The sequence below is a fragment of the Facklamia sp. P13069 genome (assembly GCF_050409405.1).
In the GTDB taxonomy this organism is placed as follows: domain Bacteria; phylum Bacillota; class Bacilli; order Lactobacillales; family Aerococcaceae; genus Facklamia.
This window is the reverse complement of sequence record NZ_JBNUPN010000012.1, coordinates 1-57671: the sequence shown is the minus strand read 5'-3', so window position 1 is coordinate 57671 and position 57671 is coordinate 1. Positions and strand designations below refer to the sequence as shown.

Below are 57671 nucleotides of genomic sequence, written 5' to 3'. Positions count from 1 at the left end.
TATTACAAGTACGGGAATGATTAAAAACCCAGTTTGAATACCAAAAAAATCTAAAATATAAATAATTATTAAAAAGCTACCTACGAGTAAAGTAATAGACGAAGCTCCTACTGCACCTTTTTTTGAATTTCAATCGGTTTGTCTTTAAAATTATTCCCAGCAACTATTCCGTACCATTTTCCTCTTCTAAGTTGAATACCAATGATTATTAATAAAAGACCAATAATAATTAACAAGAACACCACTAGCACTTCCTTTTATCTTTAAAGTAGCAATGTGTAAAATTTTTAAAATTCAATGTTCATAAACTTTCAAGTATATGAATAGAAGTTTTGTCACTCTGAATATACAAATAATTAACTCAAGATGGCAAAATAATTTTGTCAAGTAATATATAAAGCTGATTAGTGTTTATCATCAAGAAATTTTAGAAGATATAACTCTTATTTTAAGAGAGAAATATTTGTTTTAATCGCGAAGAAGATGATACAGGAAACTTTGGACGAATTTTTGCTTACGATGATAAAGATGAACGAGAAGATATTCTTCATCATTTAGGATTAGAAATCACTAATGAGAATATTGAGTGGTTAAAAAATCTACCAAAATATCATTGCCTTTATTTAGATTTACGAGGACGTGTTGGTAAAATGCTTGTCTACTGTCCTTATGAAGAAATCCATCAAATGCTGCAAACGGTCAAAAAAAATACAAGTGCAGATGTGGAAACAACCTTTAGCGCTTAGAAAGGAGCTGCTATGTTACTAAAAGATTTATTTGATATTGACAGTTTCCAATCTTTTTTTGAAAAAGGCGGCTGGTTTAGCATCAATGAAAATTTAAAAAGTGTGCTAAATGCGTTGCTCAATATTGCCTTTGGCTTAATCAAATACCTTGTTCTGGCATTAGATTATGTGATAGACAAACTCTTTAGTTTAAATTTATTAGAAGGAGTATTACCAGATTTATTCTCTACTACCGGTGCTATTTACAACAAATTATTCAGTGTTGTAGGGATTCTCCTTTTTACATTTGTGATTGTCATTTCAGTGAAGGATTTTTTTGAAAAAGGAATCAGCAAGGCATTAATCCGTTTTGGTATTTTCACCTTAATCTACGTTGGCAGTATGACCTTCTTTGCCGATGGTGCCAACAAAGTTCAAGAAGTGAATACCCTTTCTCAAAATGTGCAAGGACAGTTAGTTGATTTAACAAGTGGTAGTCTAACAAAAAACACTGGCAATATCTCAGAAAAGTTACTTGGATCAAATCAACAACTAGACGGAACAAGTAATATCCGAAATCTCATTTTTGATGAATTTGTTATTAAACCGTATGCTTTACTCAACTTTGGAAAAACAGACGTATCAAAAGAGCAATTTGAATCCTATCTCGTTAAAAGTGGCGAAACATTTGATCAAAAAAAAGACAGACGAAATTGCAGATAAAATAAAAAAAGACTCCGAAAAAAGTTCTTATCTCACCTCAGATCGTATGACCGAAAAAGTTGCTGTTTTATTAAATACATTTATTATGCTAATCGTGATTGGAACGGCTGTACTAATTATCGGAGTTGCAAACATTTTAATCCAGCTATTAATTTACGGCATCCTCTTTCTCTTTCCTTCAATACTATTTTTAGCTTTGATTCCAAATATGCACCAGCTGTTAAAAAATGGCTTCATGTTATTAGGAACACTGTTTGCTTCAAAGATAGGGATTGGATTCGGTTTTGGTCTCTTGTTCTCTATTTTAAATTTGTTAGATACTTTTTTTGTTGTCACAAACATTGTCACTATGATTGTGGGACTGTTTGTCAAAGTTTTGTTGGGGCTATTTATCTGGAAGAATAAAGGACAGATTGTTCGTTCATTGACGAAAGGTAAAGCAGAGTTAAAAGACTTTTCTTTCAACCCAAAACAAGCTATTCAAGAAAGGCAACAACAACGAGCACAAAAAGAAGATCAGCAAAATCGCTATGCTGAACAAGACTATAAAACACAAACCGCAGAAAATGATTATCTTCGATCAGGTATAGAGCTAGATCACGCTTATCGTCAAAATGAACTACAGGATAATTTATTAGTGCAAGCTGGGGAGGAAGAAACTTCTCTTTATCAAGCGACAATGCCTTTTGATAAACAACCAATGGAGTCCAAAGAAGAACCACTTCCTACCGATACTTTTGATGCAAACGACTCAGAAGAATCATTTAACTATCCTGTTGAGAAAACTCCTGGTTCTGTTTCAAATACAGAGCCATTACTCGCTGAAACCGCATTACCTACAGAAGAGGTTGATGATCATTTGCTTAGCCCAGATGCTTTAACAGATGAAACAGAAATACCTGTTGAATCAGTCATTGAAACAAGCAATGTAAAGGACGACTCATCAGAAACAGAGCCACACCTCCCTTCTCCAGATTCAGAACAAGAAGCTCAGCAACTAGAAAAAGAAATCAGTCATCTAAGGAAAGAAACCTATACTACGCCAGAATTTAGTGAGGAACAAGCCTATGAAAATGCGTAAGTTATTTCCCTTGCTTTTTTTGGGCTTCTTTTTCGTTTTTTTATGCTCATCGCTGGCAGTAGTTCTTCTACTACACACACAGCCTCCGAAGAAGGACAAAACCTGCCAGAAGTAGTGCTTCGTTAGAAAGATAAAGTCACAAAAGAAGTTACTAAAAATGAAATTCCAGAAGCGGTTCCTTACTTATTAGGAATCATTATGGCAGAATCAGGTGGAAATTCAGAAAAATATCCCGATATAATGCAATGTTCCGAAAGCCAAGGAAAACAACCAAATTCAATTCAAGATCCAAACGAATCTATTGAGGTTGGCGTAAAATATTTTGCAGATATGTGGAAAGGACATCGTGATTACGATGTTTTAAATATTGTACAAGCCTATAATTTTGGCGGTGGCTTTCTAAGTCATTCAGGTAAGAGCTACTCTCTGGATAATGCAATTCAATTCTCAAAAACTCAAGCAGGTGGAAAAACAATCACTTACACTAATCCTATAGCTGTCAGCTTAGGCTATGATTATCGTTATGCGTACGGCAATATGTTTTATGCTCAAATTGTTAAGCAATACATCACGTCTACTTCCAACAACAATAGTCAAGGGAATGCAGCAATTGTAAAGGCAGCACTTAAAGAATTGGATGAAGGAACACATGAGGGTGGAACGAAATATTGGCAATGGTATGGCTTTGATGGACGTGTAGAATGGTGCGCTATTTTTGTTTCTTATAATGCGGAAAAAGTTGGGGTTAAAATGGAACGTTTCGCCTATTGCCCAACAGGTATTGAAAACTTTAAAGCTAAAAATCAATGGCTAGAAGGAGGGAATCTTCCTAAAAGTGGTAATATCATCTTTTTTGATTGGGATGGTGATTCTATCAGTGACCATGTTGGGATTGTTGAGAAAGTAGAAAATGAAGTTGTTTACACACTTGAAGGAAATTCTGGTGATATGATTGCAAAACAAAATTATAAAAAAAAACAGCCCTTATATTATGGGGTATGGGACACCTTGACTTTATTCACATAGTTTTTCAAAAGTTTTCAATTTAACATAAATTATTCATGTTCAATAAAAATAGCGCAAAATCATATAAAACCCAAATACCTCATGAGAAAATTTGGGTTTTACTTTTTATTCATTTTAGAATTTATGCATCTATCTATGATTTTCAGCCTTCGAAAACTTCTAATAAAATTGGATCTACATCATTATTTTGAATATCAGTTACAACTTTCAACATAATATCTTTATCTAATTTGCAAGACACAGTCATTCTGTTTTGATTATAGATACCATCTACAATTTCTTGATTTGTTTTTACTTCATCATTTCTTGCTTCTGAAGTAATTTGATTATAATCACCTAATACAAATGCGATTGAATCCCACACCCAGCGATCCCGATCTATCGATTTTTCACCAGAATCAATGACAGAAGTATGATTTTGTATAATTAATGCTAACCATCCGGGAAGATAATTAGCAACAGTGTTAGGAAATACATGTCCGATTATTTCTACACTCATTGATTTATCTGAAATAGAAATATTAGAATCATAGTTTAATGTGTATCGATCTTTTGAAGCGCATACCATTTGTCTCGTATTGTTATTGTAGTCTAAAGCCAGATATGATTTTAATAAATCATCGTTTTTAATGTGAACTACCTTTGGTGTTACCCAATAATCTATTGTTTCAGGAATTGATGATGCCGAAACCTCAGAAAATGGCATTAAAAGGAGTAATACTATCACAAACGCTAACAATGTGCTAATTAATTTTTTCACTATTTATTCACCTTCCTTCATTTTTTAGTGTGATAATCACGGTTGCTTGTTGATTTTCATTTTTTATGGAGATTAAACCATTCATTTTTTTTATCATCAAATCTGACATATATAAACCTAGCCCAAAATGCTCTTTTTCCCTTTGACATTTATCGGAATAAAATGGAATGAACTCCCCCTTTAAATACTCATCTGAAAATAGAGAATCTGTATTACTAATAGAAATTGTAGTTTCTGAAAGAGTTTGGATAACCGAACATTCAATTTCTCCACCTATGTCTACATGTTCAACTGCATTTGATAAAACATTTTGAATAATCCTTGTAATCATTAGTTGATCACAATATATGGTTATCAAATTGTCTTTGTAATTTTCTCGGATTTTAATTTCATTCATTTTACATAACGAAGAGAACTCTAATATAGTCGAATGTAAAATATCAATTATGTTAAGTTCTTCATATTTCAAAGTATAGCTATCAGTGTTTAAACGAGTTATTTTGAGCAACTCAGTTAATAATTTATCGATTCTAGAAACTTCAGAAGCAATCACAGAACATCTTTCCTGCACAGCGGAATCTTCTGATAACATCTCTAATAATTCAGTTTCAGCATTGATTATAGTTAATGGTGTTCTTACATCATGTGCAATAGAAGAAAATAATTGTTTCTGTACAATTGATTTTTTTCGAGATTCATCTAATAAATTGTTTAATTCAATCCTCATTTTATTGACCTGTCTAGATAATTCACCAAATTCTTTGTCATTAAAATCGGGTAGTGGCGTTGATAAATCCCCCTCTTCAATCTCTTTTAAATGAGTTTCTACTATTTTAAATTTTGACCGAATCGCTCGATATAGTTTAGTAGTAAAAATGCTAAGAAAAATAATAAATAGCATAAATGGACTAGCTACTATAAAATATTGAAATACAACATTTATATAATCTACTACCTGATTGCCTGTTGAAAAGGCAGGATAAATCATTAATATTTTGACAGTAGGATAATGATCAAATACTTTAAAAGAATACATTTCATTATTTTCCACAAATGAGTGAGTACCATTAGACGTTTCGTTCAACTTAATACCATTATTTGGAAAATCATCACTTTTGATTTGTTTCTTCCCATCAATAGTTATCAAATATTGAAATTTAGAATCTTTATTGGGAATATCCCTGTTTTCGCCTAATAAAAGATTGGGGATTTCTTTCTCTACAGATTTTAAAAAAGACTCCGAATAAACTTTTTCATAATAATTTCTAGGGAATACAGATAACCAAATTAACCAAAATATAAGTATTACAAAAAACAAAGCAACTGTAGATGTAACTACTTTTATGACCAATAAGTTGAATGAACGCTTAAGTGAATAGTTATTTTTCATATTTAGGCTCCCAAATATAACCCAATCCATATTTGGTCTGTATGTATGAAAAATTAGAATCATGTTCAGCTAATTTAGATCTAATTTTTTTGATGTGTTCAGTAACTGTACTTAAACTACTTTCGCTATCATATCCCCAAATTGTTTCGAAAATTTGATCTTTACTTATAACACTTCCGATATTACTAATTAATTTCTCTATAACTAAATATTCTTTCTTAGGGAATACAACAATAGTATCATTTACAACAATCTGCTTTTTTTCTTTATTCAAAACTACGTTTTGAGTACGGATCATTTTTCGGGGAAGATTGTTTCTGTTTTCTCTTCTTAGATGGCTATCTATCTTTACTTTTAACTGCTTTAAGCTAAATGGTTTAGTAATGTAATCATCTCCACCACTTTCTAAACCGCTAATAATATCTTCTTCTAATCCTAAAGCGCTAATAAAAATAATTGGGTATGAAATAGTATCCCGGATACGTTTACAGATATTAATACCATTAATATTGGGCAGCATAACATCCAATAGCATTAAATCAAAATATGAAATATCTATCTCATCTAATTCCTGAAATGAATGAACAACAGTCACTTTATAGTTATTCATTTCTAAATATTGTTTTACCAAATCTGTGATTTGAATATCATCATCAACATAAATAATCTCAATCATAAAAATCTCCACCATTGTTTGTCTAATCAAGTAAAAATACTGCATCCCAATTGGTCTCTTTATTCCCTATCATAGACAAAATAGGAAGCAATACACCAGTTACACCATCAAGTATACCAATAGTATTAATCATTTTCATCTCTTGTTGATTTTGATCGTTTGTATTGTGCTCCCAATTAGGAAATCCAAATGGAAGTTTTTCATCGTAAAAAGATATAGTTTCATTCATCAATCGCTTAGACTCAAGATTGAACACCTCAATTTTGGTATTTTCATAAAATTTCTTATAAATATATGAGACACCAATATAACCATGGCAAAACGTTGGTGATATAAGCCCAATTTCAGAATCAATAGCTGCTTCCATAGTTTCACAAGCTATATTCAAAAGTTTCTTATTTTTTAAAGCTTGTGAAGCTTTCAATATACTTAGGCACTTTGATCACTCATTAACATTTTTTTATATCAGTAACCGATTACAATTTGAAGTATAAACATAGAATGTAAAGTTTTTATAAACTATCTCTTTTTTTATTTGTTTATAAAAAAGTTATTATTTGTTGTTAAACTAAAATCACTCAATTAGGAGAGGAGCATGGAACATATGGGTTTACTATTAAAAACAGAGAGTTTAACAAAAGAATTTAGCAGACAAGTCGTTGTTAATTCACTCTCTATAAGTGTAAAAAAAAATTCGATTTATGGTTTAGTTGGGCCAAATGGAGCTGGAAAATCAACAACTTTAAAAATGCTAACAGGTAGTTTAAAACCTACAAGTGGGGAAATAATAATTACTGAAGAAGCAAATAATATTCCTACAATTGGATCATTGATTGAAGATCCTGCATTGTATAAGAACCTAACAGCTGAAGAAAATCTTTTAGTTTTAGTAAAACTTTTTGGGTTGAAAAAAGAGCGAATTAAAGAAGTTTTACATCTTGTTGATTTAGAAAATACTGGGAAAAAAATCGTTGCTAAATTTTCTCTAGGAATGAAGCAACGACTAGGCATTGCAGCCGCATTAATAAGACAACCTGAATTACTCATTTTGGATGAACCCACGAACGGTTTAGATCCCATTGGCATTAAGCAACTTCGAGATTTAATTAAGTCCTTTCCTAAGCTTGGAATTACAGTTATAGTGTCCAGTCATAATCTAAATGAAATTCAGCATATGACTAACTACGTTGGAATTATGAATGCTGGTAGTTTGAAATATGAAGGGACGATACCTGACAATACTAATTTAGAAGATTTCTTTCTGGACAGAATAGACTCTGAAGGAGATGTGGTGAAAACAAAATGAAAAACTATATAGCCGCTGAATATATCAAGGGAAAACGTTCTTTCAGTCATTTTTTCTTTATGTGGTTCCCACTGATGGTTGTACTAATCTGTATTCCATTTTCTCAATTTATGTATTTCGATATAAATTTTTTTGTACCCCTCATTTATAACTGGTGGCCAACACTTTTTTTACCCATAGGATTGGCAGTTTTGGGTTATCAATCAATACAAAGAGAAAAGGAAACTCACACTCAGAATTATTATTATTTGTTAAACCAAAATATGTTCTGGAAAACAAAATTAATTACCTTAGCAACTTACTCATTGACAGCTAACATTTTGATAGCTCTTTTGACCATAATTTTAGAGTTCATCATGTATGATTCATCAAATATTATCATTACGAATGTATTATTAGCATCACTAGTTCTCTGGATCACTACATTATTTATTATTCCACTCTCAATTTTATTGGCACAACTAACAACACCAATTTTATCAATTATTGTAAATCTTTTTGGTATTGTAACAGGCATTTTCACCGCGGTAGGAAACCATTGGTATATAAGTCCTTGGGGATGGTCACTACGTTTGATCACTCCAATAATTAAAACAAATCCAAATGGCACGTTACTACAAGAAAATGATCCGTTAAACTCTACTTCAATAGTCTACCCTGGGCTTGGACTTGCTCTTTTGATTTTCATTATTCTTTATATAAGTGTTCCACTAATCTTATCTCGAACTAGGGAGAGTGAATAATAATGACTTTTTCTTTTAGTGCCGAATGGCTTAAAACAAAAAATTCACCTTTTAGAACAACTTTGTATAGCTTTCCAATCTTGTTTAATCTATTAATTTTTGGATACATCTTTTTTACACACCAAAGAGTATCCGAAAGTAGCTTTTATTCTAATTACTTTTCTATTCTCAATTTCTTATTACCTTTTACTGTAAGTTTCATAGTAGCATTGATGAATAACTGTGAGCGAGAAGCTGGAAACTTCAAAAACATCTTTGGATTAAATCATCACTATTACTTTTTATTATCTCAAAAGTTTATCTTTTCGTATTTAGTGATTAGTTTTGTATTTCTATTTAATTCGTTCCTCACAATTATGTTACTTAAGTTTACATTCAATGTATCTTCTATTGTTTTCTACTCTCATTTTTTTTACGGTTTTGCCTTAACATGGATATCTTTTATAACTTCATATATAATATACTTTTTCCTTAGCATCATTTGTAGTCTTATTACGACTCTTTTTATAGGATTGATCTCCTCGTTATTAACAGCTATAGTAGGTCTAACAGCCTTAGGCAATGGAATTTGGATACTCTTTCCTTTTACATGGGGAATCCGCTTTATTACAATAAGCATTAACAATAAATCCCTAGTTGATTTTTTTTATGAACACACTAATTTCAGCTATGTTCTTTTGGTCTCCCCAATAATTTGCTTTCTTGTATTCATAATTATTTGTGTATCTTTATTCAGAAAATAGTCTGTTGATATAAATAACTATCGTCATCTAATTTTAATTTAATGAAACAGCCAAAAGACTATCAAAATATAATTGATAGTTTTTTTGTTGTTATTAGATAGCTTTAAAACCTTTTATTAATAAAGAGGTGATTATTTTGAATTTATTAGAAGAAAAAAGAGCGTTGATGAAGCTTATAGTTGAACTGATCCATGAAAGAAAAGCAATTACCAGTCTTTATGGGGCAATCGAAAAACGATTAAACCAAATAGAAGAAATTGAAAATACTATTTCTGAAGGACCACCGTACACTAAGACGACTATTATTCCAAAGAAAGAAATTGATTACGCAAAATTTAATGATCAAAAAATAAAGCCTTCTTCTATCCCCTATGACATTATTTCTAAGGATATTTGCGATGTCCTGAAAACTTCTGGTATACCAATGAATGCCTCACAAATTTATTCTGTAGTCACTAAAAATCTACATTTCAATTTAGGTTATAAAAACCTAGTAAATAACATTTTACCAAAAATGGTAGACGATAATAACTTGCCTGTTGAAAAAGTTCATAGAGGTTTTTGGCAGTATAGACATACGGAAAAATCACATAGATAAAGGAGGTAGTTTACATGGCCAGTACTCCAAGCGATAACAAACTAAAAAAATACATTCATATAGGTATACACTATCATGCAAACAACTATTATAGAAAAAAGAGGAACTACTCCACTCGACTACTCCTTACCGATTTTCAAGATATCATGCTCGATTCTTCTTACACAGATAACTATTTTATTATTACCAATATGCCATTACTTGACTTGAAAAACCTTGAAACGTATTTTGAAAATGAAATGCTTATGAAAGCAATCAAACAACTTAATATTAAAGAAAAGAGATTTCTGCTAGAAAAATATGTTATAAAAAAAAGTGATACTGAACTTGCACAAGAAAAGGAAATATCACAGCAGGCAATTTCTATTTACAAGAAAAGGTTATTAGAAAAGTTAAAGGGGTTAATGAAAAGATAATCTCCGATTCGTTCATATACGAGCTCCTCCCTCCCATAGAAAATTAATAAATTACCTATGGGAGGAATAGAATATGGAAACTCTTACTTCTTTAGCAATTAAAGCTCAAAAAGGTGATCGTGAAGCAATGGTGCATTTATACCAACAGTTTCAACCACTTGATTTTGATAAAAATACGCTCAAAATGAATGGTAACATTACTTTTAAAGAGCTTTACGAAGAATTTATTGAACAATACCGCTTGAAAGTGAAACCTTCTACTATCATGATAACAAGAAGAGTGATTGAAGATCATGCATTGGAATATTTTGGTGATAAAGTGCTGAAAGATATTTCCGTACGATTTTGTACTCAAGTCAATCGGCGTTGGATTAGAGATGGATATAAACAAGCCTATTATTTTCGGCGAGCTGTTGCTCAGATTTTGCAATATGACGTACAGCAGGAACTTATCCATGAAAACCCAATGCGAAAAACCGAACCAATCAAACGTCAAGAAATTGATGAAAATTCAGTGGCTACAGAAACAATGACTGTTTATACACCAAAAGAATTAGCTATTTTCCTAGAATCCTGTAAAAAACATGGCAACATGAAAATAGAGACTTACTTTCGTGTTCTATCTTATACAGGCGCCAGAAAGTTAGAAATACTTGCATTGGAATGGAATGACATTAATTTTGATAGTAAAAAATTGACGATCAGTAAAACCTTAGCTGAGGTTGAAAGCAGTCCTAATACTAAAGTGACTAAAGTAGCTAGCCAAAGTGCTAAAACAACTGCTGGAAAAAGAACAATCTCGATTGATACAGAGACAATGACAATGTTGAAGAAATGGCAAATCAGACAAAAATTCGAGTTTAATATTTTAGGCTTCAAAACAACCGATAAACATCAACTTGTCTTCGCAAACAGAGAAAATAAATTTTGTCGTCCTGGTCAAGCCAATGATTGGTACGATGTAATTGCAACTAAATACAATTTAAAACGAATTACTCTTCATGAATTTAGAAAGACACATGTCTCTCTTTGCGCAATGGCCGATATGAGCTTAGAGGATATTATGTATCGTGTCGGTCATAAAGATTCTAAAATGACTCGTCAGGTCTATAACTACTTCTATCCTGAACGTGAAGAACGAAGTGCAGATCGATTCGCACAATTCATTGAAAAAGAGAAATATTTGTTTTAAACGCCGTTGTAGTTAGTTTTGTAGTTAGTTTGCTTTTTCTAAAAAAAGAAACGTTAGAAACATTGATAAATCAACATTTCTAACGTTAAAATTGAGATTACCCAACACTGCCTTCCATTTCGTAAGCGATCAAGCGGTTCAACTCGACGGCGTATTCCAATGGCAATTCCTTGGCAAAAGGTTCGACAAAGCCCATGATGATCATTTCAGTCGCTTTTTCTTCGCTAATGCCACGACTCATTAAGTAAAAGAGCTGTTCTTCAGAAATACGTGATACCTTGGCTTCGTGCTCAAGTGAAACATTCGAGTTATGTACTTCATTGAAAGGGATGGTATCTGATTTTGATTTTTCATCCATGATAATGGTGTCACACTCTACGTGGGATTTAGCCCCATCTGCTTCAGGGCCAAAGTACAACTGCCCCATATAATCGACATTTCCCCCATCTTTAGCAATCGATTTGGAAACAATGGTTGAGGAAGTGTTTGGAGCATTGTGATAGATTTTAGCTCCAGAATGTTGATGTTGTCCCTCGCCGGCAAAGGCAATGGATAAGACAGTTCCTCTAGCTCCCTCGCCATTTAAGCGACAGGAAGGGTACTTCATCGTTTTATAAGAGCCTAAGTTACCATCTACCCATTCCAAGGTACCACCTTCAGCAACTGTTCCACGCTGTGTTACTAGGTTGTAGACATTATTGGACCAGTTTTGAATGGTTGTGTAGCGACATGTTGCATTTTTCTTAACAACGATTTCCACCACCCCAGTATGCATGGAAGTGGCGGAATAAGTTGGAGCAGTACAGCCTTCCACATAATGCACGCTCGCCCCTTCATCCACAATAATTAAGGTGCGTTCAAATTGTGCCACACTCGAATTGTTTAAACGGAAATAGGCTTGAAGTGGCATATCAACTTTAACCCCTTTAGGAATATAGATAAAAGATCCACCACTCCAACAAGCTGAGTTTAAGGCTGTTTGAAAGTTTTCATTGGGATGAATGACTGAGGCAAAATGTTCTCTAAAAAGTTCGGGATGGTCTTTTAAAGCAGAGTCGGTATCGGTAAAGATTATGCCTAATTTATCCACTTCGTCTTTCATTCGCGAATATACGGTTTCTGATTCATACTGAACACTGGTTCCAGCTAAGAAAGCCCGTTCGGCTTCTGGCACACCTAGACGTTCAAAAGTTTCTTTAATTTTGTCTGGCACCTCATCCCACGTACGAACAGGTTGGTCGGTTGCTTTTAGATAGTAGATATAATCGTCGAAATTTAAATCAGATAAATCAACGCCCCAGGTAGAGACTTTTTTATTGCGGAAAGTTTCATAAGCTTTTAACCGGAAGTCAAGCATCCACTCGGGTTCATCTTTTTCTTTTGAAATCGTACGGATGACTTGCTCATTAAGTCCTTTTCCAGTCGAAAAGAGGATTTTAGCATCGTCTTTAAAACCGTATTCGTATTCACCTAATACAGGAACTTCTGACATTATTCATCTTCCTTTCTTTCAATGCCATCTTGATGGAGCAATTGTTCATTGCGGTTTTGATCGAGTCCGTACTCGACGGCTCGCCAAGAAAGAATGGCACATTTATAACGGGCTGGAAAATTTTTGACGCCAGCCAAAATAGCTGCATCTTTTAATTGTTTGCGTAATTCAGCTTCATCTTTTTTTTCTTCATCGTTACCGATTGTTCCACCTACTAATTGATTGAAGTCATGCACTAATTGGATGGCTTCATCAACCGTTTTACCAATCATTAAATCCGTCATCATACTGGCTGAGGAAATAGAAATGGTGCAACCTTCACCATTAAAAGCAATTTGTTCAATCTGATTATCTTTAACAATCATATCCACAGTAATGGCATCACCACAAGTTGGGTTGAGTAATTGCATTTGATGGGTAGGTTTTTCTAAATGCCCTCGATGATGAGGGTTTGAAGAATGGTCAAGTACAATCGTACGATAGAGTTGGTCTAATCGACTAAGTGCCATAAGTGAAAAACTCCTTTATTTCTTTGGTAGCTTCTATAAAACGGTCGACTTCTTCAAGAGTATTATAAACCATCAGGCTGGCTCTTAAAGTGGCTGGAGTTTCAAGCAGACGCATCAAGGGTTGAGCACAGTGGTGTCCTGCTCGGACTGCGATCCCTAATTGATCATAACCTGTTGCAGCATCATGCGGATGGACTCCCTGAATATTAAAAGAAAGAATACCATGACTTTTAGCCGATTCAGGAGTATAAAGAACGACGTCCTCTAACTCTTTCATTCCTTGATACAGTCTATCGCCTAATAATTTCTCTTGGGCTTGAATTTGATCAAAGCCAATAGCTTCAATCCACTGAATTGCTTGAGTCAACCCAACCACTTGAGCGATTGCCTGGGTGCCGGCTTCAAACTTCCATGGAGCTTGTTTGTAGTTGGATTGAGTATCTTCTACTAGGTGAATCATCTCACCACCGAAGCTAACCGGTAAGCAGCTTTCATGATGTTCTTTAGCTAAATAGGTGATCCCCAATCCCATCGGACCATACATTTTATGGCTTGAGAATGCATAGGCATCAACTTCCCATTCCTTCAAATGTAAACGAATATGTGGACTGGCTTGAGCGCCATCAACAATCAAAAGGGCACCTTGTTGGTGGGCCCATTGACTGAGAGCTTGAATGGGTTGCTGTACACCTAACACATTTGAAAAGTGTTGAATAACAATTGCTTTGACTGGCTGATCTTTATACTTACGTGATAAAGCTTCTACATCCACTTGATAATCAGCAGTTAGGTCCATAAATTTGAGCTTAGCTTCGGTGCGTTTACATACCTCTTGCCAAGGCACTAGGTTGGAATGGTGCTCTAAGCGCGTTGTGAGTATGATATCTCTATCTTGAAGGCGTGGTTCGATGAGTCCACGAGCAATTTTGTTGATGCTATCGGTTGTCCCTGAGCTAAATGAGATGCAGGCACTGGCTTCTGCCCCGACAAAAGCCGCAATTTTTTCACGACCTTTTTCAAAGGCTTGGGTAGCGCGCTCACTTAGGGTATGTACGCCACGGTGAACATTGGCATTATCCTGTTGATAATAGGCAACAATCGCCTCGACCACTGATTGAGGGGTCTGGGAAGTCGCCGCATTATCAAAGTAAATAAGTGGCTCATCATTAACGATTTGATCGAGTATAGGAAATTCTTGACGAACTTTTAAAAGATTTTGTCTAGTCAAGGCTATCACCTGAATTTATGCTTTCTAATTTTTGGTCTAAAGCATCAATCATCATTTGTCTTCTCTCAGGATCTTTAATTTGATTTAAAGTTTGCATTAAGAAGCCACGGATGACTAGATATTCTGCTTTAGTGCGATTTACTCCACGAGTCATTAAATACCATAATTGACTGTCATCCACCTTGGATACGGAGGCAGCGTGTCCTGCAGTCACTTCAAATTCATCAATTAAAAGAATGGGGTTAGCATCACCACGGGCTTGATCAGAGAGCATGAGTAAACGGTTTTCTTGTTGAGCATCCGCGTTTTTAGCATTTTTGAAAATTTTGCCAATACCATTCATTGTCAGGACTGCTTGGTCTAAGACAACACCTCTTTGGTTAATGTGTCCAATGGAATGGTTGCCATAATTACTGATTTTGGTGTCTAAAATTTGTTTAAAGTTTTGATTAGAAATAGCCACTTCGGATAAATGAGCGTGTGAACCTTTACCTTTTAAAATAGAAGCTAAATCGACAATCGTTGCTCCATCATTAAATGAACCAATTGACCATTGAATATGAGCGTCGTTCTTAGCCAAAGCATGGCGACGAATATAGCTAGCTTGGTCGGTTTTCGTTTGATCAATAGCCATATAATGCAAGTTTGCTCCATCTTCGAGGATGATTTCTACTGTGTAGCTTTGACTATGGTTAGCCACTTGATTTTGTTTTAGTTTTTCAAAAAAAGTAAACTGACTGTTTTTGCCAACGGCAAGTAGTAGATATTGATGGGCTCCATCATCGAAATTTTGTTCCCATTCAAAGGTTTCATTGCCTTGATAGTTATCAGGAACATAAATCAAGGTGCCGTGATTTAAATGAGCTAATTGGAAAGCAGAAACTTTATCTTGATTAGCAGGAACTGCTTGGAATAAATACTTTTTTAAAAGTTCTTCGTGATCAGTTTGAGCGCTTTGCCAATCAGCAATGATAAGGTCCGGATGAGTAGCTAATTTTCTTTCAGCTGCTGAAGGCCTACTTTGAGCTTCGACAAATAAAGGCCAGGTTTCGATCTTTGCTCGTTCGATGGTGGGAAGTCTTGTATTCTCGAATACTTGTTGACTTTGGTCAAAGATATCCTTAAGCCAGTTGACAGTTGGTGCGAATAATTGTTGAGTCATCTTTTCACCTACTCTTCATTTAATTCAATGCCGTTTTCGAGAGCTATCTCTTTATACCCTTTAGCTTCTAATTCTAGGGCTAACTCAGATCCACCTGATTTCACGATGCGTCCATCCATCATAATATGAACAAAATCTGGCTCAACATAGTTCAAAAGGCGTTGATAGTGGGTAATAATTAAAGCGCCAAAATCTTCACCACGTAAAGAGTTGATGCCTTTGGATACAACTTGTAAAGCGTCAATATCTAAGCCAGAATCAATCTCGTCTAAGAGAGCAAAACGAGGTTCGATCATTAACATTTGAAGGATTTCATTGCGTTTTTTTTCGCCCCCTGAGAATCCTTCATTCACATAACGTTCAACCATTTCATCAGACATATCTAAAAGCGCCATTTTTGCATCTAATTTGTCTAAGAATTCAAAAATAGGCATCTGATCATCTTCTTTACGGCGTGAGTTGATGGCTTCACGCATAAGAGTGGCATTAGTAACACCTGAAATCTCACTTGGGTATTGAACGGCCATAAACAGACCGGCTCTAGCACGCTCATCGACTTCCATTTCTAAGAGGTCAACACCATCAAGTAGAACTTGGCCTTGTGTAACTGTATAGTCAGGGTGCCCCATGATAGCTTGTGAAAGAGTAGACTTACCTGTTCCGTTTGGTCCCATAATAGCATGCACTTCATTAGTGTTAATTGTTAAATTAACACCTTTTAATATTTTTTTATCTTCAATTTCTACGTGTAGATTTTTGATTTCTAGTGTGGACATAAACTCGCTCCTTCTAATCATTTTCACAAGCTATATTCTACCATAAATTGTGAAGATTAAAATCTTGAATTTTAGAGTATCTATTTAGGCAGATTTTAAAAGCATTCGCCAATCAGTGACAAATTCGATATAATAAGTTTACTAAATGGAGGAGGCTATAAATAATGAGTTATCAGGCATTATACCGTGTTTGGCGACCGCAATCTTTTGATGAATTAGTCGGGCAAGAAATGATCGCCCAAACTTTGAGGAATGCGATTGCTAAACAACAATTAAGCCACGCCTATCTCTTTTCAGGTCCAAGAGGAACGGGTAAAACTTCTGTTGCTAAGATACTTGCAAAAGCGGTCAATTGTCCTAATTCAACGGATGGAAATCCTTGTAATGAATGTTCTATTTGTCAAGGGATTACTTCAGGAGAGATTAGTGATGTGATTGAGATTGATGCGGCATCGAATAACGGAGTTGATGAAATTCGTGACCTGAGAGACCGTGTTCGCTATGCTCCTACACGTGCCAAGAATAAAGTATATATTATTGATGAGGTTCATATGTTAACAACTGGTGCCTTTAATGCACTCTTAAAAACATTAGAAGAGCCTCCTGCCAATGTAATTTTTATACTTGCGACGACGGAGCCTCATAAAATACCGGCCACTATTTTATCAAGAACTCAGCGCTTTGACTTTCAACGGATTAAAGACCTTGATTTGATTAGAAGGATGCAATATATTTTGGACCATGACCAACAAGACTATGATCTTGAAGCGTTGAAAGTTATTGCTCGAGCAGCTAACGGTGGAATGCGGGATGCTCTAAGTCTACTAGACCAAGCGCTTTCTTATGGGCAAGATCACCTAGAACTTGAAACGGCTTTGTTAGTATCCGGTTCTTTTGCTCAAATCGTTTATGTTCAATATATTCAAGCGCTTGCTCAATCACGAGTAGAAGAAGCCTTGCAGATCTTGGAAGAACAATTACAAGAGGGAAAACAGGCTGGGCGATTTATTGAAGAACTGATTTTATTTGCTAGAGATGTCCTTTTAAGTTTATTTTCAATTAAGAACCATACACTGCTAACTGACCAAGAATTACAGCCATTGAAAGAAAATGTTGAGCCAGCATTCTTTTATCAGTTAATTGACTTTTTGAATCAAGCGCAAAATAAGATGCGTTTTTCTACACAACCAGAAGTTTATTTAGAAGTTATGACGGTTCAATTAGCACAATTAGGGCAGGACCTACTTCTAAGAGAAGAAGTAGAGCCTCAAATGTCTGGACAGATAGAAAGTCAGATTAGACTGTTACAAGAGGAACTAGAAAAACAAAAAAAATTACTTGCTGAACTTATAAATAATCAAAAAAGTACTACTCAAGGAGTTAATAATCAAACGGAATTAACTCCGCGTAAAAAGCCTGATTTTGCTCAAAAAGATTATGTGGTCGACTTACATGCGATTTATAATGTTTTGAATCAAGCAACTAAAGAAGATATTAACCATTTAAAAAAAGAGTGGTCAGCTATTTTAGCTGAACTAGCTCCTAACCAAAGAGTTCGCTTGAATAATACTAGACCGTTAGCGGCAGGGCCAGACTGCGCTTTGATTTCCTTCGAAGACCAAAATTTATGCGCGATTGTTCAACATGATAGTCATTTAATGGATCAGGTGAATAATATAGCGAGTCAGCGTTTAGGTAAGGCGATTCACTTCACTTATTTGTGGCAGGCTGATTGGTCTGGTATTCGAAGGGATTACAAAATCTTGTTTGAACAAAATGGTAGAAAGCCGATAGAACTAGCTAAAAAGTTATCAAAAGTTCAAGAAAGTATAACTCCGTCAGAAGGAACTATTGATTCGCTACAAAATGATCAGACAGATTCGCAGGACAATCCCCCAGGTCACATTAATCAGGATAATTTATCAGAAATTGATCAAACTGAAAAAAATAGGCCTCAAAATGAAGAGTTAGAATCAATTGAAGCTCAATTACCTGAGCCGGCAGAAGATGTAGCAGCTTTATTCCAACGGAGTCAAATTCACCATATTGAAGAGGGAGAAAGTTCAAGTATTCAACCGGCGGATGGGCAAACGGGATTTTTTGATATAGAGGATACTCAGGAGCAAGAGAATCCAGCGGTCCAAAAAGCCATCGAACTCTTTGGTGAAGAAAATATCACTATTTACAATGATCGTTAAGAAAACTAGTTGGTGATGAATTTAATTAATTCTTTAAGTATCACTTTTACTGCTGAAATAATGTGAATTACAATTGATCGTTAGTCAATAGAGAATCCAAGTGTTTAAGCGCTTGGATTCTTTTGGTTTATTAATACTTTACGAATGGTATGAGGTGGAGTATGAGTTGAGGTGAATTTGAATTATTTAATTTGATTATAAAAGACTTCTTTTGTAGTCGAAAGAAGTTATTGCCGTATGCTATAATTGAAGCGTAGTCGAAATAAAAGACAAATTTTACAATAATATTGAAACAATGGAAGGAAGATGCAAAATGATGCCAAATATGAACAATATGATGAAGCAAGTTCAGAAGATGCAAAAAGAGATGGAGAAAACACAAAAAGAACTAGAAGCTAAAGAATTTATGGTGGAGGATGCACAACAATTAGTTAAAGTGGTTATGACTGGTAAAAAAGAAATCAAAGAATTAACCATTAAACCAGAACTAGTTGATCCAGAAGATATCGAAATGTTGCAGGACGTAGTTTTAGCAACCATTAACCAAGCGATTCAAGAAGTTGAACAAACAACACAAGATCAAATGGGCCAATTCACCAAAGGGCTAAACTTGCCTTTCTAGTAGTAAGAAAAGAAAGGGGGGGTTGGAATGGATTATCCATCACCCATTGCCAAATTAATAAATAGCTTCACTAAATTACCAGGTATCGGAAGTAAAACAGCCGCTCGTCTAGCTTTTTATGTTTTAGAAATGTCTGAAGCAGATGTTTCTTACTTTGCTCAGGCCTTGATAAACGCTAAGCGTGATCTTAAATATTGTTCGGTTTGTGGGAACATTACTGATACAGACCCATGTATGATTTGTAGTGATTCGTCAAGAGATCGATCGATTATTTTAGTTGTTGAAGATAGTCGTGATGTGATGTCGATGGAAAAAATGCAAGAATTTCACGGATGCTATCACGTCCTGCAAGGTGTACTCTCGCCTATGGAAGGCACAGGACCTGAGGATTTAAATATTGCCTCACTAATAAAGAGACTTCAAGATGAAGAAGTTAAAGAAGTTATTGTGGCAACTAATGCCACTGCTGAAGGTGAAGCGACAGCCATTTATTTATCAAGGTTGATTAAGCCGGCCGGCATAAAAGTAACGCGTCTCGCTCATGGATTATCAGTGGGATCCGATATCGAATACGCAGATGAAATGACCCTCTTTCGTGCCATTGAAGGCCGAAGAGAGTTATAATAAAGGAGTATCAAATGCCAAAAGGGAAGTTTATTGCGTTTGAAGGACCAGATGGATCAGGGAAAACCTCGATTATCAAAGTTTTAGGTCCAATGCTTGAAAAAGAAGGTGTAGAAGCAGTATTTACTAGAGAGCCAGGGGGCAGCCCGATAGCTGAGCAAATTCGCGAACTCATTTTAGATATTAATAATACAGCTATGGACTATCGAACAGAGGCCTTACTATATGCAGCAAGTCGTCGGCAACACTTGAGTGAAACAATTTTACCCAATGTTCAAGCGGGGAAAATGGTGATTAGTGACCGTTTTGTGCTGTCTTCATTAGTCTATCAGGGCGTTGCAAGAGCAATCGGTTTAGAGGCCGTTTGGCAGATTAACCAGTTCGCCATTGAAGACCACTTACCAGACCTTACCATTTTAATAGATGTTCCTGCTGACATAGGTTTGGAGAGGATCGAGAAAGCTCGTGGTAGTAGACAGTATGATCGCCTCGATCGGGAGGCACTTGCCTTTCATCAACGAGTCAGACAAACCTATCTCGACTTGATACCTCAATGGGAAAATATTGTGGTAATTGATGGTAATCAAAGTGTAGAACAAGTTAGCTTGGAGTGCTTCGAAACTCTAAAAAAACGTGGTATGATTAAGTAATAATACATCAGGAGGGATAATATGAAATTACTAGTAGCGATCGTGCAAGATCAAGACCAACAAGTTTTGGGGAAGGCTTTATTAGAAAATGATATCCGTGCGACAAAATTATCTTCAACTGGAGGTTTTCTTCGTTCAGGTAATACAACATTCTTATTAGGAGTAGAAGATGAGCGAATTGAGGAAGTGCTTGAAGTTATTAAAGCTTCATGTCAGTCTCGTGAGCAATATATTTCAACACCTATCCATCTAGATATGAATTTGGAAGTTTCAAATACTTACCCATTAAAAGTTGAAGTTGGTGGAGCGACTGTTTTTGTTCTACCTATTGAAAGTTTCTTCCATTTCTAAGAGACAAGCATTTGAAAGAGGGAGTCTATGCGGTTAGAAGCTGCCAAAAAGCATTTTAATCTATTGATACAACATAAGCGACTCGCTCACGCTTATTTATTTACTGGCGAATTAAACCCAGCAAAAAAAGAATTAGTGGATACAATTACTCAAGCCCTTGTTTGTAAGCATTTTGATGCAGAAGGAAGGGCTTGTTTAAATTGCATGGACTGTCAGAGAATTACTAGGGGTCAGTTTGCAGATTATATGACTATTGAACCCGATGGGCGTAGCATCAAAGTGGATCAGATCCGAGGGCTAAAAGAATGGTTAGGAACGAGTCCGATTGAGGCTGATTTTAAAATTGCTACGATTGAGCAGGCAGATTTAATGGGCCCAGCAGCAGCCAATGCTCTTTTACTTTTTTTGGAAGAACCAAGTCCTAATGTTTATATCTTTTTATTTAGTCGTCAGGCTGAACAATTACTACCGACTATTCAATCGAGAGTTCAGGAAGTGATCTTGGAAGATGATAAAGAACACTCTCAAATTGATCAGATGGTGCAAGCAGGTATTCGTGATCAGCATGCAAGAGTAATGTTAAAGCTATCAGCCAATCGCTTGGAGAATTTAATGGATGACTATGAGGCGGAGTCTTTCGAAGCTTGGCTAAAAGCCATAGAATATTTTTATCAGTTATTGATACAAGAAAACCCTTATGCTTTTGTCGCTATTCAGCAACATTTAAAACCCTATCTTAATTATAATCAAGGCCAAGATGGTCTCGATTATTTAAATTGGTTGAATGCCCAATTGTTATTGAGTCACTATCCATCTAAAGAAAACCACTTAGGAAGTTTACAAAAGAGGGTAAATAGAATTAAAGAGAGAATCGATCATCAAATGAGTCAAACAAGCTATCATAGAATGAATGAGCTCTTAATGGATAGTAAAAAACTCCTTTTGTTTAATGTCACACCACAGTTGGCCTATGAGCGCTTAGCGATTAAAATGTGTGAATGGAAGTAATATGAAGAGAGGTGTTAGCATGTCTGAAATAAAAATTGAAGAACTTCTTATGCAAGTTAACCAAGAGCTGAATCAATTGTTCGAAACGGTTAACACCTTGTCGGAAGAAGTGACACGGTTAACTAATGAAAACAATCGGTTAAGGATGCAGCAGTACCAAGCAGTTGAGCAAATAGAAATTAAGCCATTAAAAGATGAGGAAAATCAAAAAAATCAAGTTATTGATAAATCAGAGCAAACGCTTGAGCATCGTCAAAGTGGGCAAGCTCGTCTTCAAGCCTTCTATAATGAAGGTATTCATATTTGTCATCATTATTTTGGTAGTAAGCGTGAAACCAATGAAGAATGTATCTTTTGTCAAGACATTATTGACTCTTTAGGAGAGCAATAGATGACAAAAGAACTGTTTATGCCAAAACTGACTGATGAACAAATACGATTGGTGAAAGATGAAGAACGACTTGATTTTCTGATTCGAGAAAACCGTTATGTAATACAAAATCCAAATTACTTTCCTTTTTCTGTGGATGCCGTTTTGCTGGCGAATTTTATCACATTTAATCAGCGGTCCTCTTCCTCAAGGATAATGGATTTTTGTACAGGCGGTGGCATCATTCCTCTACTCTTATCGCATCGGACAGATGCTAAAATTCAAGCTATTGAGTTGCAAGCAGATATTGCGGATATGGCAAAACGATCGGTTCGATTAAACGGTTTAGAAGAACAAATTGAAATCATCCAGGGGGATTTAAGGCAATTAAAAGCAAATAATCAGCGATTAGATGTTATCAGCTGTAATCCTCCTTATTTTTCGCTCAATGAGGCAGCTAAATTACATTCTAATCCTTATCATGCTATTGCTCGTCATGAAATTCACTTAACTTTAGATGAATGGGTGAGCAAAGCGAGCCAATTACTTAAGCAAAAAGGCAGGCTATTTATTGTTTATCGCCCAAATAGATTAGACGATCTAATGATGAGTTTATTAAATCATCACTTTGCTATCAAACGCCTTTGCTTTGTCCATCCAAAACAAGCTGAGAATGCCAATAGTGTCTTGGTAGAGGCCATTGCCAGGGGAGGAAGACAAGGCGTTCGAGTTGAACCTGCAATTATCGTACATCAAGAAGATGGATCCTATACCCCTATGATGCAGGAGATCTACTATGGAAATCATTAATGATGAAGGGTTCTACTTTTATGTTTTATACTGTCATGACAAAACACTTTATGGAGGATTTACAACCAATCTTAGGCAAAGGTTAGAAGCTCATAATAAGGGCAAAGGAGCGAAGTATACTCGCGTTAAAAAGCGGCAGCCTTTAAAACTAATCTATGTTGAAAAGTGGCCGAATAAGTCTTTAGCGATGTCTGCGGAGTACCATTTCAAACAGTTAAATCGTCCCAAAAAAGAATATTACTTGGCTAAAAACGGTATGGCTAATTTTGATAAGGGTGTTTATATTATTAAAGATTACAGTCAGCATTTGATTTGTCATTTACAAAGAGATTTAAGCTTAAAGGAAGTGAGTGCATTTTGAATATTCAAAAGAGTTATCAAACAGAAAGCTCTTGTCTCTACTTGGTTCCTACTCCAATAGGTAATTTAGAAGATATGACTTTTCGAGCGGTTAGAATTCTTCAAGAAGTCGATCTAATCTTGGCTGAAGATACGCGAAAAACAGGAATTTTGTTGAAGCATTATGATATTAAAACAAGAATGTTTTCTTTCCACGACCACTCGAATCAATCGGAAGTAGATAAGTGGACGGCCTATATTGGAGAGGGACATACGGTTGCCCTAGTCTCAGATGCTGGTATGCCACTAATCAACGATCCTGGCCATCCTCTAGTACAATCCCTACTGGCTAATTCATTAGCCGTAATAAGCCTTCCAGGAGCGAGTGCCGCCATTACTTCTTTGGTTGCTTCAGGATTACCTGCAAACACCTTTACTTATTATGGCTTTTTTCCAAGAAGTAAAAATGAGCAAGTTGAGTTACTAACAGATATCGGAAGGCGAAAAGAAACGGCTATTTTTTACGAGTCGCCCTATCGATTAAAGCAATCTATTCAGCAAATTAATCAGCTGTTAGGAACGGATACAAAAGTGGTTGTAGCTCGTGAAATCAGTAAAAAGTTTGAGGAATATCTTAGAGGCACAAGCCAAGAACTAATCAATCATTTTGAGGAGCATTCTTTAAAAGGTGAATGTGTCCTTTTGTTGCAGTCTATGGGTCAATTAGATCAAAGGCAAACGCTACTCAATCCAGACTTAAGCTATAAAGACCAGGTTCAATCTTTAATGGATAAAGAGAAACTTTCAGCCAAAGCAGCCATTAAACAGGTTGCCCAAGCACAAAATGTCAAAAAACAAGAAATTTATGCGGCTTATCATGAATTGGATTTCGACAGAAAGGACTGAGCGGTTTGTTGTATTTTCTGTCTTTCATTTTATTTGTCTCATCCGTTTTGGTCTACGTTTTTAAATGGCGCAAAGTCTCATTAATTGCTTTGCTTTATTTTTCACTCCTGATAGTTTTTTTTGCGATACTTAATGAATCACGATGGTATCTATTATCACTTATGCGCTATTTATTGTATTTTTCAAGTTCAGGAATTGCTATCATTATTCCCTTTTTTCTTTTGTTGTTAGCCTATTTAATGTTAAGTCGAATAGAAGATGACCGTTCGCTATCAGGCATGCGTATTTTTTTTAATTTGACGATCTCTTTTACTTTTGTTGGGATTGTTATTTTTACAGCATGGGTTGTTATACAAAGAAACTATTATATGAGTCGGTTCTTAGCTATTTATACCTTAGTGGCTATGTACTTAATTATTAATTTTTTTCTTTTTATTGTTCTCAACCTTCTCTTGTTACTATTTAAGTTTAAAATGCGATCTAATGATATTTTATTAGTTCTTGGCGCCCAATTAACAGCGAACGGTGAGATGGACAAGACTTTAATTTATCGATTAAAAAGGGCATTAAAAATTTTTAAACAAAGTAGAGCAAAAGGTCAAAAGCTGCATTTAATTGTCAGTGGGGGAAATAGTCACGAAAATATTGCTTCAGAAGCTGAAAAAATGGCGAAATTTTTAATTGCTAATGGTATTGACCATCACTTCATTACTATTGAAGATCAGGCTCGAACGACTAGAGAAAATCTCATTAATATTCAAGAGCTTTTAAATGATTGTTTTCCTGAACGTGGGAAGACGCTCATTGTAACAAGTTACTTTCACCTTTTAAGGACTTATCTTTATGCTTGGCGCTTCGGTTTTGATTTAAGAGTCGTCGGGGTAAGAACCCAATTTGGTCATGGTTTTTTTGCTATTTTAAGAGAATACCTTGCTTTTTTTGTATTAACTAAAGAATTAAATTATTTTTTTATGATTGGATTATTAATTTATGGTATTCGTCAAGTGCTTATGATTTTCCAGTAGGAGGTAAAAATGCAAAGATGCCAATGGGTAGCGAATAAGCCTGATTATTATATTCAGTATCATGATAAAATATGGGGAAAACCAGAACATGATGATTTACTTTTGTTTAAATGGTTGGTGTTAGAAACGTTTCATATCGGCTTGTCGTGGCAACTAATTTTATCTAAAGAACAAGCTTTTGAACAAGCTTTTGATCAGTTTGACTACCGAAAGATAGCCAATTATCAAGAAGATAAAGTTGAGGCTTTATTAAAAAACGAAAAGATTATTCGTCATCGCGGTAAGATAGAAGCTACAATAACCAACGCTCAAGCTTTTATCAAAATTCAGCAAGATTTTGGTAGTTTTGATAATTATATCTGGCATTTCACCAACAGACAGCTAGTATTAAGACCAAAAAGTCAGAAAGAACCTAAGACAGCTTCAAAGTTAAGTGATGAAGTCGCTCGTTCCCTAAAAAATTATGGTCTTAAATTTGTAGGTTCAGTAACTATATATTCCTACTTACAAGCTATTGGTGTTATTAATGATCATGATGCCGATTGTACCTTTCGTTTAAAATAGTAAAAGCCCAATTACTTCCAGTAACTGGGCTTTTCATGTGTAATGTGTTTAAAATAATCGGTTATTCAAATTAGCAAATCAGTAAATATAAGAGAGTCAAGTCTGATATTAAGCGTAAATTCAAGCCGCTTGACTTATTTAAACGGTCAATTCGATAATTAAGCGTGTTGCGATGTAAGTACAAATCCTGGGCGGTTTTACTAATATTCCCCCCATTTAGAAAGAGTTGGCGTATCAACGCACGATCTTGATCATCTGAAATCGTTTGACCATAGTTAGCAAATTGGGCGAGATGACTTTCTTGTAAGTTCTTACCAACTTGTTGTAAAAGCAAATGGCTCATGCGATTAATGGTGTTTTTCTTAAGTAACCTCTGATGACTTTCTATCTGAGCCACGTCAAAAGAAATTTGATCTTCAACACTTTCTATACCAGTATAAGGAGACCCTATGATGACAAGCGCTGATTGTCCAAAGTCATCATTAAGCATTTTTAGAATTCCTTCCATCATTTGGGATCCTTGGTTAGCCCAAAAAGAATTGTGGATGACATAAACAAAGTGATGTGAATTTCGTTTTATATAATCAATAATGTTTTGACTGCTTGATCTGAGAGTAGATAACCACAAGGATTGATCAAAGTCTGTTTGCAAATGCTCAAAAAAGATATGAAACAGACAATAACCTTCTTTATGAGAGCCCTCTAAATCAAGAAGAGAGTGAGGAATTTGAATGACTCCTTTTGCTTTCATTGTAAGACCTCCTCGTAAATAAACGGTTTAAAGATTATACTTAATTTAGCGAATAACTTTTTCGCTTTCTTTATCGAAGAAATGAATTTTTTCCATATCGAAGGCTAATTCAATGGATTCTCCTGGAGTATATACTTCTTGTGCGTTTACTCTAGCAATGAACTCATCTGATCCAATCGTTAGATACAGCATGGATTCGGACCCCAGCAACTCTGCGACAGAAATCTTAGCATTAACAAGCGAGTCTTTAGATTTCGCAACAATGCTTCTTTCCGCGTGAATATCTTCCGGACGAATGCCAAGAATAATTTCTTTTCCTAAATAACCCTTATCTGATAACAACTTTTTGTGATGAGGGCTTAATGGCAAGTTAATACCTTGATTATTGGTTAAGGTATTACTTTCAATAGTAACAGTAAAGAAGTTCATAGCTGGTGAGCCGATAAAGCTTGCCACAAAAACATTATTGGGTTTATTATAAACTTCCTGAGGGCTACCTATTTGTTGAATATAGCCGTCTTTCATAATAACGATTCGACTGGCCATTGTCATAGCTTCAGTTTGGTCATGGGTTACATAGATAGTAGTTGTTTTTAATTGCTGATGCAGTTTGGCAATTTCTGCCCGCATTTGTACGCGCAATTTAGCGTCAAGATTTGATAAAGGCTCATCCATTAAAAAGACTTTGGCATCACGAACAATCGCTCGACCTAAAGCGACTCTTTGTCTTTGACCACCGGACAGAGCGGCTGGTTTGCGGTTTAAAAATTCAGTTAAGCCGAGTAAGTCAGCGGCATGATTGACACGTCGAGTAATTTCACTTTTATCATACTTACGCAGCTTTAAACCAAAAGCCATGTTGTCGTAGACAGTCATGTGCGGGTAAAGGGCATAATTTTGAAAGACCATAGCGATGTTTCGATCCTTAGGTGCTACGTCGTTCATCAATTTACCATCTATAATCAGTTCGCCTGCTGTTATTTCTTCTAAACCAGCAATCATTCTTAAGGTGGTTGATTTTCCACAGCCGGAAGGTCCAACAAAGACGATGAACTCTTGATCAGCTACATCTAAATTAAAATCAGTTACTGAATTGGTTTTTGCGCCTTCATATCTTTTATTAATCGACTTTAAGTTTATTTCAACCATTTTAATCCTTCTTTCTTACATAATAATTCTAGCTTAACTGAAATTTGTGGATTATACGATAGGCAATGTGCACAAGAAAAGGGAAATCCCAGAAAAGCTGGGCTTGTCTGGGTATTAAAACTAATTAATTATTTACTTTTTAATTCTGAGAGTATATCTTGTAATAGTTCGACTTCTGAAGGGCTTGCTGGCTCTTCTTCTGGAGAAATAATTTTTTTATTTTGTGCTTTTTCTAAAGCTTTAAGTGTGATAAATAAGAAGCTACCAATTAAAAGAAAATTAATAATTGCTTGGATAAATGCTCCATAAACAATTTCAGTCTTACCAACTGTCAGAACAAGACCTGAAACATCTGCTTGACCTGTAATGGCTATAATGAGTGGCATAAAAATATTATCGACTAAAGAAGTAACAATTGCTGTAAAAGCTGACCCTAAAATAATCCCAGTTGCCATAGTAACAACATTTTTATTTGCAATAAAACCTTTAAATTCTTTCCACATAAAAATTAATTCCTCCGTAACAATTCATTTAATACTTATAGAGTACCATGAATTCGAAATAAATCAATGTTGAAATTTTTCATTTGCTATATTTTATGAACAAGTTGGTGACTGGAAATAATTTCTTCGGGAAGATCCCAATAATTATTGATGATTTTATGGACCCATTGATAAGCTAGATAGGGTCCACTTGTTAAGCCGGAAGACCCTAAGCCAGAAATTGTCCATAGATTGGATAAATCAGGGATGGATCCGATTAAGATATCGCCATTGTCAGTGAAGGCTCGAGTACCTACTTTTACTCGATAAAGAGGATAGTTAAAAACATCCGGAAAAATTTGCTCAGCCTTTGTTTTTAGCTCTTTGATAACCATGGGATTAATGGTTAAGTCTTTTGCTTGGTCATCTTCATGACTTGCGCCAATTACTATCTCACCATTATCAAAGGGAAGGATATCAATGCCACCCGGTGACATAATAACAGGCCAGTTGTTATCGACCCATTGTGGGTGGTAGATAGAAAATAGCTGGCCTTTTTGAGGGCGCAAGTTACAATCAAACCGCAAGGAGCTTAGAAGTTCTTTGACAGCGGGTCCTGCTGCCAAAAGGACCTGATCTGCAGTAAATGAGTCTTGATCAGACTGAATCAAAAAGCTCTTTCCTTCTTTAAGCAACTGAACTTCTTTTTTAACTATTTTCCCCCCTTTTGTTAGAATCGCTTTATGTAATAAAGCAACCAATGCCTGTCCATCTACTCGGCCACCCCCTTTAATTAAAGAGCCAGGCCAAGGGCTATCAATAAGAGGAAACAAATCATGAATTGCTTCTTGTGTTAGTGTTGAAACTTTTCCGATAGAAGGAGATTGCTCTCTTTTTGAATCTGCGTTTTCAAGATCTCTGTGTAAGTCTTTTTCATTTTTACGTAGAATCAAAGTCCCAGTTTCCTTAAAAAGACTGGAAGCATCAAATCCGTCTTCAGTTAAATCTTGAATAAATTGACGGTAGAATTCTGCACCATGAACGACAAGGTGATACCATTTTTTATTTCTTCTTTTGGAAAACCAAGGACAAATAATTCCAGCCGCCGCCTGGCTGGCTTGACCAACTTCTTTATCGAGAAGAATTACTGGATAGCCAGAACGAGTCAGATAATAGGCAGCTGTCGATCCAACAATACCACCGCCAACAATGATAAAAGGAAAATGTTTTTTCAAAAATATCCTACCTTTCATTAATAGAAATTAAAATCAGTAAATGCTAAATTAGAGACATCAAATTAAAAGGAGACCTTTTTATGGAAGAAACACTCAGACAGATTCAAAATCACCGTAGTATTCGCTTTTATAAAGATCGCCCAGTTGCAGTGGAAACTCGTCAGCAACTAATGGAAACTATGAATGCCAGTCCGACTTCAAATGGGTTGCAGGCCGTTTCAGTTGTCCGTATTACTGATCGTATTTTACGCGAAGAATTAGCCAAGGTTGCAAAACAAGCCTATCTTGCCGAGGTGCCTGAACTATTGATTTTTCTTGTGGATTGGCATCGCAATGCTGAAATAGCTAAGGCTAAAGGCTATCAAGGAGAAAAATATCGCTCAATGGATTATTTCTTTCAGGGAGTGGCTGATGTTTATATTCAAGCTCAAAGCTTAGTGATCGCTGCTGAATCTTTAGGATTAGGAACGGTTTATTTTGGATCGATTTTAAACGATTCAGCTAGAGTCATTGAACTATTAAAACTACCTGACTTGACTTTTCCTTTAGTAGGGGTTGGGTATGGCTATCCGGACGATCAACCCCCATTGAAACCACGAATGCCAATCGAATTTAAATTATCTGAAAATTATTATCGCGCAAATCCAGATTATCTTCAAATGTTGGCAGACTATGACAAGGAAATGACACAATACTATGACACTAGAAATAGCAACCAAAGAGTGGATAGCTTTACTAATCAAGTTAAAAATAAAATTGCTATTGGCGAAAAGAAAAGAGCCCAGTTAATGCAAGTTGTTAGTAAACAAGGCTTTAATGTAATGCTAGAAGATGGAATGGATTATTAAAAATTAGAAAATAATATTTTTGATGAGAAAAGAGTGAGGGATTTAATCTAGCGATTCCTTAAATATAACTAGCTATATGCTTATTGCTAAGGTAGTTATCCTTCAATAAAAATTTTTTGTAGATTAATGGTTGACAGGATTGTTTTTTTTGATTAGAATACTTCTAACAAATCGAATGAAACACGTAGATGTGGAAAGTAGATCGTCAGACTATTTTAAAGAGAGCTTGAGTAGGGTGAAATCAAGCAGTAGGAAGCGATTGAAAATGGCCATGGAGTGGTTATCCTGAATGCATAGCAATAAGGATAAACGGCTGCAACCGTTAGTAAGCCTCAGTATAACAAGTGATACTCACTTGCGTACTGGCAGAGGTAACCTTAGTGATGAGGTTACAAATTAAGGTGGTACCACGAAGTATTAACTCTCGTCCTTTATTGGAGGAGAGTTTTTTGTGTTTTATTGAAAGGAGTGAATACTTGATTGAATTAAAAAATGTATCTGTCACTTTTGAAAAAGAAAATAAAAAAATCCAAGCGGTTTCAGGTGTAAGCTTACAGATACAAGCGGGGGAAATCTTTGGCATTGTGGGTTATTCTGGTGCCGGCAAATCCACTTTAGTTCGAACAATCAATCTTTTACAAAGACCTTCTAGCGGGCAAGTGATAATAAATGGAGTTGATTTGATGCAACTGTCAGCGTCTGAATTGAGAAAATCTCGCAAGAAGATAGGGATGATCTTTCAGCACTTTAATTTGATGAATTCAAGAACGGTGGCAGAGAATGTTGCTTTCCCACTTAAAGATTTAAAATTATCTACTGCTGAAAAAGAAGCGAAAGTGTCTGCTTTGTTAGAAATGGTTGGCATATTAGATAAAGCTCAAGCCTATCCTGAACAGTTATCAGGTGGGCAGAAGCAAAGAGTAGCGATTGCTAGAGCCTTAGCTACAGACCCTTCAATTTTATTGTGTGACGAGGCAACCTCTGCTTTGGATCCTAAAACCACACATTCTATTCTTGATTTGCTAAGGCAGTTAAATCAAGAATTGGGCTTATCGATTATAATGATTACTCACGATATGAATGTTGTTAAAAACCTCTGTCATCGAGTGGCTGTAATGGCTGAAGGGCAAGTGATTGAAGAGAATGGCATTGTCGAAATGTTTACCCAACCTCAAAACCCATTGACGCAAGAGTTTATAAATATGGCTACCCACTTTGATTGGGACTATGAATTAGTGCTTAAAGAAATGCGAGGAGCTAACTCTTCAGAAGATTATTTCATCGCTCGCTTATCCTTTGTCGGTCAAGAGGTGACGGAGCCCTTTATTGCACAGTTAGCCAGAGACTATCAGGTACATTGTAATATTTTATATGGTAATATTGAAGCTTTAAGAGGATCATTTGTAGGTAATCTTGTTGTCACGGTTGAATCAAAGTCGCAAGATTGGGAACGAGCTTTAGTCTTTCTGGAAAAACATAAAGTAAATGTCGAGATTTTAACCGATAGGGAGGGTGTTAAGTGGATGAATTAGAAGTAAATGTATATTCCTTTATTAATGACCAATTCCCCAATTTATCATCTTTTTTAGAAAAATGGTTACCCAATGCTTGGCCCATTCTCGACGAATTTATTGTTGCAACTATCGAAACCTTATATATGCTGATACTGACCATCCTTTTTGCAGGTTTATTAGGTTTAATGCTTGGCGTAGTTATTGTTGTAACAGGACCAAAAGGTATTTTAAAAAACCAATGGATTTATCAAGTCTTAGACAGTTTTATTAATATTTTTAGATCCATTCCTTTTATTATTCTTTTGGCTTTATTAGTCCCTTTTACACGTATGCTTGTAAATACTTCCATTGGCCCGACGGCGGCTGCCATTCCTATCATTGTAGGAACGATTCCCTTCTTTGCTAGGCAGGTGGAGATTGCTTTGTTAGAGGTAGATGAAGGGATTGTTGAAGCGGCTCAGGCCATGGGGTCTTCACCGTGGGACATCATATGGCGTGTCTATATTCGAGAGGGCTTAGGATCTTTATTAAGAGTATCTGCTTCGACTGTTATTAATGTTATTGGCTTGACAGCTATGGCGGGTGTAGTAGCTGGAGGTGGCTTAGGAACCGTTGCGATCGCTAGAGGCTATCAAAGAAGTCGTTTTGACGTTGTCATAGTAGCAACCTTATTGATTTTATTAATTGTTTTGATCAGTCAATTGCTATTTAATTGGTTGATTCGAAAGGCAGAAAAACATAAAAGAAAGTATTAGAAAAGGAGAATTATGATGAAAAAATTTTTAAAAGTATTATTAGTGGGTTCTTTATTAGGGGGGGTTACTCTCAATAATGTCTTCGCTGAAGATAAAGAAGATTTTTCAGGTCAGAGTGTTTCAGTGGGTGTCGCTTCAGAATATGAAGAAGATGTTTGGCAAAGTGTTGCTGATATTGCAGAAGAGGAGGAAGGAATAAAAATCAAACTGGTTCTATTCAATGACTATGTTCAGCCAAATATATCTTTGTCTGATGGATCGATTGATTTAAATGCCTTCCAGCATGTTGAGTTTTTAAATGATTGGAATCAATCTAATGACGGAGATTTAGTATCGATAGGTTATACATATGTTGCACCTTTGAAAGTTTACTCTGAAAAAATTGATTCTCTCGATCAATTAAAAGAAGGAGATAAGATTGCTATTCCAAATGATGCGACAAATGGGGGGCGTGCTTTACTAGCACTTGAACAAGCAGGTGTGATTGAAGTGGATGATGAAGCGGGTGTGTTAGCTGAAGTAAGTGATATCACCAAAAATGAATTGAATTTAAAGTTTGAAGAATTAGATGCTGCACAATTAGTGTCGGCTTTACCCGATGTAGCGGCTGCGGTTATTAATAATAATTTTGCCAATGATGCAGAACTCGAAGAAGATCTCGTTATTTTTAACGATGCGGCGGATATTGAAAAGCTACCAGATTCATATAAAAATATTATTGCTAGTCGTAAGGAAGATAGTAAAAACCCACTATTTTTAAAAATTGTAGAACTTTATCAAAGTGAACAAACAGCTAAAAAAATAGAAGAAGTTTCAAAGGGTTCGGATCAACCTGCTTGGTAATAATAGTGATACGACATGTTGAGCATTGTTTTTCGACTGTATAAAAATACAATTCGTTTAGACGGCTTATTGTCTCAAATATGGTATAATTGAACCATCAGTACAGACATAGAGGAGGAATTTCAATGTTCAAGCGTGCCGGATCATTTGTGCAATATGGTTTATTAGTTACTTTACTAACTTATGGATTATTAACCAGTTTGGGAGGACCTCAAATTTATACTTTCTTATCCATTGTAATTTTAGGAATTATTTTAGGTCTATTGTTCCTAATCTATTACACAAAATCACTAACTTTTGGTCAAAAGTTAGCGAGTCATATTGGGGCTTCAGCCTTAGTGATAATTGCTGTTGCTTTATTCAATGGTTGGATGCAAGTCGATTGGGATAAGGTTCTTGCAGGAATACTTATCTTATCTGTTTTATGTTTGTTTGTTTATTTTGGCTATCACTATCTAATGAACAAGCGTCAAAAACCGCAAGCTACTATTGAGCCTGAGGTCACTGATAAAGTGGCTCCGAGGTCGGATTTTGATCCTAGGACAGGTGAAGTCCTTCATCAAGAGTCGGTATCAAAAGAAAAAGACACTCATAAAGCCGACTTTGTAAAAGAGGAAGCAAAAGACATTGACCCAAGACAAACAAAGGAAGTTGAAGTTGCCGAGCCAATGGATTTTGAGGTAACAGAGCCCAACCAATTTGAGGAAGTTGAAACTTATGAAGTAGTTGAGCCTTCTGATGAAGCAGAAGAAGTTGTTGCTGTTAACACAGATCTAGAAGGGGATCTCGTTCTGGAAGAAGAGGTAAAGTCAGACGAAAGCTATGAAACTCTCAATAAGTCAGAAGACCAAGAAAAGATTTAAAATGAAAAAAGATTAACCCATTAACTATGAGCAGTGTTTATCTCACCGCTTCATAGGTTAATGGGTTTTCTTAATGAAGAAAGTTCTGAGCTTTGACTAATAAGTCTTTATCATTCGAATAAGTAATTTTATCTAGAGCTTCTTGGTAAGGAAGCCATATGAATTGACTCACTTCTTCTAATTGACGAGTGACTTTATTTGAGTTTGTCTTTGCTATAAAATAGACGACTTCTTTCATAACATCTTTTTTAGGAGAAAAGAGAGTAGTCTCTCTGAATTGATTATTCAATTCAACTTCGAGACCTGTTTCCTCTTTAATTTCTCGAAGGGCTGTTTCTTCTTCCGTTTCACCTTTTTCAATATGTCCTTTAGGAAATGCCCAGTGGCCACCATTTTCATGTTGGATGAGGAGAAAAAGAAAGTCTTGATTATCTTTATAGTAGATAACTGCTCCACATGATTTTTCTTTTTTCATAGATTTCCTTTCTAGAATAAGCGTTCTTGAATATTGTGGGTAACATCGTGGCGTTCATTGGTATAAGCATCTAAAATTTTCTTTTGACTATCAGTGAGACTTTCTTGAGGCAAATTGTATAAATCAGCAATAAACTCTCTAGGAAAGAAAATACGATGGTCTCCTCTGACTTGACCTGTTAAGGAATGAACTAAACTTGAAACTTGAGAAAGTTCGACAACTTGATTGGTTTTAGTGACTAAGTCAATTTGTACTTTTTGACTTGAGTGATAAGGTCGATAATAATCGTAAGGAAGGTCAAAGCTGGAATCTTCATTAATATAATAGTTAGGGTCAAATCCGACTTTACTTAATTCATTGAAGATGGCAGTACGTAGCTCTTCTCTTTCATTGTCATTTGTAATGACTGATTTAAAAGGCTTACGATTAATAAAACGGTAGGCCAAATCAGCAAGAATGGGATCTTTTTCATCTGCCCATTGGATAAAATAAGCGTTCATTATATGATCATCTAACTTGAGATAATCATCAAGGGTCCAATTGTTTTTTAAAAAAGGTTCGAGTAAGTGGATAGGAGCCTCAATTTTTTGACAGTTGTCACGTTCAAGATAACAATCTTTAGCACGAGCTAAAAGTCCCTTGAGGACTTGTTCCATTCCTCTAGAAACTGGGTGGAAATAAACTTGCATATACATTTGATAGCGACTCATAATATAATCTTCTACCGCATGCATACCAGAAAAATCAAAAACGATTCTTTTATCAAACGGTCGGATGACACGCGAAATGCGAGTTAAGTCAAATTCACCATAGGATACCCCTGCATAAAAGGCATCTCTTCTTAAATAATCCATACGGTCGGCATCAATTTGACTGGAGATTAATTGAACAACTTGTTGATTAGGATAGGTTTTATTGATGACGGACGCTACCTTTTCAGGGAAGTCATCACCTAATCTTCTTAAAACTTGGTTAACTTCCGTTTGCTTAGAAGTGATAATTAATTGAGTTAAGGCCTCATGGTCAGTATTAAAAATAGCTTCAAAAGTATGTGAGAAAGGACCATGTCCAATATCATGTAAAAGGGCTGCGCAAATAGCAACCATTCGTTCATCATTATTCCATAACCCATCGCCATCCGTTTTAGAGCGATAATTACGGTCAAATTGGCTGATAATGCGACGGGTAATTTCGTAAACACCTAGCGAATGGTTAAAACGAGAGTGTTCTGCACCGTGAAAAGTATAAGAAGAAGTTCCTAATTGTTTGATGCGGCGCAAGCGTTGAAACTCTCTGGTGTCAATTAAATCAATGATGATACGGTCACGAATATGAATATAATCATGAACAGGATCACGGAAAACTTTTTCACGTTCAAGTTTTTGATTGGCAATAATATTTTGGAATTCAGACACCTATTTCACTCCTTTAGACTTTTCTATGTTAGTGGTTGAATTTTTTGACTACGTTGATAGGCTTTTTCAAATAGCGGTTGATAGATAGAAATTAATTCAGGGTCTTTATAATTTCCTTGATCAATCGCTGTTTTTTGAGAGAGGTAGTTTATAAAATGTTTTTGATAATCAGATAAGGAAAGATCTTGGCCAAGAATTTCAGATAGCGTTGACATAGAACGAGGTTCAATAGTAGGAAAGCGTTGATCGGATTGACTAAGTGAGTAAAATTGCTTCATTAGTTGGCCACGAGCAAATTGGTTACCATTGACACCAATATAAGCAGCAGTAGTAACAGCATCTTTATAGCGACGCTGTGCAATTCCACCTACCTTTTTTTGGTTAATGACCACATCATATTTACCTGGACAGTAAGAATCAGCAATTTCATAAGCCTCTACTGTTAAACCGTAATGATTTAAAGTCGCTTGAATTACTGCAATGGAAAAGCTAAAAGCTTGATCAATTGATAAGTTGATTGAACGATTGTCTGTTACAATTGCAAAATTTAGGATGCCTGCATCTTCAACCACTCCCAATCCACCATGTGGTCTTACAGATACTTGATAGCCTGCTTCTTTTAAATAGCTAACACCCTTGGGTAAGTTTTTTAAAAGTTTATCTTTAGCTCCTAAGAAGACACTCGGTTTAAAAATAGGATAAAAATGAAAAATACCATAAGCTTTATCTTTTTTTTGAAGGTCATTTTTTTGTAGGAGATATCTAAGAAAACTATCTTGATAAGCTAAGGCTACATCTCTTTGATCTTTCAGTGGGTTTTCTTGTTCTTGAAAAACTAACCATTTATGTTGTGATAGAATAGATAATAGATTTGAATCAGTCATTGACGAATACTCCTCAAATTGTTAAATTTTAAAGGCTATTAACACTTTGATTATAGCAAATTTTGTTTTATAATAACATGAAAGCTTTAAAGTAAAACTACTTATTAATCAATTAAGCACCAGTAGCTCAGCTGGATAGAGCACTCGCCTCCTAAGCGAAAGATGATGGTTCGAGTCCGTCCTGGTGTATCAGTGACGACATAAGGATGAGAGGAGAAAGATGGAAAAACAAGCAGTCGATGTTTATGTCGAGCAAAAAATAAATTATGCACAAACGAAACATTCAGACCGATGGGAGCACTCCTGTCAAGGTCATACTTATATTCTTTCTACCTATCAAAAACTAATTTATCATGATCAATTAGAAAGAAAAATTGAAGTAAAATGGCAACTGGATGATTCAAAACAAAAGATTAACAAAGTGAAGGTAGATCAAGGAAAGCAGACTTTAGTTTTTAATATAAATCATGCAACCACCACTCTATATGAAAGTGATCAAGGTATCTTATTATTAGAAATCAAAACGGATAGAATTGACTATAGTAAGACAGCTGACGGTCAAATGATACAAATTCACTATCAAATGCATACGAACGATCAATCACTAGGTGATTATTTCTATCAATTGAAATTTACATCATAAATTAGCAATTCCTAGTGAGAATTTTAAGGAGGATAAAAATGGAATTAAAGAAATTTGAAGGCCAAATAAAGGAAGAATTATCGTTAATTGAAGTGGCATATGCTATTTTAGAAGAAAATGGTGAGGCTATTGATTTTACTCAACTGCTTTTAGATATACAAAGTTATCTAAAAGTTTCAGATGAGTTTATTGAAGCCAAAATGATTCGCTTTTATACAGATTTAAATATTGATGGGCGTTTTATCTCAGTAGGTGACAACCGTTGGGGATTAAGATCATGGTACGCAGTGGATGAAATTGATGAGGAAATCATTACCTCTTCTGAAGAAGAAGCTTCAAAACGCCGTAAGAAGAAGTCAGGAAAAGTGAATGCTTTCGCTGACAATGAAGAAGATATGATTGATTACAATGATGATGACCCTGAAGATAGCGATGATGGGTATGTTTATGATGAAGACGAAGATGAAGAAGACGAAGAGGACGAAGAAGATGAACCAATCGAAATCCTAGTTGCTGACGTTGAGGAAGATGAGCCAGATGAAGATGAAGAGCTGAATGAGTATGCAACGGATTTATCTGAATTAGGTGACGAAGAAATCGACCTCGATGAAGATGAAGATTTTGACGAAGAGGACGATGATTTAGAAGAATTAGAAGAAGACTAAAAATAAAAAAGTTAGAGAGACCGGTTCATTTGAATGGGTCTCCTTTTTATTCCAGATAAGATAATTGTAGTTAGCTAAGTTAAAAAATCTATTTTAATGCTATCACGATTTGATGACAATTTGCTGCTTCGTTCGAAATTTAAGCTTCAATATGATAAAATACGCCTATATTATAAGAAATTAGGATGTGGATTCATTGTCACATAATAGTATTCACAATAATCAGACTCAATTTGCTTTGCTGAAACAGTTACTTTATCATCAGCATTATCAAACAATGCTCAAATTTTTAGAAGACAATCCTTCTTGGGAAAGTCAAGAATTATCTAAACTTTTGCAATTAGGTCATGCTTATATTCATACAGATTTGAAAACGATCGAAGAATTATCTGGGCAAGTTGAAATGGACTATCTTACAAAGCCTAGTCTTTTAGAGCGTCGTGTCTATTCTTATATTCAAGGCTTAGCCATTAAATTGGAAATTAAAGAATATGATGATTATTTAAGAGCAATTACACCTTTATTGGTAGATGTATTAAGGCTAACTTTAGAAAACACGGTATTCCCCGACCTTGAACGTTATTTGGTTGAGGTAATGAAAGAAACTGATGAAGGGATCCCTATTTATCGCGGTTTACAGTGGAACCAGTCTTTAATCGAAGCTGATAAAAATGGCAAAATTAATAGAACTTGGGAACGCTACTATGGGAAACATTTTAATTATTCGCACTATGTTTCTTCTAGTCACTTATTAAAGTTAGTAGAAGACTATGTAAAAGACCCGAAAATTTTAAAGTTAGCTGTTCAAATACGACATATTGAAAAATATGCGAGAAATATTGTGGCCCATGAATTAATCTATGTAGATGATGCTTGGTTAAAACATCGTCTAAAAATTGAAGCTAAGGAAGTTCATCAGCAAATTATTAATATGATAAATGCTGCAGGGTTAAGAGATCCTCAGCAGTGGCAAGGCTTAGCTAGTATTCAAGCCGCTATTGAAAAAGAATTAGAAAAAAATTATACGAAGATGTCGAAATAACGACTAATCTTGATAAAAAGGAGTCATTATCTATGAAAAAACTGATCATCCGTGGAGGCAAAGCACTAAATGGTGAAATTAATATTAATGGAGCAAAAAATTCTACCGTTGCCTTAATTCCAGCAGCCATTTTAGCCGATTCGGAGGTTATCTTAGAAGGAGTGCCAGATATTCAAGATGTCCACTCTCTACTTGAAATTTTGGATGAGTTCCACGTCAAGACTTCTTTTGAAAATAATATATTAAAAATTGACCCTTCTCATATGCAGTCAATCCCTATGCCAACAGGTAAAATTCAGAGTTTGCGAGCTTCTTATTACTTTATGGGAGCAACCTTATCAAAATTTGGGGAGGGCGTAATAGGGTTACCCGGAGGTTGTTTTTTAGGACCTCGTCCCATTGATCAGCACGTAAAAGCCTTCCGAGCTTTGGGTGCGGTGGTTGAGGATGAATACGGGGTAATTACCCTCTCAACTCCCGAAGGGCTTAATGGAAACCGAATCTATATGGACGTGGTTTCAGTTGGAGCAACTATCAACACTATTTTAGCCTCAGTTAGAGCTGAGGGGAAGACGATTATTGAGAATGCCGCACGTGAACCAGAAATTATTGATTTAGTGACTCTATTAAATAAAATGGGGGCAAAAATTCGTGGAGCTGGAACTTCAGTTATACGAATCGAAGGTGTCGACCGTCTAAAAGGAACCACTCATACAATTATTCCCGATCGAATTGAGGCAGGAACCTATATTTCAGTTGCAGTAGCAATGGGAAATGAAATTAAAATTAATAATGTAATTTTTGAGCATATTGAAAGTTTTATCGCCAAACTAAATGAGATGGGTGCTAAGATGGAAATTGGAGAAGATAGTATTCTCGTTCATCGCTCGGATGATTTAAAAATGGTTTCATTAAAAACCCAACCTTATCCAGGATTTGCAACGGATCTACAGCAGCCATTAACTTCTGTATTAATTAAAGCAAATGGAAAGGGAACGATTACGGATACCATATACCCTCAAAGAGTTAAGCATATTCCTGAATTAAATCGTATGGGAGCTAATATTAAGGTGGATGGCGATATTATTCGTGTGGAGGGCCCGGCTAAATTGACTGGTGCTCCAGTTCGTGCCAGTGACTTAAGAGCAGGAGCCTGTTTAGTTATTGCTGGTTTAATGGCAGAGGGTCAAACAGAGATTACAGGTGTTGATAATATCTTAAGAGGTTATTCAAATATTGTTGAAAAACTGCAAGAAGTCGGAGCTGATATCCAAATGGTTGAGGATGAATAGAAAGGAAGTACCCAGTGAGTGATGCATTTTCCTTAGAGAATTTATTAAATAAAGAAGTAAAAGACTTATATGCTTATGCTAGGGAATTAAAAATCCCTGATTTTAGTCAACTGTCTAAAAAAGAATTAGCTTTAGCTGTGATGCGAACACAAAAGGAAAAGCAAGGTTTTTTCCAAGTGGAAGGTATCTTAGATATTCCTAATGATGAAGGCCTAGCTTTTATTCGTCCGATTAATTTCTCTCCTAGTAGGGAAGATGTTTATATTTCAGATTCACAAATCCGCCGGTTTTCCTTGAGAAATGGTGATCGAGTAGGAGGACCTGCTCGACCGCCTAAGGACTCAGAACGTTATTATGGTTTGATGCAGATATCGAGCGTCAATGGGAGAGATCCTGAAGAAACGCTTAATCGAGATGCTTTTGCCAGTCTAACACCCATTTATCCAGACCGGCAGATAAAATTGGAATATAAACAAAATGTTTTATCAAACCGCCTGATTGATGTGATTGCACCAATTGGGTTCGGTCAAAGGGGATTGATTGTCGCACCACCTAAGGCTGGTAAAACAACTATTATAAAAGAGATAGCACGAGGGATTGCCAGTAATTATCCTGATAGTAAACTCTTTATTCTCTTAATTGATGAGCGTCCTGAGGAGGTAACTGATATTGAGCGTTCAGTCAAGGCAGAGGTTGTCTCATCAACTTTTGATGAAAGACCGCAAAACCATGTGCGTTTGGCAGATTTACTACTTTCTCATGCACGTCGCTTGGTGGAAGATGGACAAGATGTTGTTGTCCTTTTGGATTCAATCACACGGTTAGCACGAGCTTATAATTTGGTGGTGCGACCGAGTGGAAGAACATTGAGCGGAGGATTCGATCCTGCAGCTTTTTATTTTCCTAAGCGGTTCTTTGGTTCAGCTAGAAACATTGAAAATGGCGGGTCTTTAACGATTTTAGCTACTGCTCTAGTAGATACTGGATCAAGAATGGATGACATTATTTATGAAGAGTTTAAAGGCACGGGCAATATGGAACTTCATTTGTCCAGAGAATTAGGCCAAAGACGTATCTTCCCAGCTATTGATATTAAAAAATCTTCTACCCGTAAAGAAGAATTATTAATTGAGGAAAACTATTTAAGTCAAATCTGGGACTTGCGCAATTTAATGACTTCTAACGGTTTAGAATATACCGAACAATTAATACAATTAATGCGTCAGACAGATAATAATCAAGACTTTTTTGCACAGTTATCCAAACTTTCAAGTAAATAAATAAGAAATACCCTTACTAAGTGAGGGGTTCTTTTTTGAGAAAAATATATATTTCTTATAGATATGGTTGAATATAGTAAGAAGGAGAATACTTATGAAATGTTTGAATTGTGGTTATGAAAATCTGCCAGATGCTAAATATTGCTCAGAGTGTGGCTTGCCGTTAAACAATGATCATTTATATAAAGAAAATGATAGTGCATCCTTTGATGGAAGAGTAAATCTATTAGAAAATGAAAAGAGTCCAAAAGATTCTATCCTGTCCCAAAGTAGAATGGATTTATATCATGGACAAGATGAAAGAAACTTGTCAACAGACCAGGAGGATAATAAATCTGAGACTACACAATTAGATCATAAAGACCACAGGGTACTAACTAAGCGAGAAGGCTTTGATTGGAAAAAGCTTGTTGGTTTTAGCCTGATTTTTTTAGGAGTAATTAGTTTTGTCATGATTTATCGCTTAAATTTTTCTAAAGCAGCAGTTGAAGAGCAATTCACTAAGGCTATTAAAAAGAAAGATTATTTAAAGGCAGCAGCGGTAGTAAAAACACCTATTACTGAAGCGCCCTGGACAGATTTAGATGTCAAACGAACAATTGAACATTATCAAGAAGCTGATATTGATTTTCCACAATTATTGCTAAATGGTAATTTATCAACAGGTATTGAATGGCAAGGAAGTAAGTTGGCGAAAACAGAAAAAACGGGAAGCTTTCTGTTGATATTTCCTAAATATGCGATTAATCTTTATCCCTTACCAGTCCAACTCTCTCTTTCTAATGAATATCGTGACCTAAAAATATTGAGTGAAGACCAAACAACTCAGTCTATTAACTCAAAAGGAGGCATTTTAATTGAGCCTCGAATACAAAATGTGATGATTCAATATACTTATCAAGGAAAAACCGAAGAGGTTTGGTTTGATTTAGATTATAGTCAATTAGAAACACTCCGACATAAGCTGTCCTTAGTACCAGTGACAAACACTTTAATGGTGGATAAAGCTCTATTAGGAGTAAGACCTGATCTACCTTTTCAAGTAAGTTCATTTAATATTGATGGTCAGGAGTATTCACAGAATCAGATTCAATTGTCAGGCTTTGTTGGTCAAATTTTTGAAGTGAGCTTAAAGGCTAATTATAATGGCCACGAATTACAGACAGAAACCATTCCAGTCAAACTAGTCAATAAAACAAAAACCGCTTTAGACTATTCCCAAGATCAAAACCTCAAAGCGCAGATCCAACAAGCGGAGTTAAAATAAAAAAAAGAAGGCTCATTTTGAAGCCTTCTTTTTCAACAAATAAACTATCCATATTAGCAAAAGATTATAATAAAACGAAGGTGTTATAGAGTTAGCTCTATGGTACTATTAGAATCTAACATAAAAAAGGAGGTTACTTATGGAATGGATTAAATTAATCGGAATTATTATTATCGTTCTTGGTTTTTATTTTAAGCTAGATACCTTAGCAACTGTTATACTGGCAGGATTAGCTACAGCTTTAGTTTCAGGGATTTCCCTGGCTGAATTTTTCACAATTTTGGGAGAAACTTATACTAAACAGCGAGTTGTATCTTTATTCTTTTTATCTTTACCAATGATTGGATTATCAGAAGCTTATGGTTTGAAACAGCAAGCTGTTAAACTGATTGGAAAACTAAAGGGGTTAACCACTGGTTGGCTATACTCTCTTTATATGTTGATTCGTATAATTGCAGGATTTTTATCAATTCGTTTGGGAGGACACCCACAATTTGTGCGTCCATTAATCTACCCAATGGGTGAAGCAGCAACTAAGTTAAAAGTAGGCGACGATCTTAATGAAGAAGAAACCGAATTGATTAAAGGGCGTGCGGCGGCTAATGAGAACTTCGGAAACTTTTTTGGACAAAATACTTTCATAGGTTCAGCTGGAGTCCTCTTGATTGCTGGGACTTTAAAAGAGTTAGGTTATGAAGGAACGACGGCTAATGTAGCCGTTGCTTCAATGCCAATTGCTATCATTGCTTTAATTGTAGTAGTCGTTTACAACTTATTATTGGATGTCAAAATTAGACGTCATCATAAAGGGGAGGTTAAATAATGCAACTCTTAAGTAATTATGCTGGGTTTCTAGCGATAACTTTCCTTGAAAGCTTAAATGCCGCACTTGAACCTTATGTGCCAATGCTTTTGGAAATCACTTTTATTCTTATTGGTTTGCAACTTCTCCACACGGCATGGCGAGCTTTTACAGACGAAACGAATCCTAATCGAGTTGGAACAGCCATGTTTTGGGGTTTATCTGGTCTCACTTTTTTAGGTGGACAATTTATCCCCCCTATGATTATCGGAATTATCATCTGTGTCATGGGTGCTTTATCACTCTTTAAACAAGTTAAAGTGGGAACTTTACCAATAGTTGATGAAGATAAAGCAGAAGCTCGTTCTGAAAGAGTCGGTAATAAAATCTTTATCCCTGTATTAACACTTGGGATAGTGGCTTTAATTATTGGATTTACGATTCAAAGCTTTAATGTAGTCGGGATCGCAATGGGTGCAGTTTTAGCCACCGTTATAGTGTTCATCGTTTCAAAAGCTAAACCCTATGAGTTTCTTGATGAAAATAGTCGAATGGTACAACAAGTTTCTACTACAGGTATTTTACCTCAGCTACTAGCCGCTTTAGGAGCAGTCTTTACAGCGGCAGGTGTTGGTGATGTCATTGCCAGTTTGATTGGTGACGTCGTTCCTGCTGATAGCCGTTTCTTTGGAGTGGTTGCTTACGTAATGGGAATGGTAATCTTCACTGCCATTATGGGCAATGCTTTCGCAGCCTTCACCGTTATTACTGCAGGAATAGGAATACCTTTTGTATTTGCCTTAGGGGCAGATCCTTTTGTGGCAGGAGCCTTAGCCATGACTGCTGGTTATTGTGGAACTTTGATAACGCCGATGGCTGGAAATTTTAATGCTTTGCCAGCAGCTCTATTACAAATGAAGAATGAGTATGGCGTCATTAAACAGCAGATTCCAGTTGCAGTGGTAATGATTGTAGTCCATATTGTATTAATGTATTTCTTTGCTTTTTAATTGTAAAATAGAAGTGAATAGGGAGGAATTTGATGAAAATTTTAGTAACAGGCTTTGATCCCTTTGGTGGCGAAGACGTAAATCCAGCCATTGAAGCAGTAAGAATGTTGCCTGATGAGATTGCAGGAGCAGAAATCATAAAATTGGAAATCCCGACTGTTTTTCATAAATCAGCGGAAGTTGTTCGTGAAAAAGCCTTGGAAGTAAAACCGGATGTTATTTTAAACATCGGTCAAGCAGGGGGGCGTGCGGAGTTAACACCTGAGCGTGTGGCCATTAACCAAGATGATGCGCGTATCCCAGATAATGAAGGCAATCAACCGATTGACGTTTCTATTCAAAAAGACGGAGAACCTGCGTATTTTGCTAGCTTACCGGTTAAAGCAATGGTAGAAGCTATTCGTAAAGCCGGTCTACCCGCAAGCGTTTCGAATACTGCTGGGACTTTCGTTTGTAATCATATTATGTATCAGTCACTTTATTTTGCGGCAAAAGAGATGCCGAATACTAAAGCAGGCTTTATGCATATTCCTTTTATGACCCAACAAGTGGTTGATAAGCCAAACGTTCCTTCAATGTCATTGAAGGATATTGCTAAGGGAATTGAAAAAGCAATTGAAGCGATTGTTGAGTATAATGAAAAAGAAGATATCAAAGCTGTTGGTGGCGCTACTCATTAATCTTAGAATTAAAAAAAGAAATTAAAACAGCACTCTCTTTGATGGGGATTAATCCATCAAAGAGAGCGTTATTTATTTAGGAAATACTTTCAATAAAAGCTTGTGTTCGTTGATGTCGTGGATTATTAAAAACATCGTAGCTGCTTCCTTCTTCTAAAAGGATACCTTTGTCTAAAAATACGACTCGGTCTGATACTTGTTGGGCAAATTTCATTTCGTGAGTTACAAGGATTAAGGACATATGCTGGTGGGCAATTTTTTGAATAAGGTCTAAAACGCCTCCAACCAGTTCAGGGTCCAAAGCAGAAGTGGGTTCATCTAATAGGATAACTTTGGGCTCAATCGCTAAAGCCCTAGCAATTCCAACTCTTTGCTGTTGTCCGCCTGATAGCTGGTGAGGGTAGTCATCTAGATGGTCCCCCATACCAACTTGATGTAAGAAGGGGATGGCCCTTTCCTTTGCTTGAGATTTAGAAAGTTTTTTCACCATTAAAAGATGTTCCATCACATTCTCCAGCGCAGTCTTTTTAGAAAACAATGCATAATTTTGAAATACCATAGCTGTTTGTCTACGGAGGTTAAGAACATCAGTTTGAGAGACCGTTTCAACATTCAGTGTTAACTGATCCAAACGAATAGTTCCCTCGTCAGCAGGTTCAATAAAGTTAATTGTTCGTAGTAGAGTCGATTTGCCCGATCCAGAGGGTCCGATAATAGTCAGGACTTGTCCAGCCTCAACTTTTAAATGGATATCTTGAATAGCTTTTTTATTTTGAAATGACTTTGACCAATGATTTAGTTCTAACATTTTAAGTTCCTTTCTAAAAATCAGCCCACTTGGTAATAGCTTTCCAGTTTTTTAATCATCCATTCTAATAGAATGCATAAGAGCCAGTATATCAATGAAATAGCAATATAAGCTTCAAAAAAGCGTAAATTAGAGCCAGCAGTTATTTTGGCTTGTCCCATCATATCAACGACCGTAATGGTAAAGGCTAGGGATGTCCCTTTTAATAAGCGAATAAGACTGTTTCCTAGGTTAGGTATGGCATTAATCATAGCTGAAGGTAAGATAATTCTCCACATGGTTTGACTAGCATTTAAGCCAATAGAATAGGCAGCTTCAATCTCCTTATGATCGACAGAAAGAATGGCTGAGCGAATCGTTTCAGAGTTATAGGCAGATTCATTTAGTCCCATGGCTAAGAAAGCGTAAAGAATGGCAGGGACTTGATTCACATCCCAATCAGTACCAATTGATCGATTAAGCCATTGTAGAAAGATGGGTAAGCCGTAATAAGCAAGAAATAGCTGAACAAGCAAGGGGGTTCCACGCATAAAAGAAACAAAAAGATTGACGAACCCTCTTAGACCTTTGATCTTTTTGAGTTTGATGATAGCTAAAATAAATCCAAGTATTAAGCCGATTATCCCAGCAATAAGAGTAATTAATAAGGTAATCGGAAGTTTTTCAAGAATCCGTGGGAAAGCGATTTTAATGGCATTTAATGAAATAAGTTGACTGTTCGTTTGTTCTTTAAGTCTTTGGGATTCAAAGCTCTGATTGCGCTGAATAATTGTTTCATTTAGCAGAGTATCATCTTGACCTAAATATTTCAGTGAAATTTCACTCAGACTACCATCTTGTCGCATAGCTTGTAGGGTTCGATCAACCACTTGCCGCAATTCAACTTCATCTTTGCGGAAAATAAAATAAGAGCCAGGAATTCTAATTTCTTCTTCGTTAGCTATCGGATGCATTTTTAATTGGATGCCGTAAGTATCCTCAACATCCTTTAGATAGGTTGTGGCGTAAATAGTCGCGTCGATTCGACCGTTATAAACATCACGTATTAAAGAGGCTGGGTCAGACTCTGCATATTGGATAACAACTGCCTTATCAGGGTGAGTCTCATTCCAAGCTTCTAGGTAGATAGATTGCGGGGAAGAAGGAACGACACCAAAAGATTTGCCTGCCATTTGTTCAATGGTGAGGCCTTCCCTACTATCATTAGCTGTAATTAATACATTGTGAGTGATGACATATGGGTAGAGGGAAAATAAAAATTTTTCACGTCGTTCGGGATTTTCACCCAAATTATTGGCGACTAGATCGAACTGACCAGAATCCAGTCCTGCGAAGAGGGAAGAAAACTCAGTAATTTCAAATTTGAACTCAATATCTTCATTACGTCGATCAATTTCTTGCAGGATTTCAATTTCAATTCCTACTAATTGACCCTTATCATCAAAATAGTTGAGTGGTTTGGTCTGACCGGAAGTTCCAATCGTATACTCTTGTTTAGCTAATATGGAAGGATGAGTTAAAATTAAACTTATGGAAATAAGCAGTAAAGTAAAGATCAATTTATAAAGTTTTTTCATGGAATTCTCCTAAGCACAATAGAATATGATTATTTTATCAAAAAAATGAATAGATAGATAGATTATGTGAATAAGAAAACAAGCAAAAAACAATCCCACCTATACGCTGATTAGGTAGGATTGTTTTTGTAGCAATTAAGAAACACCTGTTTTGACTATATGAAATCTTATAAAAGTCCTAATAGAGGTTGAATCATTGAAACTTGTACGGGTGCGCCAGGTCCTAATGGAAGGTTGAGACTGTACCATACAATTAATAAGATTGACCAGAAGATTAAGAAAGCAATAGAGTATGGTAGCATAGTTGAAATAAGGGTCCCAATTCCACTCTTCTTATCATATCGTTGCATAAACACAAGAATCATTGCAAAATAGTTCATCAATGGTGAAATAATATTAGTGGATGAATCAGCCACACGATAAGCCATTTGGGTCATCTCTGGGGACAAGTTAATGGCAATAAACATTGGAACAAAGATAGGAGCTAAGATTGCCCACTTGGCAGAAGCTGAACCAATAAACAAGTTGATAAAAGCTGCAAAGAAAATAAAAGCAAGGATTAAAGGAATTCCTGAAATCTTTTGACTTTTTAAGAAATCTGCACCTGTTGAAGCTAAAATAATTCCCAAATTAGACTCGGTAAAGTAAGCAATCAGTTGGGAAGCAAAGAAAGCCATTACGATGAAACCTGCCATTGATCGCATAGCCTCAATCATTGATTCCACGAAGTCATTAGAATTTTGAATTTTGCCAGTTGTACGACCATATACATAGCCTGGTATACCAAATAATAAGAAAACCATAAATATTAAGCCGGTATTCATAAAGGGTTGTAAAGTCTTTAGACCGGTCTCAGGATCGATTGATTGGAAGGGACCAAACCAAGGGTTCATTAGTAGAAAAGCCGCGACTAATGAAACTAACAATGCGATCCCGGCATTCTTTAGACCTTTTTCTTCCTTAAGGGATAGCTCGCTAGTTTCATGTTTATCAAAGTCGCCATGGTATGAACCAAGATGTGGTTCAACAATTTTTTCGGTTATTAAAGTACCAATAATGGTTAAGAAAACAGTAGAGACGATTAAGAAATACCAGTTACCACTAATGGAAACTTCATAATCAATGCCACTGGCATTTAAAGCGACGTTAGTGATCCCTCCTAATAAGGCATCAGTTGGTCCAAACATAAGGTTGGCTGAAAATCCGCCCGATACCCCAGCAAAGGCAGCAGCTAGACCAGCAATTGGGTGGCGCTTAGCACCAGCAAACATAATAGCGCCAAGTGGCACAACCACTACGTAACCAGCATCAGAGGCAATATTTGAGATAATACCGGCAAAAACAACCACCATGGTTAAGAGTGAATTAGGTACCTTCATAATTAACTTAGTCAAGGCAGAGCCGATTAAGCCTGACCATTCTGCAATTCCAACACCCAACATGGTGACGAGAACAGTTCCTAAAGGAGCAAAGCTAGTAAAGTTTGAAACCGCCGATTCAAATATATAGCGTAAGCCATCACTGTTTAAGAGTGAGACGGCTGCTATAGTACTGGTTTCATCTGCTTTCGCATCAAAGAACTCTACTGAAACGCCTGAGCGGTAAACCAAGTCAGAGATTAAAATAGTGATAGCCGACAAGATGATAAAAATTACTACTGGGTGCGGCATCTTATTACCGACTTTTTCCACCCAATCTAGTGAACGCTGTACAAAACTTTTTTTATTCTTTCCATTTGATTCCATACTACTATTAATTATTCCTCCTATAACAATATTTTAAATCATTATAATAATAAATCTTATTAAATTATTTAAAGAGATGCAAGGCCTTTTCAAAACAATAGAAAGTCATCAATGAGTCTCTAAAAACAAATGCAAATAAAAACCGACCGGAGCGCTTTTAAGCACCTGGGTCGGCTTTTTGAGCTGTTTAAAATTAGTCTTCTTTTTTTGCGTTTTTGTCCACAAATCCGAACTTTTTGTTGAACTTGTCGACGCGTCCATCGGCTTGTGTAAATTTCTGACGTCCAGTATAGAATGGATGTGAATCAGATGAAATTTCAATCCGGATTAAAGGGTAAGTGTTTCCATCTTCCCATTCAACTGTCTCTGAAGAAGACTTAGTTGATCCTGATAAAAATTTATAACCTGTCGAAGTATCCATAAACACAACTGGATGATATTCTGGATGAATGCCTGCTTTCATGTGTATACTTCCTTTCTGCCGTAAATTATTTGCTAATCTACAGTTATTCTTTGCACAGGGTGCAACATAAGAATAATAACAAAATTTTTTAGTGCTGACAATCTTTTTTTGGAATATAATGAACTATCCCATCTCTTTTATTTCGAAAACGAGATAAAAAGTGCTATAATTTATGAAAATACTTTAGAGGGGGGGAAGAAGTTGAAACGAGAAGAAGAACAGATTAGACAATCGCTTGCTAATTATCGGCCGAATCAATTTAAAGATAAGACACATTATGCTGTTTTAATTCCTCTTATTCAAAGAGAAAATGAATGGCACCTCCTTTATGAAGTAAGAAGCTCCTTAATTTCTCAGCCGGGCGATACTTCTTTTCCGGGAGGAAAGGTGGAGGCGGGTGAAACTTTTGAAGCAGCGGCAGTTAGGGAAACGATGGAAGAATTAAATATCAGTCGTAAACACATAGAAGTTATTGGAGAGTTAGATGGATTGATTCATGATGCAACAATGATTCATTCTTATGTAGCTTTGATTAAAGATATTACTTTTGATAATATAAGTCCGAATGCCAAAGAAGTCGCTTATTTGTTTACCCTTCCCTTAGACTATGTCTTAAATAATAATCCAACTTATTACGATGCATCTGTATTGACGGAAGTAGGGGAAGATTTCCCCTTCCACTTAATGGCTCATGGTGCATCTTATCAATTTAGAGTGGTAAAACGTAAAATTCCGTTTTATAATTTACCTAGTGGAGAGTATCTATGGGGCTTTACTGCCAGTATGACACAATGTTTTGCAGAGGTCATTCGTAATCATTATGATATCAATGTTCAGGAGGAAAAAATTAATGAATAATTTTTTTCAGCCATTCGAAAAAATGGGTCTACAAGTATTTTTAGCAGGAGCAGAATATAATTTTAGAGTCGCTAAAATAGGTGAAGCAGCGGTAAGCCAACAAATTACAAAAGCGCTTGAAAAAGGAGGTTTTGACTTCCAAAGTTTCTATACTGGAGAACAAGTTCATGGTCCCAAGGTTGCATTTCCTCAAGAAGAAATTAGCAATCCGTTTGCAATTGGGCATATAGTGCCTCAATCGGATGGTTTGTTAACTAATCAGCCTCAGCAAGTTTTAATGATAAAGTTTGCGGACTGTACTCCTGTCATTATTTTTGATGCCAACCAAAAAGTTTTTGCAATTGTTCATTCAGGCTGGAGAAGCACGGTACAAAAAATCAGTCAATTGGCTGTTAAAAAGATGCAAGAGAAATTTGCTTGTAAATTAGAAGATCTTTGGGTCTATATTGGTCCTTCCATTGACCAAGATCATTATGAAGTGGGCGAGGAAGTCTATCAAGCTTTTGCCGAGTGGGATAATCATGCTTTATATATAAAACCAGGTCAAAAAGAGGGCAAGTATCAATTGAGTATGACTGATGCTAACATGAAGTTAATTCAAGATTTGGGGATCCCTCAAGAAAGAATAATGGTAGATAGGCGTTCTACTTATCTATCTTCCGAGCTTCACTCTGCGCGCAAAGAAGGCAGTGACTATCAATTGAATGGTCTTTTTGCCATGATTAAGTAAAAAAACGAACCGAGCTTTTGCTTGGTTCTTTATCTTTTTTCTAGCTTTTAGTTAAGGATTGTTTAGAATAAAGGATATTAAAAGGAATTGGAGATTTTATATGGCAGAGGATAAGTTTAATAAAGAGGACTTCATGGCCCATTATAAAGGGCGAGGCTATTCTTACGAATCCATTCAAACAGAGATAGATAGTGAAAATAACAGTTGGGTTGTCATCAAAGAGCTGGAGGCGCAAGTATCAAAACAAGTTCCGGAATTTTCATCTAAATTACGCCATCGCTTAGTTGAGATGCCGGACGAAATCTATTAAGCTTCTGGAATTCGGATTTTTGGTCATCGAATGAAGAGTTTATTATTTTCGCCAGATGTGGCCCTTATTCGAAACTCAAATGCCCATGCTGTTATGTCAGTTTATCCTTTCACACCACAAATGGCTATTAATCAGTCATTGATTAATGTCTCATCCGTACCAGTTTTTACTGGAGAAGGAGGAGGAACGACCAGTGGCGAGCGCAGTATTCAACTAGCCTTTCAATCTGAGCAAGCGAGAGTCTTTGGAGTAGTCGTTAATCCACCAATGGAAAATGAGCTAATCCGTCAGATTGCCCAGGTGGTTGATGATCCTGTAGTGGCAACTGTTTCAAGTGAGCATGATGATGATATTGGGAAATTAAATGCAGGGGCTAATATGTTAAATGTTTCTGGAGGTGCTAGAACCGCTCAGTTAGTGGCAGAAATTCGTCAACAAGTGGGTGACGTTGTACCTATCATAGCTACAGGAGGTCCAACAGGCCCCAGCATCTTAGAGACTCTTGAAGTAGGTGCTAATACCATTACCTATAGCCCACCTGCTTCTGCAGATATCTTCGCTGAATTGATGGCTAAATATCGTAAAAAAAAAATAAAATAAGACGGGATATAAAAACTAAGCAGAAAGATGGTATAATAAATTTAAAATAAGTATAAGGGAGTTCAATATGTTTTCTAAAAAAGATCAAATTGCTGTAAATACGATTCGTGCTTTAAGTGTTGACCAAATAGAAGCGGCCAACTCAGGACATCCAGGATTACCACTTGGAGCAGCGCCAATGGCCTATGCTTTGTGGTCGAGTCATTTGAATATTAATCCTAAAGATAGTCAATGGATTAATAGAGACCGTTTTGTGCTATCTGCTGGACATGGTTCAGCCATGCTATATAGTCTATTACATTTATCTGGCTTCAAAGTTACAATGGAAGATTTAAAACAATTCCGTCAATTAGGTTCTATAACACCAGGGCATCCTGAATATCGTCATACTGATGGAGTTGAAGCGACTACGGGACCGCTTGGTCAAGGAATTGCGCAAGCAGTTGGTATGGCTATGGCAGAACAACATACGGCTGCTTTATATAATACGGACCAACATCAAGTTATTAATCATTACACCTATGTATTAGTGGGTGATGGCGACTTAATGGAAGGTATTTCTTATGAAGCTTGCTCTTATGCTGGCCGTCAAAAATTAGGCAAATTAGTGGTTCTCTATGATTCAAACGATATTTCTTTAGATGGTGACTTAGACTTATCATTTGTGGAAGATATTAAAAAACGTTTTGAGAGTCAAAATTGGCATTATCAAAGAGTAGAAGATGGTAATGACCTAGAGGCTATTTCTCAAGCAATCGAAGTTGCTAAAGAAGTAAGCGACCAACCTTCAATTATTGAAGTAAAAACAGTGATTGGTTTTGGGTCACCGAATGAGGGAACTTCTAAAGTTCACGGAGCGCCATTGGGAGCAGACGCTTGGTCACAAACTAAAGCAAAATATGGATATGATTATCCAGCCTTTACTGTGCCCGAAGAGACTAAATCTGTTTTTAATGAAAAAATAGTGGAACGTGGAAAAAAAGCTCAAGATGAATGGCAAAATTTATTTGAACAATATCAAGAAGCTAATCCTGAATTAGCAAAAGAATTAAAAGCAGCTTTTGCAAATGAATTACCTGAAGATTATGCAGCTGACCTTAAATTTCTCGATGTGAATGCTAAAGCTGAAGCGACAAGAAGCTCTTCTGGAACAGCCATTCAAGGCCTAAAAGCTAGAGTTTCATATTTATGGGGAGGCTCTGCTGACCTTTCTGGTTCAAACAAGACCATGATTAAAGAGACAGAAGACTTTATGCCAGGAAGTCGACAAGGACAAAACATTTGGTTTGGTGTTAGAGAATTTGCCATGGCTGCCATGATGAATGGAGCTGCTTTGCATGGTGGAAATAAAATTTATGGTGGGACATTCTTTGTATTCTCAGATTACTTAAAAGCGGCCATTCGTTTGTCAGCTTTATCTCAATTACCCGTTACTTATGTTTTAACACATGATTCAGTTGCTGTAGGTGAAGATGGTCCAACACATGAACCGATTGAACATTTAGCAGCTTTTCGTGCCATGCCAAATCTTAATGTCATCCGACCGGCAGATGCAAACGAGACAATGGTGGCTTGGAAGATTGCCGTGGAATCTCAAACAACACCTACTTTATTAGTTCTTAGCCGTCAAAACTTACCGGTTATCAACAACTCTAATGAATTAGCAGAAGAAGGTGTTCGTAAAGGTGCTTATATCATCTCACCTGCCAAGGAAGACGCACAAGGTGTTTTAATTGCTACAGGATCTGAAGTTTCAGTAGCCATTGAAACTCAAGCACTATTGGCTGAAAAAGAAGTTTATGTAAATGTTATTTCGATGCCTGCTCAAAATATTTTTGATCAACAAAGTGACGAGTATAAAGAAATGATACTACCTAAACAGCTTGACAAACGAGCTTCTATAGAGATGGGATCTAGCTTTGGATGGCATAAATATATTGGTATGGATGGCTTAACCATTAGTATTGATGAATTTGGTACCTCAGCTCCAGGCCACCAAGCCATTGAACACTTTGGTTTTTCAGCAGAAAAAATCGCTCAAGCTTATCTTAAACACTTTGAATTATAAAATTAAAAGGGGGAGAAGGTATGGGGAAAAGAACAAATGAGACAAAGCCTCTAATTGTTCGTTTATTAATTATCGCTGCCTTAACTATTCTCCAGATTATATGGATAGTTGTATTGGTCAAAGATCTAATTGCCTATTCTGTTTGGCTAAACCTCTTTATGACTATTGTATCTTTTGGGATCATCATTTATTTGCTAGATAAGAACGAAAGTCCTGCTTATCGCTTATCATGGATTGTGTTATTAGCAGTTTCACCTATCATAGGCTCTTTGTTTTATCTCTATGCTGGTAACAAACGACCTTTGGCAGATATGACAGAACGACTTAATCGTCAGAATCGCTATCATTTAAGGGACTTAAAAAAGGTGCCCAATGCCTTAGGGTCGCTAGCACAAGATAATCCACGGATTGCAGGCATTGCAAAGTATGTCAATGATTACGCAAAAATGCCTGTTTCTGCGGGGGTAGACGTTAAGTATTTTGCGAATGGCGAATCAATGATGGAACCACTTATTCAAGACCTAGAGTCAGCACACTCACATATTTTTCTTGAATTCTTCATTATTGAACAAGGTCAAATGTTTGATCAAATCTTTGACGTGCTTAAAAGAAAAGCTCAAGAAGGTGTAGAAGTACGTTTAATATATGATGATTTCGGTTGTCTTTTAAGGCTTCCTAAAGACTTTGTCGAACAAATGGAGGCATTTAATATTAAGGCCCTTAAATTTAACCCAGTGCGGCCAATTGTTTCTCTTGTTTACAATACTCGAGATCACCGCAAGTATATTGTTATCGATGATAAGATTGCTTATACAGGGGGTCTAAACATTGCAGATGAGTATATTAATGCGGTGGAGCGATTTGGCTATTGGAAAGACACTATGATTCGTATTAAAGGTGCTGCTGTATGGAACATCTCACAAATGTTTTTAACTATGTGGAATGCCTACGTAACTGAAGATTCAGATGACAAAAAATTTACTGACCAAGCCAGTTTAGATGAAAGTTTAAGTATTATCGAAGGTAATGAGTCCAGCGGCTATGTCCAACCCTTTAGTGATACACCTTTAGATAGTGAAGTAATAGGTGAAAATGTCTATCGTGAGATTCTCAACACCGCAGAGCGTTATGTTTATATTTTTACTCCCTATTTAATTATTTCCTATGAGTTACAAACGGCTATGACTTTAGCAGCTAAAAGGGGTGTGGACGTGCGCTTGATGACACCAGGAATTCCTGATAAAAAATTAGTTTATCGAATTACTAGGTCTTTCTATCGTCCTTTGATAGAAGGTGGAGTAAAAATTTATGAATATACTCCCGGTTTTCTACATGCTAAGTCATTCGTTTCAGATGATCGGGTGGCGATAGTCGGTACCCTTAATTTAGATTATCGTTCACTATATCTTCATTTTGAAACGGCTACCTTGCTATACTATCATCCAGAAATAAAAGCGATTAAAGATGACTTTATTCAGGCACAGAGTGTGGCTGAATTAATTCGGATGAAGCACCTAAGACGTTCGATTGCTGGAAGGATTATCGACGCATTGTTGAGATTGTTAGCTCCATTCGTCTAGTATTAAGGAGGCCGAAAATGAGGTGGGAAGATTTAAGACGAAGTAAAAATGTTGAAGACCGTCGAAGCCAAGGCGGAAGTTCTTTTGGCGGAGGAATGGGCTCAGGCCGTTCGGGTGGTATGAGTGGTAATCTCCTAATGATGTTATTGATGTCAAAAGGGAAATTTAAATGGATTTTGATAGGAATCTTGCTTATTTCCTTTTTTACAGGAGGATCTTCTTTGTTAGGAGGCGGGCAACCAACGAATCACAACTACGGTGATTCAGGTGTCGTTTTTGAAGATGCTAGTGAAAAGTCCGACTCTAACAATCAAATAACTGATGAAGAAGGAGAGTTTCTTTCAGTAGTATTAGCTAATACCGAAGATTTTTGGACTGAAAAGTTCGCTGAATATGATTTAACTTATAAAAGACCAAAATTAGTCCTTTACACAGAAGGAACAAATACTGGTGGATGTGGATTTGGCCAAAGTTCTGCAGGCCCTTTCTACTGTCCAGGTGACCAAGCTATCTATATAGATGTTAGTTTTTATCGTGAATTAGCTAATAAATATGGCGCTCCAGGAGACTTTGCGATGGCTTATGTTCTGGCTCATGAAGTGGGGCATCATGTCCAACAACAGCTAGGGACAATGGATGATTATCAGAAACTGGCTCAACAAAATCCAGGCGTTAAGAATGAATTAACGGTTCGCTTAGAATTGCAAGCAGATTATTATGCAGGAGCTTGGGCACGCTATGCTGATGAGCAAGGTATCTTAGATGAAGGAGACATTGAAGAAGCACTTCAAGCAGCCTTTTCAGTAGGGGATGATACTTTACAAAAAGAAACGATGGGGTATGTAGTTCCTGATTCCTTTACTCATGGAACATCTAAGCAAAGACAAGAATGGTTTGCTAGAGGCTATAAATATGCTGGTGATTTCCAAGAAGCAGATACCTTTAATGGTGATATTTAACAAAAAAGAAGGGGCTGTATCATAAGTCCATTTTTGCTATAACCTTTAAAATAAGACCCGAGATA

60 protein-coding genes, 1 tRNA gene, 3 pseudogenes and 1 other annotated feature are annotated in these 57671 nt (G+C 36.1%); of the genes and pseudogenes, 43 read left to right on the top strand and 21 right to left on the bottom strand.

The annotated features are described in order from the left end of the window. Positions 1-107: 107 nt before the first annotated feature. Positions 108-242, bottom strand: coding sequence for a hypothetical protein (locus ACQV2T_RS05070; RefSeq protein ID WP_428893315.1), 135 nt, complete (start codon positions 240-242; stop codon positions 108-110). A 234-nt stretch (positions 243-476) separates the two neighbouring features. On the opposite strand from ACQV2T_RS05070, the pseudogene ACQV2T_RS05065 reads away from it, so the two are divergent. The 4 genes and pseudogenes from ACQV2T_RS05065 to ACQV2T_RS05050 form a co-directional block, all read left to right on the top strand. After that, a pseudogene (locus ACQV2T_RS05065) lies at positions 477-746 on the top strand (ATP-binding protein); the annotation flags it as partial. A 12-nt stretch (positions 747-758) separates the two neighbouring features. Next, positions 759-1448 (top strand): hypothetical protein, encoded by a 690-nt coding sequence (locus ACQV2T_RS05060; RefSeq protein ID WP_428893314.1) that lies wholly within the window; start codon positions 759-761, stop codon positions 1446-1448. Further along, entirely contained in the window at positions 1414-2529 is a 1116-nt protein-coding gene (locus ACQV2T_RS05055; protein ID WP_428893313.1) for a hypothetical protein, read from the top strand. The genes ACQV2T_RS05060 and ACQV2T_RS05055 overlap by 35 nt, the downstream gene beginning before the upstream one ends. Further along, positions 2516-3541 (top strand): annotated as a pseudogene (locus ACQV2T_RS05050) (lysozyme family protein). The gene ACQV2T_RS05055 and the pseudogene ACQV2T_RS05050 overlap by 14 nt, the downstream one beginning before the upstream one ends. 156 nt (positions 3542-3697) lie before the next feature. Here ACQV2T_RS05050 and ACQV2T_RS05045 read toward each other — a convergent pair. The 4 genes from ACQV2T_RS05045 to ACQV2T_RS05030 are packed head-to-tail and all read right to left on the bottom strand — an operon-like array spanning position 3698 to position 6805. Beyond that, on the bottom strand, positions 3698-4315 hold the full coding sequence (locus ACQV2T_RS05045) for a hypothetical protein (protein ID WP_428885124.1): 618 nt from the start codon (positions 4313-4315) through the stop codon (positions 3698-3700). Between the two features lie 7 nt (positions 4316-4322). Continuing rightward, positions 4323-5705, bottom strand: a complete 1383-nt coding sequence (locus tag ACQV2T_RS05040) for a HAMP domain-containing sensor histidine kinase (protein WP_428893312.1) — start codon at positions 5703-5705, stop codon at positions 4323-4325. Further along, a complete protein-coding gene (locus ACQV2T_RS05035) occupies positions 5695-6381 on the bottom strand; it encodes a response regulator transcription factor (RefSeq protein WP_168427168.1) in 687 nt (228 codons plus the stop codon). Before ACQV2T_RS05035 ends, ACQV2T_RS05040 begins: the two co-directional genes overlap by 11 nt. Positions 6382-6403: 22 nt before the next feature. Continuing rightward, positions 6404-6805 (bottom strand): lanthionine synthetase LanC family protein, encoded by a 402-nt coding sequence (locus tag ACQV2T_RS05030; RefSeq protein ID WP_428893311.1) that lies wholly within the window; start codon positions 6803-6805, stop codon positions 6404-6406. Positions 6806-6985: 180 nt separating this feature from the next. On the opposite strand from ACQV2T_RS05030, the gene ACQV2T_RS05025 reads away from it, so the two are divergent. The 5 genes from ACQV2T_RS05025 to ACQV2T_RS05005 all read left to right on the top strand — a co-directional run bounded on the left by ACQV2T_RS05025 (position 6986) and on the right by ACQV2T_RS05005 (position 11379). After that, entirely contained in the window at positions 6986-7687 is a 702-nt protein-coding gene (locus tag ACQV2T_RS05025) for an ATP-binding cassette domain-containing protein (protein WP_428885164.1), read from the top strand. After that, positions 7684-8430, top strand: a complete 747-nt coding sequence (locus tag ACQV2T_RS05020) for a lantibiotic immunity ABC transporter MutE/EpiE family permease subunit (protein ID WP_090289783.1) — start codon at positions 7684-7686, stop codon at positions 8428-8430. The genes ACQV2T_RS05025 and ACQV2T_RS05020 overlap by 4 nt, the downstream gene beginning before the upstream one ends. Before the next feature lie 879 nt (positions 8431-9309). Beyond that, on the top strand, positions 9310-9771 hold the full coding sequence (locus ACQV2T_RS05015; protein WP_428885128.1) for a hypothetical protein: 462 nt from the start codon (positions 9310-9312) through the stop codon (positions 9769-9771). A 14-nt stretch (positions 9772-9785) separates the two neighbouring features. Beyond that, positions 9786-10187: a hypothetical protein gene (locus tag ACQV2T_RS05010; protein ID WP_428893310.1), complete on the top strand. Its 402-nt coding sequence runs from the start codon at positions 9786-9788 to the stop codon at positions 10185-10187. Positions 10188-10314: 127 nt separating this feature from the next. Then, a complete protein-coding gene (locus tag ACQV2T_RS05005) occupies positions 10315-11379 on the top strand; it encodes a site-specific integrase (RefSeq protein WP_428893318.1) in 1065 nt (354 codons plus the stop codon). A 97-nt stretch (positions 11380-11476) separates the two neighbouring features. On the opposite strand, the gene sufB is transcribed toward ACQV2T_RS05005, so the two are convergent. Genes sufB through sufC form a run of 5 tightly spaced genes read right to left on the bottom strand, consistent with a single transcriptional unit; the run spans position 11477 to position 16546 of the window. Next, positions 11477-12871: a Fe-S cluster assembly protein SufB gene (gene sufB, locus ACQV2T_RS05000; RefSeq protein ID WP_428876587.1), complete on the bottom strand. Its 1395-nt coding sequence runs from the start codon at positions 12869-12871 to the stop codon at positions 11477-11479. Then, a complete protein-coding gene (gene sufU, locus ACQV2T_RS04995) occupies positions 12871-13380 on the bottom strand; it encodes a Fe-S cluster assembly sulfur transfer protein SufU (protein WP_428891774.1) in 510 nt (169 codons plus the stop codon). Before sufU ends, sufB begins: the two co-directional genes overlap by 1 nt. Continuing rightward, complete coding sequence (locus ACQV2T_RS04990) at positions 13370-14617, bottom strand: aminotransferase class V-fold PLP-dependent enzyme (RefSeq protein ID WP_428892370.1); 1248 nt, start codon at positions 14615-14617, stop codon at positions 13370-13372. Before ACQV2T_RS04990 ends, sufU begins: the two co-directional genes overlap by 11 nt. Then, positions 14601-15770, bottom strand: a complete 1170-nt coding sequence (locus tag ACQV2T_RS04985) for a SufB/SufD family protein (RefSeq protein WP_428893309.1) — start codon at positions 15768-15770, stop codon at positions 14601-14603. The genes ACQV2T_RS04990 and ACQV2T_RS04985 overlap by 17 nt, the downstream gene beginning before the upstream one ends. 8 nt (positions 15771-15778) lie before the next feature. Next, complete coding sequence (gene sufC / locus ACQV2T_RS04980) at positions 15779-16546, bottom strand: Fe-S cluster assembly ATPase SufC (protein WP_428873109.1); 768 nt, start codon at positions 16544-16546, stop codon at positions 15779-15781. Positions 16547-16710: 164 nt separating this feature from the next. Here sufC and dnaX point away from each other — a divergent pair, with 164 nt between their 5' ends. From dnaX to ACQV2T_RS04920, 12 genes are all read left to right on the top strand, one after another. Beyond that, a complete protein-coding gene (gene dnaX, locus ACQV2T_RS04975; protein WP_428893308.1) occupies positions 16711-18744 on the top strand; it encodes a DNA polymerase III subunit gamma/tau in 2034 nt (677 codons plus the stop codon). 316 nt (positions 18745-19060) lie between these two features. After that, positions 19061-19366, top strand: a complete 306-nt coding sequence (locus ACQV2T_RS04970; RefSeq protein ID WP_428893317.1) for a YbaB/EbfC family nucleoid-associated protein — start codon at positions 19061-19063, stop codon at positions 19364-19366. A 27-nt stretch (positions 19367-19393) separates the two neighbouring features. Continuing rightward, entirely contained in the window at positions 19394-19990 is a 597-nt protein-coding gene (gene recR / locus ACQV2T_RS04965) for a recombination mediator RecR (RefSeq protein ID WP_428873111.1), read from the top strand. A gap of 14 nt (positions 19991-20004) precedes the next feature. Continuing rightward, a complete protein-coding gene (tmk, locus tag ACQV2T_RS04960) occupies positions 20005-20640 on the top strand; it encodes a dTMP kinase (protein ID WP_428873112.1) in 636 nt (211 codons plus the stop codon). A 21-nt stretch (positions 20641-20661) separates the two neighbouring features. After that, positions 20662-20991 carry a cyclic-di-AMP receptor gene (locus ACQV2T_RS04955; protein WP_428873113.1) on the top strand — a complete coding sequence of 110 codons (330 nt, stop codon included), beginning with the start codon at positions 20662-20664 and terminating at the stop codon, positions 20989-20991. 27 nt (positions 20992-21018) lie between these two features. Continuing rightward, positions 21019-21999, top strand: a complete 981-nt coding sequence (locus ACQV2T_RS04950) for a DNA polymerase III subunit delta' (RefSeq protein ID WP_428873114.1) — start codon at positions 21019-21021, stop codon at positions 21997-21999. Positions 22000-22018: 19 nt separating this feature from the next. Beyond that, complete coding sequence (locus tag ACQV2T_RS04945; RefSeq protein WP_428893307.1) at positions 22019-22390, top strand: initiation control protein YabA; 372 nt, start codon at positions 22019-22021, stop codon at positions 22388-22390. Then, the gene (locus ACQV2T_RS04940) at positions 22391-23179 is read left to right on the top strand and encodes a tRNA1(Val) (adenine(37)-N6)-methyltransferase (protein ID WP_428873116.1); all 789 of its coding nucleotides are present in this window, start codon (positions 22391-22393) and stop codon (positions 23177-23179) included. Further along, on the top strand, positions 23166-23540 hold the full coding sequence (locus tag ACQV2T_RS04935) for a GIY-YIG nuclease family protein (protein WP_428873117.1): 375 nt from the start codon (positions 23166-23168) through the stop codon (positions 23538-23540). Before ACQV2T_RS04940 ends, ACQV2T_RS04935 begins: the two co-directional genes overlap by 14 nt. After that, the gene (gene rsmI / locus ACQV2T_RS04930) at positions 23537-24424 is read left to right on the top strand and encodes a 16S rRNA (cytidine(1402)-2'-O)-methyltransferase (protein WP_428893306.1); all 888 of its coding nucleotides are present in this window, start codon (positions 23537-23539) and stop codon (positions 24422-24424) included. Before ACQV2T_RS04935 ends, rsmI begins: the two co-directional genes overlap by 4 nt. 161 nt (positions 24425-24585) lie before the next feature. Then, a complete protein-coding gene (locus ACQV2T_RS04925; RefSeq protein WP_428892367.1) occupies positions 24586-25449 on the top strand; it encodes a YdcF family protein in 864 nt (287 codons plus the stop codon). Between the two features lie 9 nt (positions 25450-25458). After that, on the top strand, positions 25459-26013 hold the full coding sequence (locus ACQV2T_RS04920; protein WP_428873120.1) for a DNA-3-methyladenine glycosylase I: 555 nt from the start codon (positions 25459-25461) through the stop codon (positions 26011-26013). A 70-nt stretch (positions 26014-26083) separates the two neighbouring features. Here the strand turns inward: ACQV2T_RS04920 and ACQV2T_RS04915 are convergent, their stop codons facing one another. The 4 genes from ACQV2T_RS04915 to ACQV2T_RS04900 all read right to left on the bottom strand — a co-directional run bounded on the left by ACQV2T_RS04915 (position 26084) and on the right by ACQV2T_RS04900 (position 29630). Beyond that, positions 26084-26764, bottom strand: coding sequence for a PucR family transcriptional regulator (locus tag ACQV2T_RS04915; protein ID WP_428876052.1), 681 nt, complete (start codon positions 26762-26764; stop codon positions 26084-26086). 45 nt (positions 26765-26809) lie between these two features. Next, on the bottom strand, positions 26810-27913 hold the full coding sequence (locus ACQV2T_RS04910) for an ABC transporter ATP-binding protein (RefSeq protein ID WP_428893305.1): 1104 nt from the start codon (positions 27911-27913) through the stop codon (positions 26810-26812). 128 nt (positions 27914-28041) lie between these two features. Next, positions 28042-28416 carry a large conductance mechanosensitive channel protein MscL gene (gene mscL, locus ACQV2T_RS04905; protein WP_428873123.1) on the bottom strand — a complete coding sequence of 125 codons (375 nt, stop codon included), beginning with the start codon at positions 28414-28416 and terminating at the stop codon, positions 28042-28044. Positions 28417-28502: 86 nt separating this feature from the next. Further along, positions 28503-29630, bottom strand: a complete 1128-nt coding sequence (locus tag ACQV2T_RS04900) for an NAD(P)/FAD-dependent oxidoreductase (RefSeq protein ID WP_428875234.1) — start codon at positions 29628-29630, stop codon at positions 28503-28505. An 80-nt stretch (positions 29631-29710) separates the two neighbouring features. Here ACQV2T_RS04900 and ACQV2T_RS04895 point away from each other — a divergent pair, with 80 nt between their 5' ends. The 5 genes from ACQV2T_RS04895 (at position 29711) to ACQV2T_RS04875 (ending at position 34453) form a co-directional block, all read left to right on the top strand. Further along, positions 29711-30478 (top strand): NADPH-dependent oxidoreductase, encoded by a 768-nt coding sequence (locus ACQV2T_RS04895; RefSeq protein WP_428873125.1) that lies wholly within the window; start codon positions 29711-29713, stop codon positions 30476-30478. A gap of 176 nt (positions 30479-30654) precedes the next feature. After that, positions 30655-30913 (top strand) — a binding site (T-box leader). A 41-nt stretch (positions 30914-30954) separates the two neighbouring features. Next, positions 30955-32010, top strand: a complete 1056-nt coding sequence (locus ACQV2T_RS04890; protein ID WP_428873126.1) for a methionine ABC transporter ATP-binding protein — start codon at positions 30955-30957, stop codon at positions 32008-32010. A gap of 20 nt (positions 32011-32030) precedes the next feature. Further along, the gene (locus ACQV2T_RS04885) at positions 32031-32747 is read left to right on the top strand and encodes a methionine ABC transporter permease (protein WP_428873164.1); all 717 of its coding nucleotides are present in this window, start codon (positions 32031-32033) and stop codon (positions 32745-32747) included. 15 nt (positions 32748-32762) lie between these two features. After that, positions 32763-33590, top strand: coding sequence for a MetQ/NlpA family ABC transporter substrate-binding protein (locus ACQV2T_RS04880; RefSeq protein WP_428893304.1), 828 nt, complete (start codon positions 32763-32765; stop codon positions 33588-33590). A 125-nt stretch (positions 33591-33715) separates the two neighbouring features. Then, the gene (locus ACQV2T_RS04875) at positions 33716-34453 is read left to right on the top strand and encodes a DUF3021 family protein (protein WP_428873128.1); all 738 of its coding nucleotides are present in this window, start codon (positions 33716-33718) and stop codon (positions 34451-34453) included. A 70-nt stretch (positions 34454-34523) separates the two neighbouring features. Here ACQV2T_RS04875 and ACQV2T_RS04870 read toward each other — a convergent pair whose 3' ends face one another. Genes ACQV2T_RS04870 through ACQV2T_RS04860 form a run of 3 tightly spaced genes read right to left on the bottom strand, consistent with a single transcriptional unit; the run spans position 34524 to position 37227 of the window. Next, on the bottom strand, positions 34524-34928 hold the full coding sequence (locus tag ACQV2T_RS04870) for a bis(5'-nucleosyl)-tetraphosphatase (RefSeq protein ID WP_428873129.1): 405 nt from the start codon (positions 34926-34928) through the stop codon (positions 34524-34526). Positions 34929-34939: 11 nt separating this feature from the next. Further along, positions 34940-36343 carry an HD domain-containing protein gene (locus ACQV2T_RS04865; protein ID WP_428873130.1) on the bottom strand — a complete coding sequence of 468 codons (1404 nt, stop codon included), beginning with the start codon at positions 36341-36343 and terminating at the stop codon, positions 34940-34942. Positions 36344-36366: 23 nt separating this feature from the next. Next, a complete protein-coding gene (locus tag ACQV2T_RS04860; protein ID WP_428873131.1) occupies positions 36367-37227 on the bottom strand; it encodes a lipoate--protein ligase family protein in 861 nt (286 codons plus the stop codon). A 116-nt stretch (positions 37228-37343) separates the two neighbouring features. Here ACQV2T_RS04860 and ACQV2T_RS04855 point away from each other — a divergent pair. The 10 genes and pseudogenes from ACQV2T_RS04855 to pcp all read left to right on the top strand — a co-directional run bounded on the left by ACQV2T_RS04855 (position 37344) and on the right by pcp (position 45908). After that, positions 37344-37416 (top strand) — tRNA-Arg (locus tag ACQV2T_RS04855). Positions 37417-37447: 31 nt separating this feature from the next. Further along, entirely contained in the window at positions 37448-37870 is a 423-nt protein-coding gene (locus tag ACQV2T_RS04850; RefSeq protein ID WP_428873132.1) for a DUF1934 domain-containing protein, read from the top strand. 38 nt (positions 37871-37908) lie between these two features. Next, positions 37909-38172 (top strand): annotated as a pseudogene (gene rpoE, locus ACQV2T_RS04845) (DNA-directed RNA polymerase subunit delta); the annotation flags it as partial. 559 nt (positions 38173-38731) lie between these two features. Then, positions 38732-39577, top strand: coding sequence for a hypothetical protein (locus tag ACQV2T_RS04840; RefSeq protein WP_428891783.1), 846 nt, complete (start codon positions 38732-38734; stop codon positions 39575-39577). Between the two features lie 32 nt (positions 39578-39609). Continuing rightward, complete coding sequence (locus ACQV2T_RS04835; RefSeq protein ID WP_428873134.1) at positions 39610-40869, top strand: UDP-N-acetylglucosamine 1-carboxyvinyltransferase; 1260 nt, start codon at positions 39610-39612, stop codon at positions 40867-40869. A 14-nt stretch (positions 40870-40883) separates the two neighbouring features. Further along, complete coding sequence (rho, locus tag ACQV2T_RS04830; protein ID WP_428873135.1) at positions 40884-42149, top strand: transcription termination factor Rho; 1266 nt, start codon at positions 40884-40886, stop codon at positions 42147-42149. Between the two features lie 94 nt (positions 42150-42243). Further along, positions 42244-43416 (top strand): zinc-ribbon domain-containing protein, encoded by a 1173-nt coding sequence (locus tag ACQV2T_RS04825; protein WP_428891784.1) that lies wholly within the window; start codon positions 42244-42246, stop codon positions 43414-43416. Between the two features lie 139 nt (positions 43417-43555). Further along, positions 43556-44239, top strand: coding sequence for a DUF969 domain-containing protein (locus ACQV2T_RS04820; protein WP_428873137.1), 684 nt, complete (start codon positions 43556-43558; stop codon positions 44237-44239). Positions 44240-44322: 83 nt separating this feature from the next. Continuing rightward, positions 44323-45228, top strand: coding sequence for a DUF979 domain-containing protein (locus tag ACQV2T_RS04815; RefSeq protein ID WP_428893316.1), 906 nt, complete (start codon positions 44323-44325; stop codon positions 45226-45228). 32 nt (positions 45229-45260) lie between these two features. After that, positions 45261-45908 carry a pyroglutamyl-peptidase I gene (gene pcp / locus ACQV2T_RS04810; protein ID WP_428873138.1) on the top strand — a complete coding sequence of 216 codons (648 nt, stop codon included), beginning with the start codon at positions 45261-45263 and terminating at the stop codon, positions 45906-45908. A 76-nt stretch (positions 45909-45984) separates the two neighbouring features. Here pcp and ACQV2T_RS04805 read toward each other — a convergent pair whose 3' ends face one another. The 4 genes from ACQV2T_RS04805 to ACQV2T_RS04790 form a co-directional block, all read right to left on the bottom strand. After that, on the bottom strand, positions 45985-46716 hold the full coding sequence (locus ACQV2T_RS04805) for an amino acid ABC transporter ATP-binding protein (RefSeq protein WP_428876065.1): 732 nt from the start codon (positions 46714-46716) through the stop codon (positions 45985-45987). A 20-nt stretch (positions 46717-46736) separates the two neighbouring features. Beyond that, on the bottom strand, positions 46737-48293 hold the full coding sequence (locus ACQV2T_RS04800) for an ABC transporter substrate-binding protein/permease (protein WP_428893303.1): 1557 nt from the start codon (positions 48291-48293) through the stop codon (positions 46737-46739). Between the two features lie 167 nt (positions 48294-48460). After that, positions 48461-50038 (bottom strand): AbgT family transporter, encoded by a 1578-nt coding sequence (locus ACQV2T_RS04795; protein ID WP_428885150.1) that lies wholly within the window; start codon positions 50036-50038, stop codon positions 48461-48463. A 193-nt stretch (positions 50039-50231) separates the two neighbouring features. Then, complete coding sequence (locus ACQV2T_RS04790) at positions 50232-50501, bottom strand: type B 50S ribosomal protein L31 (RefSeq protein WP_428873142.1); 270 nt, start codon at positions 50499-50501, stop codon at positions 50232-50234. Between the two features lie 201 nt (positions 50502-50702). Here ACQV2T_RS04790 and ACQV2T_RS04785 point away from each other — a divergent pair, with 201 nt between their 5' ends. From ACQV2T_RS04785 to ypfJ, 7 genes are all read left to right on the top strand, one after another. Further along, positions 50703-51359: an NUDIX hydrolase gene (locus ACQV2T_RS04785; protein WP_428873143.1), complete on the top strand. Its 657-nt coding sequence runs from the start codon at positions 50703-50705 to the stop codon at positions 51357-51359. Further along, a complete protein-coding gene (gene pgeF / locus ACQV2T_RS04780) occupies positions 51352-52089 on the top strand; it encodes a peptidoglycan editing factor PgeF (RefSeq protein ID WP_428875240.1) in 738 nt (245 codons plus the stop codon). The genes ACQV2T_RS04785 and pgeF overlap by 8 nt, the downstream gene beginning before the upstream one ends. A gap of 100 nt (positions 52090-52189) precedes the next feature. Beyond that, complete coding sequence (locus tag ACQV2T_RS04775; protein WP_428893302.1) at positions 52190-52399, top strand: hypothetical protein; 210 nt, start codon at positions 52190-52192, stop codon at positions 52397-52399. Between the two features lie 30 nt (positions 52400-52429). After that, on the top strand, positions 52430-52999 hold the full coding sequence (locus ACQV2T_RS04770; protein WP_428893301.1) for a hydrolase: 570 nt from the start codon (positions 52430-52432) through the stop codon (positions 52997-52999). Positions 53000-53066: 67 nt separating this feature from the next. Further along, the gene (gene tkt, locus ACQV2T_RS04765; RefSeq protein WP_428873147.1) at positions 53067-55067 is read left to right on the top strand and encodes a transketolase; all 2001 of its coding nucleotides are present in this window, start codon (positions 53067-53069) and stop codon (positions 55065-55067) included. A 20-nt stretch (positions 55068-55087) separates the two neighbouring features. Further along, on the top strand, positions 55088-56647 hold the full coding sequence (cls, locus tag ACQV2T_RS04760; RefSeq protein ID WP_428873148.1) for a cardiolipin synthase: 1560 nt from the start codon (positions 55088-55090) through the stop codon (positions 56645-56647). A 17-nt stretch (positions 56648-56664) separates the two neighbouring features. Continuing rightward, on the top strand, positions 56665-57606 hold the full coding sequence (gene ypfJ / locus ACQV2T_RS04755; RefSeq protein WP_428875244.1) for a KPN_02809 family neutral zinc metallopeptidase: 942 nt from the start codon (positions 56665-56667) through the stop codon (positions 57604-57606). Positions 57607-57671: the final 65 nt, after the last annotated feature.

What these genes read in the sequence shown, in the direction of transcription:
- ACQV2T_RS04790 (WP_428873142.1), bottom strand. Translation starts at nt 50,501, where the DNA reads ATGAAAGCAGGCATTCATCCAGAATATCATCCAGTTGTGTTTATGGAT.
- ACQV2T_RS05010 (WP_428893310.1), top strand. Translation starts at nt 9,786, where the DNA reads ATGGCCAGTACTCCAAGCGATAACAAACTAAAAAAATACATTCATATA.
- ACQV2T_RS04825 (WP_428891784.1), top strand. Translation starts at nt 42,244, where the DNA reads ATGAAATGTTTGAATTGTGGTTATGAAAATCTGCCAGATGCTAAATAT.
- ACQV2T_RS04770 (WP_428893301.1), top strand. Translation starts at nt 52,430, where the DNA reads ATGAAGAGTTTATTATTTTCGCCAGATGTGGCCCTTATTCGAAACTCA.
- ACQV2T_RS04895 (WP_428873125.1), top strand. Translation starts at nt 29,711, where the DNA reads ATGGAAGAAACACTCAGACAGATTCAAAATCACCGTAGTATTCGCTTT.
- ACQV2T_RS04915 (WP_428876052.1), bottom strand. Translation starts at nt 26,764, where the DNA reads ATGAAAGCAAAAGGAGTCATTCAAATTCCTCACTCTCTTCTTGATTTA.
- ACQV2T_RS04815 (WP_428893316.1), top strand. Translation starts at nt 44,323, where the DNA reads ATGCTTTTGGAAATCACTTTTATTCTTATTGGTTTGCAACTTCTCCAC.
- sufC (WP_428873109.1), bottom strand. Translation starts at nt 16,546, where the DNA reads ATGTCCACACTAGAAATCAAAAATCTACACGTAGAAATTGAAGATAAA.
- ACQV2T_RS05025 (WP_428885164.1), top strand. Translation starts at nt 6,986, where the DNA reads ATGGGTTTACTATTAAAAACAGAGAGTTTAACAAAAGAATTTAGCAGA.
- ACQV2T_RS04970 (WP_428893317.1), top strand. Translation starts at nt 19,061, where the DNA reads ATGCCAAATATGAACAATATGATGAAGCAAGTTCAGAAGATGCAAAAA.
- ACQV2T_RS04805 (WP_428876065.1), bottom strand. Translation starts at nt 46,716, where the DNA reads ATGTTAGAACTAAATCATTGGTCAAAGTCATTTCAAAATAAAAAAGCT.
- ACQV2T_RS04880 (WP_428893304.1), top strand. Translation starts at nt 32,763, where the DNA reads ATGAAAAAATTTTTAAAAGTATTATTAGTGGGTTCTTTATTAGGGGGG.
- ACQV2T_RS04870 (WP_428873129.1), bottom strand. Translation starts at nt 34,928, where the DNA reads ATGAAAAAAGAAAAATCATGTGGAGCAGTTATCTACTATAAAGATAAT.
- ACQV2T_RS04950 (WP_428873114.1), top strand. Translation starts at nt 21,019, where the DNA reads ATGCGGTTAGAAGCTGCCAAAAAGCATTTTAATCTATTGATACAACAT.
- ACQV2T_RS04795 (WP_428885150.1), bottom strand. Translation starts at nt 50,038, where the DNA reads ATGGAATCAAATGGAAAGAATAAAAAAAGTTTTGTACAGCGTTCACTA.
- ACQV2T_RS04820 (WP_428873137.1), top strand. Translation starts at nt 43,556, where the DNA reads ATGGAATGGATTAAATTAATCGGAATTATTATTATCGTTCTTGGTTTT.
- ACQV2T_RS05035 (WP_168427168.1), bottom strand. Translation starts at nt 6,381, where the DNA reads ATGATTGAGATTATTTATGTTGATGATGATATTCAAATCACAGATTTG.
- sufU (WP_428891774.1), bottom strand. Translation starts at nt 13,380, where the DNA reads ATGGCACTTAGTCGATTAGACCAACTCTATCGTACGATTGTACTTGAC.
- ACQV2T_RS04850 (WP_428873132.1), top strand. Translation starts at nt 37,448, where the DNA reads ATGGAAAAACAAGCAGTCGATGTTTATGTCGAGCAAAAAATAAATTAT.
- ACQV2T_RS04940 (WP_428873116.1), top strand. Translation starts at nt 22,391, where the DNA reads ATGACAAAAGAACTGTTTATGCCAAAACTGACTGATGAACAAATACGA.
- ypfJ (WP_428875244.1), top strand. Translation starts at nt 56,665, where the DNA reads ATGAGGTGGGAAGATTTAAGACGAAGTAAAAATGTTGAAGACCGTCGA.
- pgeF (WP_428875240.1), top strand. Translation starts at nt 51,352, where the DNA reads ATGAATAATTTTTTTCAGCCATTCGAAAAAATGGGTCTACAAGTATTT.
- ACQV2T_RS04955 (WP_428873113.1), top strand. Translation starts at nt 20,662, where the DNA reads ATGAAATTACTAGTAGCGATCGTGCAAGATCAAGACCAACAAGTTTTG.
- ACQV2T_RS04910 (WP_428893305.1), bottom strand. Translation starts at nt 27,913, where the DNA reads ATGGTTGAAATAAACTTAAAGTCGATTAATAAAAGATATGAAGGCGCA.
- ACQV2T_RS04920 (WP_428873120.1), top strand. Translation starts at nt 25,459, where the DNA reads ATGCAAAGATGCCAATGGGTAGCGAATAAGCCTGATTATTATATTCAG.
- cls (WP_428873148.1), top strand. Translation starts at nt 55,088, where the DNA reads ATGGGGAAAAGAACAAATGAGACAAAGCCTCTAATTGTTCGTTTATTA.
- ACQV2T_RS04800 (WP_428893303.1), bottom strand. Translation starts at nt 48,293, where the DNA reads ATGAAAAAACTTTATAAATTGATCTTTACTTTACTGCTTATTTCCATA.
- mscL (WP_428873123.1), bottom strand. Translation starts at nt 28,416, where the DNA reads ATGTGGAAAGAATTTAAAGGTTTTATTGCAAATAAAAATGTTGTTACT.
- ACQV2T_RS05005 (WP_428893318.1), top strand. Translation starts at nt 10,315, where the DNA reads ATGGTGCATTTATACCAACAGTTTCAACCACTTGATTTTGATAAAAAT.
- dnaX (WP_428893308.1), top strand. Translation starts at nt 16,711, where the DNA reads ATGAGTTATCAGGCATTATACCGTGTTTGGCGACCGCAATCTTTTGAT.
- ACQV2T_RS04775 (WP_428893302.1), top strand. Translation starts at nt 52,190, where the DNA reads ATGGCAGAGGATAAGTTTAATAAAGAGGACTTCATGGCCCATTATAAA.
- ACQV2T_RS05060 (WP_428893314.1), top strand. Translation starts at nt 759, where the DNA reads ATGTTACTAAAAGATTTATTTGATATTGACAGTTTCCAATCTTTTTTT.
- ACQV2T_RS04875 (WP_428873128.1), top strand. Translation starts at nt 33,716, where the DNA reads ATGTTCAAGCGTGCCGGATCATTTGTGCAATATGGTTTATTAGTTACT.
- ACQV2T_RS04835 (WP_428873134.1), top strand. Translation starts at nt 39,610, where the DNA reads ATGAAAAAACTGATCATCCGTGGAGGCAAAGCACTAAATGGTGAAATT.
- ACQV2T_RS04945 (WP_428893307.1), top strand. Translation starts at nt 22,019, where the DNA reads ATGTCTGAAATAAAAATTGAAGAACTTCTTATGCAAGTTAACCAAGAG.
- tmk (WP_428873112.1), top strand. Translation starts at nt 20,005, where the DNA reads ATGCCAAAAGGGAAGTTTATTGCGTTTGAAGGACCAGATGGATCAGGG.
- ACQV2T_RS05020 (WP_090289783.1), top strand. Translation starts at nt 7,684, where the DNA reads ATGAAAAACTATATAGCCGCTGAATATATCAAGGGAAAACGTTCTTTC.
- tkt (WP_428873147.1), top strand. Translation starts at nt 53,067, where the DNA reads ATGTTTTCTAAAAAAGATCAAATTGCTGTAAATACGATTCGTGCTTTA.
- ACQV2T_RS04925 (WP_428892367.1), top strand. Translation starts at nt 24,586, where the DNA reads ATGCGCTATTTATTGTATTTTTCAAGTTCAGGAATTGCTATCATTATT.
- sufB (WP_428876587.1), bottom strand. Translation starts at nt 12,871, where the DNA reads ATGTCAGAAGTTCCTGTATTAGGTGAATACGAATACGGTTTTAAAGAC.
- pcp (WP_428873138.1), top strand. Translation starts at nt 45,261, where the DNA reads ATGAAAATTTTAGTAACAGGCTTTGATCCCTTTGGTGGCGAAGACGTA.
- ACQV2T_RS04985 (WP_428893309.1), bottom strand. Translation starts at nt 15,770, where the DNA reads ATGACTCAACAATTATTCGCACCAACTGTCAACTGGCTTAAGGATATC.
- ACQV2T_RS04935 (WP_428873117.1), top strand. Translation starts at nt 23,166, where the DNA reads ATGGAAATCATTAATGATGAAGGGTTCTACTTTTATGTTTTATACTGT.
- ACQV2T_RS04860 (WP_428873131.1), bottom strand. Translation starts at nt 37,227, where the DNA reads ATGACTGATTCAAATCTATTATCTATTCTATCACAACATAAATGGTTA.
- ACQV2T_RS05040 (WP_428893312.1), bottom strand. Translation starts at nt 5,705, where the DNA reads ATGAAAAATAACTATTCACTTAAGCGTTCATTCAACTTATTGGTCATA.
- recR (WP_428873111.1), top strand. Translation starts at nt 19,394, where the DNA reads ATGGATTATCCATCACCCATTGCCAAATTAATAAATAGCTTCACTAAA.